The organism is Finegoldia sp. BIOML-A4 (assembly GCF_009679635.1).
Taxonomy (GTDB): domain Bacteria; phylum Bacillota; class Clostridia; order Tissierellales; family Peptoniphilaceae; genus Finegoldia; species Finegoldia magna.
Map to the genome: position 1 here is coordinate 173015 of NZ_WKZC01000003.1, position 47231 is coordinate 220245.

39 protein-coding genes and 1 rRNA gene (1 of these 40 cut by a window edge) are annotated in these 47231 nt (G+C 33.3%); 35 read left to right on the top strand and 5 right to left on the bottom strand.

The genetic code is table 11. The annotated features are described in order from the left end of the window. Positions 1-976, top strand: the final stretch of a protein-coding gene (locus GKG01_RS04235; protein ID WP_154271604.1) for a heavy metal translocating P-type ATPase. The gene continues 1100 nt to the left of window position 1, outside the view; the window shows 976 of its 2076 coding nt (coding positions 1101-2076); its start codon lies off the left edge, out of view; it ends in the stop codon at positions 974-976. 164 nt (positions 977-1140) lie between these two features. Here the strand turns inward: GKG01_RS04235 and tpx are convergent, their stop codons facing one another. Next, entirely contained in the window at positions 1141-1647 is a 507-nt protein-coding gene (gene tpx / locus GKG01_RS04240; RefSeq protein WP_094224926.1) for a thiol peroxidase, read from the bottom strand. An 87-nt stretch (positions 1648-1734) separates the two neighbouring features. Between tpx and GKG01_RS04245 the strand changes: the two genes are divergently transcribed. The 21 genes from GKG01_RS04245 (at position 1735) to GKG01_RS04345 (ending at position 23894) form a co-directional block, all read left to right on the top strand. Further along, entirely contained in the window at positions 1735-1974 is a 240-nt protein-coding gene (locus tag GKG01_RS04245; protein WP_154271605.1) for a pro-sigmaK processing inhibitor BofA family protein, read from the top strand. 95 nt (positions 1975-2069) lie between these two features. Next, positions 2070-2708: a 50S ribosomal protein L25 gene (locus GKG01_RS04250; protein ID WP_094205999.1), complete on the top strand. Its 639-nt coding sequence runs from the start codon at positions 2070-2072 to the stop codon at positions 2706-2708. A gap of 50 nt (positions 2709-2758) precedes the next feature. Next, entirely contained in the window at positions 2759-3370 is a 612-nt protein-coding gene (tmk, locus tag GKG01_RS04255) for a dTMP kinase (protein ID WP_154271606.1), read from the top strand. Further along, on the top strand, positions 3367-3693 hold the full coding sequence (locus GKG01_RS04260; protein ID WP_002837271.1) for a cyclic-di-AMP receptor: 327 nt from the start codon (positions 3367-3369) through the stop codon (positions 3691-3693). Before tmk ends, GKG01_RS04260 begins: the two co-directional genes overlap by 4 nt. Positions 3694-3701: 8 nt before the next feature. After that, positions 3702-3974: a cyclic-di-AMP receptor gene (locus GKG01_RS04265; protein WP_002835026.1), complete on the top strand. Its 273-nt coding sequence runs from the start codon at positions 3702-3704 to the stop codon at positions 3972-3974. Beyond that, on the top strand, positions 3974-4792 hold the full coding sequence (locus GKG01_RS04270; protein WP_094224925.1) for a DNA polymerase III subunit delta: 819 nt from the start codon (positions 3974-3976) through the stop codon (positions 4790-4792). The genes GKG01_RS04265 and GKG01_RS04270 overlap by 1 nt, the downstream gene beginning before the upstream one ends. Then, a complete protein-coding gene (locus tag GKG01_RS04275; RefSeq protein WP_094205995.1) occupies positions 4785-5627 on the top strand; it encodes a stage 0 sporulation family protein in 843 nt (280 codons plus the stop codon). Before GKG01_RS04270 ends, GKG01_RS04275 begins: the two co-directional genes overlap by 8 nt. A gap of 88 nt (positions 5628-5715) precedes the next feature. After that, on the top strand, positions 5716-5886 hold the full coding sequence (locus GKG01_RS04280; protein ID WP_002835022.1) for a 4Fe-4S binding protein: 171 nt from the start codon (positions 5716-5718) through the stop codon (positions 5884-5886). 50 nt (positions 5887-5936) lie between these two features. Further along, a complete protein-coding gene (locus GKG01_RS04285; protein WP_102163895.1) occupies positions 5937-6650 on the top strand; it encodes a methyltransferase in 714 nt (237 codons plus the stop codon). Then, the gene (rsmI, locus tag GKG01_RS04290) at positions 6631-7458 is read left to right on the top strand and encodes a 16S rRNA (cytidine(1402)-2'-O)-methyltransferase (protein ID WP_154271607.1); all 828 of its coding nucleotides are present in this window, start codon (positions 6631-6633) and stop codon (positions 7456-7458) included. The genes GKG01_RS04285 and rsmI overlap by 20 nt, the downstream gene beginning before the upstream one ends. Beyond that, positions 7455-8408: a DNA double-strand break repair nuclease NurA gene (locus tag GKG01_RS04295; RefSeq protein ID WP_154271608.1), complete on the top strand. Its 954-nt coding sequence runs from the start codon at positions 7455-7457 to the stop codon at positions 8406-8408. The genes rsmI and GKG01_RS04295 overlap by 4 nt, the downstream gene beginning before the upstream one ends. Further along, on the top strand, positions 8408-10228 hold the full coding sequence (locus GKG01_RS04300; RefSeq protein ID WP_154271609.1) for an ATP-binding protein: 1821 nt from the start codon (positions 8408-8410) through the stop codon (positions 10226-10228). Before GKG01_RS04295 ends, GKG01_RS04300 begins: the two co-directional genes overlap by 1 nt. A gap of 1 nt (position 10229) precedes the next feature. Beyond that, positions 10230-10916 (top strand): acyl-ACP thioesterase domain-containing protein, encoded by a 687-nt coding sequence (locus GKG01_RS04305; RefSeq protein ID WP_154271610.1) that lies wholly within the window; start codon positions 10230-10232, stop codon positions 10914-10916. 196 nt (positions 10917-11112) lie between these two features. Continuing rightward, entirely contained in the window at positions 11113-14667 is a 3555-nt protein-coding gene (locus tag GKG01_RS04310) for a DNA-directed RNA polymerase subunit beta (protein WP_154271611.1), read from the top strand. After that, positions 14654-18292, top strand: coding sequence for a DNA-directed RNA polymerase subunit beta' (gene rpoC, locus GKG01_RS04315; RefSeq protein WP_194164483.1), 3639 nt, complete (start codon positions 14654-14656; stop codon positions 18290-18292). Before GKG01_RS04310 ends, rpoC begins: the two co-directional genes overlap by 14 nt. 60 nt (positions 18293-18352) lie before the next feature. Then, on the top strand, positions 18353-19189 hold the full coding sequence (locus tag GKG01_RS04320; protein ID WP_154271612.1) for an energy-coupling factor transporter ATPase: 837 nt from the start codon (positions 18353-18355) through the stop codon (positions 19187-19189). 5 nt (positions 19190-19194) lie between these two features. Continuing rightward, positions 19195-20046 (top strand): energy-coupling factor transporter ATPase, encoded by an 852-nt coding sequence (locus tag GKG01_RS04325; protein WP_154271613.1) that lies wholly within the window; start codon positions 19195-19197, stop codon positions 20044-20046. After that, positions 20043-20840 (top strand): energy-coupling factor transporter transmembrane component T, encoded by a 798-nt coding sequence (locus tag GKG01_RS04330; protein ID WP_154253598.1) that lies wholly within the window; start codon positions 20043-20045, stop codon positions 20838-20840. Before GKG01_RS04325 ends, GKG01_RS04330 begins: the two co-directional genes overlap by 4 nt. Next, on the top strand, positions 20837-21571 hold the full coding sequence (truA, locus tag GKG01_RS04335; RefSeq protein ID WP_094224914.1) for a tRNA pseudouridine(38-40) synthase TruA: 735 nt from the start codon (positions 20837-20839) through the stop codon (positions 21569-21571). Before GKG01_RS04330 ends, truA begins: the two co-directional genes overlap by 4 nt. A gap of 12 nt (positions 21572-21583) precedes the next feature. After that, a complete protein-coding gene (locus tag GKG01_RS04340; protein WP_154271614.1) occupies positions 21584-23164 on the top strand; it encodes an ABC transporter permease subunit in 1581 nt (526 codons plus the stop codon). Then, positions 23154-23894 carry an amino acid ABC transporter ATP-binding protein gene (locus GKG01_RS04345; protein ID WP_154271615.1) on the top strand — a complete coding sequence of 247 codons (741 nt, stop codon included), beginning with the start codon at positions 23154-23156 and terminating at the stop codon, positions 23892-23894. The genes GKG01_RS04340 and GKG01_RS04345 overlap by 11 nt, the downstream gene beginning before the upstream one ends. Before the next feature lie 40 nt (positions 23895-23934). On the opposite strand, the gene GKG01_RS04350 is transcribed toward GKG01_RS04345, so the two are convergent. Further along, a complete protein-coding gene (locus tag GKG01_RS04350) occupies positions 23935-27066 on the bottom strand; it encodes a lectin like domain-containing protein (RefSeq protein ID WP_154271616.1) in 3132 nt (1043 codons plus the stop codon). 381 nt (positions 27067-27447) lie between these two features. On the opposite strand from GKG01_RS04350, the gene GKG01_RS04355 reads away from it, so the two are divergent. From GKG01_RS04355 to GKG01_RS04365, 3 genes are read left to right on the top strand one after another with little or no spacing between them, the layout of a single operon-like run. Further along, positions 27448-29814 (top strand): lectin like domain-containing protein, encoded by a 2367-nt coding sequence (locus GKG01_RS04355; protein ID WP_154271617.1) that lies wholly within the window; start codon positions 27448-27450, stop codon positions 29812-29814. A gap of 56 nt (positions 29815-29870) precedes the next feature. After that, positions 29871-31586 carry a CAMP factor family pore-forming toxin gene (locus GKG01_RS04360; protein WP_110057861.1) on the top strand — a complete coding sequence of 572 codons (1716 nt, stop codon included), beginning with the start codon at positions 29871-29873 and terminating at the stop codon, positions 31584-31586. A 12-nt stretch (positions 31587-31598) separates the two neighbouring features. Continuing rightward, entirely contained in the window at positions 31599-32576 is a 978-nt protein-coding gene (locus GKG01_RS04365; protein WP_154271618.1) for a CAMP factor family pore-forming toxin, read from the top strand. Positions 32577-32655: 79 nt separating this feature from the next. On the opposite strand, the gene GKG01_RS04370 is transcribed toward GKG01_RS04365, so the two are convergent. After that, a complete protein-coding gene (locus GKG01_RS04370) occupies positions 32656-34203 on the bottom strand; it encodes a cell wall-binding repeat-containing protein (protein WP_154271619.1) in 1548 nt (515 codons plus the stop codon). Between the two features lie 9 nt (positions 34204-34212). After that, a complete protein-coding gene (locus tag GKG01_RS04375; RefSeq protein ID WP_172975093.1) occupies positions 34213-34557 on the bottom strand; it encodes a DUF5684 domain-containing protein in 345 nt (114 codons plus the stop codon). Positions 34558-34926: 369 nt separating this feature from the next. On the opposite strand from GKG01_RS04375, the gene ileS reads away from it, so the two are divergent. The 7 genes from ileS to GKG01_RS04410 all read left to right on the top strand — a co-directional run bounded on the left by ileS (position 34927) and on the right by GKG01_RS04410 (position 43404). Further along, positions 34927-38034: an isoleucine--tRNA ligase gene (gene ileS, locus GKG01_RS04380; RefSeq protein ID WP_154271620.1), complete on the top strand. Its 3108-nt coding sequence runs from the start codon at positions 34927-34929 to the stop codon at positions 38032-38034. Positions 38035-38165: 131 nt separating this feature from the next. After that, on the top strand, positions 38166-39221 hold the full coding sequence (locus GKG01_RS04385; protein WP_154271621.1) for a lysylphosphatidylglycerol synthase transmembrane domain-containing protein: 1056 nt from the start codon (positions 38166-38168) through the stop codon (positions 39219-39221). A gap of 266 nt (positions 39222-39487) precedes the next feature. Beyond that, a complete protein-coding gene (locus GKG01_RS04390) occupies positions 39488-40483 on the top strand; it encodes an RnfABCDGE type electron transport complex subunit D (protein WP_242428101.1) in 996 nt (331 codons plus the stop codon). After that, positions 40476-41081, top strand: a complete 606-nt coding sequence (locus GKG01_RS04395; protein ID WP_094207357.1) for an FMN-binding protein — start codon at positions 40476-40478, stop codon at positions 41079-41081. The genes GKG01_RS04390 and GKG01_RS04395 overlap by 8 nt, the downstream gene beginning before the upstream one ends. Next, a complete protein-coding gene (nqrD, locus tag GKG01_RS04400) occupies positions 41081-41695 on the top strand; it encodes an NADH:ubiquinone reductase (Na(+)-transporting) subunit D (RefSeq protein ID WP_094207356.1) in 615 nt (204 codons plus the stop codon). The genes GKG01_RS04395 and nqrD overlap by 1 nt, the downstream gene beginning before the upstream one ends. After that, a complete protein-coding gene (locus tag GKG01_RS04405; protein ID WP_002837117.1) occupies positions 41695-42279 on the top strand; it encodes an Rnf-Nqr domain containing protein in 585 nt (194 codons plus the stop codon). Before nqrD ends, GKG01_RS04405 begins: the two co-directional genes overlap by 1 nt. Before the next feature lie 9 nt (positions 42280-42288). Next, positions 42289-43404 (top strand): 2Fe-2S iron-sulfur cluster-binding protein, encoded by a 1116-nt coding sequence (locus GKG01_RS04410; RefSeq protein WP_094205972.1) that lies wholly within the window; start codon positions 42289-42291, stop codon positions 43402-43404. A gap of 54 nt (positions 43405-43458) precedes the next feature. Here GKG01_RS04410 and GKG01_RS04415 read toward each other — a convergent pair whose 3' ends face one another. After that, entirely contained in the window at positions 43459-43962 is a 504-nt protein-coding gene (locus tag GKG01_RS04415; RefSeq protein WP_154271622.1) for a nitroreductase family protein, read from the bottom strand. Between the two features lie 44 nt (positions 43963-44006). On the opposite strand from GKG01_RS04415, the gene GKG01_RS04420 reads away from it, so the two are divergent. The 3 genes from GKG01_RS04420 (at position 44007) to GKG01_RS04430 (ending at position 47213) form a co-directional block, all read left to right on the top strand. Beyond that, a complete protein-coding gene (locus tag GKG01_RS04420; protein WP_154271623.1) occupies positions 44007-44801 on the top strand; it encodes a threonine/serine exporter family protein in 795 nt (264 codons plus the stop codon). Then, positions 44801-45295 carry a threonine/serine exporter family protein gene (locus tag GKG01_RS04425; protein WP_110057868.1) on the top strand — a complete coding sequence of 165 codons (495 nt, stop codon included), beginning with the start codon at positions 44801-44803 and terminating at the stop codon, positions 45293-45295. Before GKG01_RS04420 ends, GKG01_RS04425 begins: the two co-directional genes overlap by 1 nt. A gap of 396 nt (positions 45296-45691) precedes the next feature. Further along, positions 45692-47213: ribosomal RNA gene (locus tag GKG01_RS04430) — 16S ribosomal RNA — on the top strand. Positions 47214-47231: the final 18 nt, after the last annotated feature.

Below are 47231 nucleotides of genomic sequence, written 5' to 3' on the forward strand. Positions count from 1 at the left end.
TGTAAAGGGCGGAAAATATTTGGAAAACTTGTCTGAAGCAAATACAATCGTGTTTGACAAAACTGGTACGTTGACAAAATCTGAGCCAAGAGTAGCAAAAGTAATAGCTCTCGATAAAATTTCGGAAAATGAGTGCTTAAGAATAGCGGCTTGTCTGGAAGAACATTTCCCACATTCGATTGCTAAAGCTGTGGTTGAACACGCAAAGCATAAAAATTTGAAGCACGAAGAAATGCACTCTAAACCAGAGTACATTGTTGCTCACGGAATCAGAACTAAGATTGTTGACAAGGATGCCTTGATTGGATCTGAACATTTTATTCTTGATGATGAGGGAATAAAAATTAATGATGAAACAAAACAAATTATAGATAAATTAAAAGAAGATTATTCGCTATTGTACTTGGCATTTGCCGGTAGATTAATCGCTGTAATTTGTATCGAAGATCCTCTAAGAGATGAGGCTTGTGATGTTGTAAAATCATTGAGAGATTTGTCGTTTAAAAACATCACGATGTTAACTGGCGATGCAGAAAATTCTGCTCACAGTGTTGCTTCACTATTGGATTTGGATTATTATCAATCACAAGTTTTACCTGAAGATAAGCAAAACTATATCTTGCAAGAAAAAGAAAAGGGAAATAAGGTTGTAATGATTGGCGATGGTATTAACGATTCTGTTGCATTATCTAGCGCAGATGTGGGAATTTCAATGCATCAAGGAGCAGATATTGCGAAGGAAATCTCGGATATTTCGATTGGATCAGACAGCTTAGAAGGGCTTGTTGATGTTGTAAAATTATCAAAAGCTATGAAAAATAGAATTGATTCTGATTATAGACAAATCGTAGGATTCAATTCAACTTTGATAATATTAGGAGTTATGGGAATATTGACCAATACTTCATCGGCACTCCTTCACAATTTATCAACGGTTATGATTGCCGGTAGAAATATGAATAAATACAAAATATAATTTAAATAAAAAAATCTCGTAATCGACAAATGTAATGCCTCTTTAAATCCGGACACGGAAATAAGGGGGCAGTACAAAATCGGTTACGAGATTTTTGTTTATTAATCTTTAATATTTTGTATACTTTTCGAAAGTATTATCAATTTTTTGTATGATATAATTTATTAAAGTGATTTTAAGGCTTCTATAGCTTTGTCGTAATCAGGGTGATTTGTATTTTCTTTCACGTATTCAACGTATTTAACTTCGTTGTTTTCATCTAAAATTACAATACCTCTGTTAAGAAGACGGAATTCTTCCATAACGAAACCATACTTCAAACCAAAATCTAAATCTTTGTGATCGCTTAGGACTAATAGGTTGTCGATTCCTTCAGCTGCACAGAATCTTGATTGTGCAAATGGTAAATCACAGCTAATTGTAAATAGAATTGTGTTGTCAAATTCACTAGCTTTTTTGTTGAATTCTTTTGTTTGGAATTCGCAAACACCAGTATCAATTGATGGTACTACAGAAATTAATTTTTTCTTTCCATCGTAATCAGATAATTTTACTGGTTTTAATTCTGCGTTTAAGCAAGTGAAATCTTGCGCTTTATCTCCTACGTTTACTTTAGTTCCTAATAATGTTACAGGGTTGTTTCCAAATGTTGTTTCTTGTCTTTTGTCCATGTTATAGACCTCCTTATAATTACATTTCTAATTCACAATGTTTTATACCCAAAAATTTATTTAAATAAACAAGAGGAGTTGATTTTAATGAGCACAGCTACAATTATTATTGTATTAATTAGCGTTGCGATTTTGGCGTTATTCTTTAAGATTTCTTTTAAATTGGGGATGCATGCCCTTTCTGGTTTTGTAGGAATTTTTGTTTTAAATATTTTCTTAAGTTTTTTTAATATGCATATTCCGTATAATTTAGTTGATATGTTAATTGTCGGTATTTTTGGAGTTCCGGGATTGGTTGTTTTATTCTTATATTACTTTGTTGTCTAGTAAGAAATTATCAACTAAAATATTAAATTTGTTGCGAAGAAATCACTTATTTGGTATAATTAATAGAGATTTTAGATTACTTAGGAGGAAAATAAATGACTAACTATAAATTAGATATGCAAAAAAGAGACAAAGTTGGCTCTAATGCAGTTAGAAAATTAAGAGTAAAAGAAATGGTTCCAGGAGTTATTTACGGAAAAGACTTAGAACCAATTAATGTATGTGTTGATGAAAAAGAGTTAAGAAAAGTTCACTTAATGGCAGGAACTTCAAGCTTAATCGATGTTAAAGTTGATGGTGAAGATCACACTGTAATCATAAGAGAAGTTCAAAAGCATCCATTTAAAAATCAATATGTTCACGTTGATTTCAAAGCAATCAAAATGGGAGAAGTTGCAAACTTTACTATTCCAGTTGTATTAGAAGGAAGAGATGAAATCAGAGTTCAACCATCTGTATTAATGCAATTCTTGGACGAAATCGAAATCGAATGTTTACCAAAGAACTTACCAAACGAAGCTGTTGTATCAGTTATTGATATGCAAATTGGTGATACTTTCGAAGTAAAAGACTTGGATGTATTCAAAAATGCTGATATAAAAGTTCTTGAAGATGAAACAGAAGCAGTATGTTCATTATCTGAACCAAAAGAAGAAGTAATCGAAGATGAAGATGAAGAAGTATCTGCAGATGTTCCAACAGTTGGTGAAACTGAAGAAGAAGACGCAGAATAATAAATAGAAAAAATAAAGCGAGTTAACTCGCTTTTTTTATAGGATAAAATATGTTTATTACTTTTGAAGGTCCTGACGGCAGTGGGAAATCGACTATAATTCAAAAAGTTTACGATTATTTAATCGAGAATAATTACGATGTAATTAAAACTAGAGAGCCTGGTGGAAGTCCCATTGCTGAAAAGATCAGGAATTTGATACTTGATACTGAAAACACCGAAATGGGTTATAGAACAGAAGCTTTGTTATATGCAGCTTCTAGGGCACAACATGTTGAAGAAACAATTCTACCTGCATTAAACGAGAATAAAATTGTTTTGTGTGATAGATTTCTTATATCTTCCCTTGCATACCAAGGTGTAGGAAGAGATTTGGGAATTGAAAATGTTAGAAAAATTAATGAATTTGGTATAAATGGAGTGTTTCCTGATTTTGTTTTGTTTTTTGATGTTGATCCTATTACTACTTTGAAGAGAAAATCTTCCTTGGATACAGCAGATAGACTTGAAAAAGAGGGTAATAATTTCCATGAAAGGGTATATAATGGATATAAAGAGATTCTAAATTCTGAAAAGAATATAGAAATTATTGATGCAACTCAATCTGTAGAAGACGTATTTAGTCAATGTATAAAAGTTTTAAAAAGGAGAAATGTTTTATGAAACTAGTTGTTGCAATTGTTCAAGATCAAGATGTATATAATTTAAATGCAGATCTTACTGAAGCTGGTTTTAGAATTACAAAGTTGGCTTCAACTGGCGGATTTTTGAAGACAGGAAACAGCACTTTGTTAATAGGTACTGAAGATGAAAATGTAGATAAATGTTTAGAAATCATTGAAAATGATTGCAAATCAAGAGAAACTACAACTTCAATGCTTTCTGTTAGTATGCCAGGAACTAACTACATATCATATCCTGTAGAGGTTATGGTAGGTGGAGCTACTGTATTTTTACTAGAAGTAGATAAGTATTTGAGATTTTAGGTGATTTTATGAAACTTATAGTTGTAATTATGGAAGATGACTTGAGCCATATTCTTTCAAAAGAATTGTTGGAGAATAAAATTTCTTCTACTAAATTATCATCAACAGGTGGTTTTTTGAAAAAAGGAAATACTACAATGTTGATAGGTACTGATGTGGAAAAAGAACAATCTATTTTAGATTTGATTAAAAAAGTATGTGACGAAAATGATATTGAGTCTGATAATGAATCAAAGGCTAATATTTTCGTTATGGATTTAGAGGATTTTAAAAAGTTTTAATGTTACCGAAAAACAAAACTTTGATAAATCAAGTCAAGAATAATAAAATTTCTAACCAATATTTACTATATGGTGAGAATTTAAACGAAATAAATTATGATGCTGAGGCTTTGATATACAATTTACTTGTTAGTAACTCAAATTTGAAGTTGAAGTTTGACAGAGATAAGTTATCCGATCTGTTGGTTATAGAACCTGAGAAAAATTCTATAACCATAGACAAAATCAGAGATATTTCAAAATTTGTATCCACAAAGCCTTTTGAATCTAATAACAAGGTCGTGTTGATAAAACAGGCTGATTTGATGAGGACAGAGGCTTCTAACGCTCTTTTAAAAAATTTGGAAGAGCCAAAGCCTTTTGTGTATTTTATACTACTTACAGACAATAAGAATAAACTTCTAAAAACTATTATTTCAAGATGTCAAGTAATTAATTATCTCAGTGAAAAAGAAAATGAAGAATTTGATTATACGATAGCTTTGGACATTTTGGATAAATCTATGGGGCAAAATCTTCTTACAATGTTAGATTCTAAGGAATATTTGTCAGATTTTCAAAAAGACACAGATGTATTGTTTGATTTTTTGATGGAGTTTTATTCGTCGTTTTTGAAATTTGTGAAGACTAAGGACGAGTCTTCTTTGAATAAAGATTTTGTGAAATTGTACAAGAAATATCCAAAGGCAAATGAGAGAATTATCGTGGATACTTTGGACAAGATTGAGTCTGTAAGAGGATATTTTAAAGTTAATGCGAATTTTGAGCTTTCTATGGAAGAGCTTTTATTGTATATAATGGAGGAAAACTATGCTTGATGTAACTGGTGTTAGTTTTAGACAAGCTGGTAAAGTGTATTACTTCGACTCCAATAATCTTCAATATAAACTAGGAGATCACGTAATTGTAGAGACTGCTCGTGGTATTGAGTATGGAGTTGTTGTAAAAGAAAATTTTGAAATTAATGAAAAAGAATTATCGTCTGATCTTAAACCAATCATAAGATTGGCTGATAGTGCAGATGATTATATTTATATGGAAAATAAGAAGAAAGCTAAGGAATCTATCGAAGTCTGCAAAGAAAAGGTAAAAGAATTCGGCTTGGATATGAAATTAGTGGACTGTGAATATACATTTGATAACAATAAGGTTATTTTTTATTTTACTTCAGATGAAAGAGTTGATTTTAGGGAATTAGTAAAAGAATTAGCGAGAATTTTCAGAATCAGAATAGAATTGAGACAAATTGGAGTGAGGGATCAAGCGAAGATTGCAGGAGGAATTGGTCCTTGTGGTCAAAGATGCTGCTGCAACAGATATATGAGAAATTTCAATCCAGTTAGTATCAAGATGGCAAAAGACCAATCATTATCTCTCAATCCTTCAAAAATCAGTGGACTTTGTGGAAGACTTATGTGCTGTTTGAATTATGAGCAAGAAGGCTATGAATGCAAATTAAAGAAAATGCCACATGTTGGTCAAAAAGTTACTACTGAGATGGGAGAAGGAGTTGTGACTGAAACTAATACTCTTTTGGAATCTGTAAAAGTAAAAGTGATGACAGAGGATGAAACAGAAGAATTAATTCAAGTAAATGTAGACGAATTAATCGATTTTAATAAGTGCGGTGGATGTAATCATAAATGTCATTAAACACTTGCATTTATTCTAATAGTGTGTAATAATGATTGTAGAGCATAAATACATAATACGCTCTAAAATTACAAGGGGGTAAAGCAATATGGCTTATAAAATTTCTGACGATTGTATCGCTTGCGGACAATGTAAACCTGAATGTCCAGTAGATTGTATTTCTGAAGGGGACATTTATACAATTGATCAAGACGCATGTATCGATTGTGGTTCTTGTGCTGACGTATGTCCAGTAGATGCTCCACATCAAGACTGCTAATTTTAGGGGAGAATTAGACTACTCATTTTTGAGTGGTCTATTTTTTTAATATGAAAAGAGAACATTTTATACCGAAAACAGATTTAAAAATAATTGCTGATGATGAGAAATTTTCTTTTACGATTGATTCCATTTTACTCACAGATTTTGCAAAAATGAAAAAAGGCACCAATCTAATTGATATTGGCTGTGGGACGGGAATATTGATGTTGAGATGTAATGCAATGTATAATTTGTCAAAATGCATCGGAATTGAAATTCAAAAAGATGTTGCAGGTATGTTGGCTGAAACAATCGCGATTAATAATTTGGAAAATGTCGATATTATCAATGATGATTTTAAAAATGTCTACATCAAAAACGATTCAATCGACAATATAATAGTTAACCCTCCTTATCAAAAAAATGGTCATGGTATTTCTAATAAAAATACTAATTTTCACACATCGAGATACGATAATGAGATGAAATTGGAAGATTTATTTGAATTTGCTAAGTTAAAGCTCAAATCAAACAGGTCTTTGTTTATGATAAATAGATGTGAGAGATTGGTCGATTTATTAAGTATTGCAAGAAAATATAATATGGAAGCAAAGAGAATTAGGTTTGTGCAATCGAGAATTGATGATAAGCCCAATCTTGTCATGATACAATTTGTGAAAAATCAGAAACCTTTCTTGACTTTTGAGAAAAATCTGATTATTTACGATGGTGAAGACTACACGGAAGAAGTGATGAATATATATGGAATTACAAAAGTCTAAAATTTACGTCGTGCCTACTCCAATTGGAAACTTGGCAGATATGACTTTGAGGTCGTTGGACGTTTTGAAGAATGTGGATGTGATTTATTGCGAAGATACCAGAAATACATCGAAATTACTGAATTATTATGACATCAAAACGCCTCTTGTAAGTTATCACAAACATAACGAACAAAGCAGATCAGAAGAAATTATCGACAAAATTTTATTGGAAAATATAAATTGTGCGGTAGTTAGTGATGCGGGGATGCCTTCTATCAGTGATCCAGGACAAATTTTACTGGAAAAGGCGATTGATCGTGATGTCGATATTGAAGTGCTGCCAGGTGCAAGTGCTGCAATAACTGCTTTGGTGAGAAGTGGATTCGATAGTTTGCAATTTGCATTCTTAGGATTCGTACCTAGGAAAAACGCTGACAGAAATAAGTTTTACGACCAAATCAAAAACGCAACTATGACTACAATAATATACGAATCGGTTCACAGAGTTGAAGCGACAGTCGAAGAACTCAGTGAGTTTTTGGGAGACAGAAAAATTTGTGTTTTAAGAGAGCTTACTAAAATTCACGAGTCCGTTATGAAAGGGACTTGTGCTGAAGTTATCGAAATGTTGAAGAACGAAACTGTAAAAGGTGAATTCGTAATTGTAATCGACAAACTCATCGAAGAAAATGAAGAGATAGATGTAAAAGAAAAACTTACAGAACTCATCAACGATGGAATGTCAAAAAAACAAGCAGTGAAAATCGTCAGCGATGTGTACGGTTTGAAGAAAAATGATGTCTACAAAGAGAGCTTAGAATTATGATTTCAAAAGATTTGATGGATGAAGTCTCTCATTTAAATGAGAGACTTAAAAACAGAAAAAATATCTCTAAATTAAGCAGAGAATATATCAGAAATTTAATTACAAATGAGATTGGGGACATCAAAGTTTATGATAGATTTGATGTTAATAAGTTAAAAGAAATTAAAAAATCAGGTAGTATTTGCGTTGTAGACGGCTCTGTTAATCGAATCGGTGCAAATTATCCAAACTATGTGGAATTTTTTCAATCGATGGCTCTTCTAAGTTCTGATCAAGAACCTTTGGTTAAGGCGGATATTTTGTGTCCATTGGTGGATGAATTTTCGGAACGTGATCAATTCCAAATCTCAAAAGAAAAATTGTGTGCTACAGAACTTGCTGTAGCGATTGAAGCAGTTTCACATCACGACATCAAAATACTTATGATGGATGGAACTTTAATGAGATATAGCCTTGAAGCGGAAGATTTATATGAAGATTTGGTGAAACTTTGTGATATGAAAGGTGTTTTGTTAGTTGGAGTTGTCGAAGAAATCAGCACGAAGATTATCATGAACACTTTTAACGAAAATGATAATTATGTGGGGATGCTTTTCGACAGGGAAGCTTTGTTCAATGCATTAGATATGGATGAAGGGTTTGTCGTAAGAAACCATAAATCCAGAAAAGAAGAGTACAATATAGAACAAGCTTTCATCAGAACTTCCAAGGATCCTTGTGTAATAGCTATCGACATTCCTTCACAAAACATGAATGATTTTGATGAAATAATTTCTTTTGTACTTACAATGTCAGATGAAAATACAAGAGGAGTGCCGTTTTTGTTAGATTTGGTAGACAAGAAAACTAGGATTGACAATAAACAAGCTGAAATATTGGCGAAGAAATACTTGGATACAGAAATGTACCAATCGATATTTAGATCTCAAAGGAGTAAAAGAGTTATATAATGAATGATTTAGACTTTAGAGTAGTCGGCATGACCGACCAAATCGAATGTTTTGTAGCTAGTAAATACGATAGACTTAGAATCAATGAGTATATGATTGTGGAAGATATCAAACAAGGGGATATTTTGTGTCAAGTCACGGAAACTCACAGTGTTAACGAGTTTATGGAGTCAAACACTGCTGATTCTTATATAACTAAAGAACAAATTCTAAAACTTCAAGCAGTAGGATACAACATTTCTGAAGGAATCAAATACATTTACAAATTCAGAGTGATGGACGATCCAGCATTTGCGATTGAAGCAGGATCTACAGTTAGAAAACCAAAGTTCGATGAGATTAAACACTTGTTTTATTCTGGTACAATTGACAAATCACTTGAAATAGGAATTATAAAAAATACTGAAGAGATTTATAAAACATGTCCTGTTGAATACAAAAATTTGTTGAAAATCATGGATTCTAATCAAAAAGTTCACAATCAAGAAGAATTGGTTTATTTATTTAACTACTACAACATGATTGAATATCCGCATATTGGTATTTTTGGAGGATCAGGATCTGGTAAATCATACGGGCTGAGAGTAGTAATTGAAGAATTAATGAAAAAATCTGTTCCTACGATAGTGTTTGATCCACATAATCAAATGGTATTTAAGGATAGAACTATGGAAAATTACGGGATAGATTTTTCTGATAAATTTGAAGTTTTAAAGGTTGGGGAAGATTTGGGGATTAATTTTCCTGATTTGAACAGATATGAGCTTATCAGTTTGATAGAAACACAAGGAGAACTCACGGAATCCATGAAATCTGCTTATGAAGCTATCCTTGATAAAGACGCAATAACACAATCGAGTGCTAATGCATTTTTGGATTATTTGACAAACATATCCAGAGCCTTGTCAGATAAGGAAGATGACACGACGGGATACTATGAAAGATTTTCACAACTTGTAAACGTGGATTCACTTCAAGCTGTTATCAGGAGATTTAATAGATTACTGAACACAGATATATTTTTGAACACTTCACAAAAACTTTTTGAAGCACTAAAAGAGGGCAAAACAGTCATCATACAGGGTACGCAAAAAATGTTGAACTTGTACGCATCGTATGCAGTGAATTCTTGTTACAGAAAAAGAAGAAGATATGTTGATGCTATGACAAACGAATATTTTCCGATTATATGCATGGTTTTTGATGAAGCTCACAACTTCTGTGGCAGCGATCAAATATCTGTTACAAGAAGAATAATTAAAGAGATCGCCCAAGAAGGTAGAAAATACGGAGTGTTCCTAATATTAGCATCGCAAAGAATGGCTGCAATCGAACAGACTACAATTGCACAGTTGTCTACAAAATTTATTTTTAGAATTTCAACCGAAAAGGACCTTGAAGTTATCAGAAAAGAAACTGATTTGTCATCTGAAGAAATACGAAGACTTCCATATCTATCAAATGGTGATGTATTCATTTCCCAAGCTCAAATCGGAAAAACATTGTTTGCAAGAATTAGACTTGCATACACTACACAACCGAAATTTAAAAATCCTTTTGATGAAATGTATCGAATGCTGGAAATAAATGTTCAAAAGAAAAATGAATCGGATATGGAATTATTTAAAATGTTGAAAGAAGATAACGTATTTCCAATAACTCTTGATTTATTTAGGATTTGTAAGATAATCGAAGAAAGACACAATATAAAACTGAGTGTTAGTGAATTGGAAGACAAATTAAATAAGCTTAGCAATGATGGATATATTACCAAGAAAAAATCTATCATGGGAGAAAGCTACTATTTAAAAGAGGAGTAATATGAAAGTTAGTTTAAATACGAAAGTTATGAACGTTTTTTGTGGGACAAATTCAAAAATAAGATTGAACAAGTTATTCGATTATATGCTTGAATGTTCCATTAAACAGGAAGAAATTCTTAAAGAAGAGCTTAAAGATTTGAATGGAAGTTGGATTATATATCAATGGGATGTTGATATAAATGACATGCCTGAAAGATTTGACGATTTGACAATTCAAACTTACCACACTTATACCAGAAAATTCTACGCTTTTCGTAACTACGATGTTTTTAGAAATGGCGAACTAATTGTAAGAGCTAAAACAAAATGGCTGCTTGTCAATCCGGAAAAGAAGCTTCCTATAAGAATAGGTGACGATCTTGGAGTGATTTACGGAAGAGAAGATGGTTATGCAATAATAGAAAAAGATGTGGAGTTACTAGATGGCGACTATGAAAAGTGTGGTGAGTATACTGTAAGAAAAACAGATATAGATTACAATTATCACGCAAACAATGCTAGATATATAGAATGGATTGAAAATTATCTTGACTATGACACAATTAAAAAGGTGGAAGTTGTATATAAGAAAGAACTTAAACTAGATGAAACTGTTGAAATTTATAAATTGGTAGAAGATTCTATCGTTTATTTCAGATTAATTTCTGATGGAGTTTTGAAAACAATTATAAAAATTACGAAATAAATTTAGCTCACAAAATGAATTTTTTGTTTTGTGAGTTTTTTTATTTTGAATTTTAGGAAATAGCTAAAATTTCGCAAAAAAATAATTGACAAAATAAAACTGTTGTTATATAATTCTAAGATACAGTATAAAAATGGATAATTATGCTATAAAGTAGATTATTTAGGAGTTTAAGATAGTATAAGGGGTGAAGTATATGCATACTGAAAAGTATGGAGTAACGGACAGAGTTAGCTTTTCTAGGAACAAAAATGTTTTGGGACTTCCAAATCTTATTGGTATTCAAACTGATAGTTTCGATTGGTTTGTAAAAAAAGGAATTAAGGAAGTTTTTGAAGATATTAGTCCTATAAAAGATTATGCGGGAAGTCTTGTTTTGGAATTTGTGGATTATTATTTTGAGGAAAATCCAAAATATACAATCCAAGAGGCAAAAGACAGAGATACTAACTATTCTTGCCCGTTAAAAGTGAAAGTAAGATTAATTAACACCGACACAGAAGAAGTAAAAGAACAAGAAGTTTTTATGGGTGATTTCCCTTTGATGACAGACAGCGGTACATTTATCATCAATGGTGCTGAAAGGGTAATTGTAAGCCAACTTGTAAGAAGTCCTGGTGTTTACTTCGCCGAAGAAATTGATAAATCAGGTAACAGCAACTTCGCATCTACAGTTATTCCAAACAGAGGTGCTTGGCTTGAAATGGATACTGATGCAAGTGGTGTAGTGAATATTAGAATCGACAGAACTAGAAAATTACCTGTTACTACATTACTTAGAGCTTTATTATTTGACACTGATGATGAAATAATTGAAGCTATGGGAGATTCTGAAATTTTAAGAAAAACTCTCGAAAAAGAAATTTCAAAAGACAGAGAAAGTGCTTTAATTGAAATTTATAAGAAATTAAAACCAGGAGATCCTGCATCTTTAGAAAGTGCAGAACCTTTGATTAACAACATGTTCTTTGACAGTAGAAGATACGACTTAGCAAAGGTAGGACGTTACAAATTTAATAAAAAATTATCTTTGAGAGACAGAATTACTAATCAAAAAGCAAAAGAAGATGTTGTGGATACATCAACAGGAGAAATATTAGCTACTGCAGGAGATTTGATTACTGAAGAAATGGCAATCGAAATCGAAAACGCAGGTATAAATGTTGTTGATGTTATCGGACACGAAGGTCAAAGTGTTCGTGTTATTGGTAACCACTTTGTTGATTTGGATAGTTTTGGTTTGGATATGGATTTATCTGATTTGAATTTGTCAGAAAAAGTTTATTATCCTATTATGGAAAAAATCTTGGAAGAAAATGATGACGAAAAATCAATCAAAAGAGCAATTGAAGAAAATGTTCATCAATTATCTCCAATTCATATAATCCATTCAGATATTTTGGCATCCATTAACTACGAATTCAATTTATTCTTTGGAATTGGTTCAACTGATGATATCGACCATTTAGGTAACAGACGTGTAAGAACTATTGGTGAATTGTTACAAAATCAATTTAGAATTGGTTTATCAAGAATGGAAAGAGTTGTAAGAGAAAGAATGAGTACACAAGACCCAGACTTGGCAACTCCACAATCATTAATCAACGTTCGTCCAGTTACAGCTGCAATCAAAGAATTCTTTGGTTCAAGTCAATTGTCACAATTCATGGAACAAACAAATCCATTGGCAGAACTTACTCACAAGAGAAGATTGTCAGCTTTGGGACCAGGTGGTTTATCTAGGGATAGAGCGGGCGTTGAAGTGCGTGACGTTCACGACTCTCACTATGGTAGAATCTGTCCAATAGAAACACCAGAAGGACCAAACATCGGTCTTATAACTTCCATGACAACTTATTCTACTACTAATGAATATGGATTCTTAGAAACTCCATACAGACGTGTTGACAAAGAAACTGGAGAAGTTACTGAAGATATTGTTTATTTGACAGCTGATGAAGAAGATAAATATATAATTGCACAAGCGAACGAACCATTGGATGAAAACTCTAGATTTGTAAATGAAAGAGTTTCTGGTCGTGGTATCAACGGCGAAAATGATATTTATCCAAGAGAACTTATCGACTACATGGACGTTAGTCCGCAACAAATCGTATCTGTAGGTACAGCTATGATTCCTTTCTTGGAAAACGACGATGCTACTCGTGCATTGATGGGCTCAAACATGCAAAGACAAGCAGTTCCATTGTTGGCAACTCAAGCACCAATTATCGGTACTGGAATTGAACACAAAGCTGCTAAGGACTCTGGTGTAGTAGTTAAAGCAAAACACAAAGGTACAGTTACAAAAGTTTCTTCTGATATGATTGAAATAACTCGTGATGAAGATAGAAAAGTTGACAAGTACACTATTCGTAAATTTAAAAAGGCAAACCAAGGTACAACTTTCAACCAAAGACCTATCGTAAATAAAGGGGACAAGGTTGATGTTGATGATATAATCGCAGACGGTCCAAGTACAAACATGGGAGAAATGGCTTTAGGTAAGAACATTCTTATTGCATTCATGACTTGGGAAGGATACAACTACGAAGATGCGATGTTATTAAACGAAAAATTAGTTGTTGATGATGTATTGACATCAGTTCATATAGAAGAACACGAATCAGAAGCTCGTGAAACAAAATTAGGCGCTGAAGAAATCACTAAAGATATTCCAAATGTCGGAGAAGATATGAGAAAGAATCTTGATGATGAAGGAATTATTAGAATTGGTGCTGAAGTAAAATCAGGAGATATTTTAGTTGGTAAAGTTACTCCAAAAGGAGAAACAGAATTATCTGCTGAAGAAAGATTATTGAGAGCTATATTTGGCGAAAAAGCTAGAGAAGTAAGAGATACTTCATTGAGAGTTCCTCATGGTGAATCAGGTGTTGTTGTTGATGTTAAAACTTATTCAAGAGCAAACGGCGATGAATTATCTCCTGGTGTTAACAAGGTAGTTAGAGTATACGTGGCTACTAAGAGAAAGATCATGGTTGGGGATAAAATGTGTGGTCGTCACGGTAACAAAGGTGTCGTTTCAAGAATTATGCCAGAAGAAGACATGCCATACTTACCAGATGGTACACCAGTTCAAGTAGTTCTTAACCCATTAGGGGTACCAAGTCGTATGAACATCGGACAAGTACTTGAAGTTCATTTGGGACTTGCAGCTAGTAAATTAGGTTGGAAAGTTGCTACACCAGTATTTGATGGTGCAAGTGACATTGAAATAGAAGATGCTTTGGAAGAAGCAGGATATCCAAAGACAGGAAAGATTTGGTTAAGAGATGGTAGAAGTGGAGAATACTTCGACAACCCAGTAACTGTAGGATACATGTATATGTTGAAACTACACCACATGGTTGCAGAAAAAATCCACGCTAGATCAACTGGACCATACTCTCTTGTAACTCAACAACCATTGGGTGGTAAAGCTCAATTTGGTGGTCAAAGATTTGGAGAAATGGAAGTTTGGGCATTAGAAGCATACGGTGCAGCTCATACTCTTCAAGAAATTTTAACTGTTAAATCAGATGATGTTGTAGGTCGTGTTAAAACTTATGAAGCTATTATTAAAGGGGAAAATATTCCTGAACCAGGAATTCCTGAATCATTCAAAGTTTTAATTAAGGAACTTCAATCATTATCTTTGGATGTTAAATTACTTGATGAAAATAATGAAGAAGTCGAATTGATAGAAGAAGACGATGATTCTAGCGAATTCGGCAGCGATGATAGACTATAAGAAAGGAGAGGGCTCCTTGGTACAAAAAAATACTTTTGAAGCTATGAAAATTGGTTTGGCTTCACCAGACAAAATCAGACAATGGTCTTGGGGAGAAGTTAAAAAGCCAGAAACTATAAATTATAGAACATTAAAACCTGAAAAAGAAGGTTTATTCTGTGAAAAAATATTTGGACCTACAAAAGATTACGAATGTAATTGTGGTAAATACAAAAGAATAAGATACAAGGGTATTGTATGCGAAAAATGTGGTGTAGAAGTTACAAAATCAAAAGTTAGACGTGAAAGAATGGGCCACATAGAACTTGCAACTCCTGTAAGTCATATCTGGTATTTCAAAGGAATTCCATCACGTATGGGATTGTTATTAGATATGAGTCCTAGAGCACTTGAAAAAGTTCTTTATTTTGCATCATTTGTAGTTATAGATCCAGGTAAAACTGATTTATACGAAAAACAATTATTAACTGAACAAGAATACGAAGATTACTGTGATAAGTACGAAGAAGATGTTGATTTCAGAGCCAAAATGGGAGCTGAAGCAATCAAAGAACTTCTTCAAAAAATAGACTTACAAGAAGAATACAAAAACTTAACTGAAACTTTTGAAGGGGCAACTGGACAAAAGAAAGTTAGAATTTTAAGAAGACTTGAAGTTGTAGAAGCATTCATCGAATCAAAGAATGATCCTTCATGGATGATTATGGATGTAATTCCAGTTATTCCACCAGATATCAGACCAATGGTACAACTTGAAGGTGGAAGATTTGCTACAAGCGATTTGAATGATTTATACAGAAGGGTTATCAACAGAAATAATCGTCTAAAAAGATTATTGGATATTGGATCTCCTGAAATCATTGTAAGAAACGAAAAAAGAATGCTTCAAGAAGCAGTAGATGCTCTTATCGACAATGGTAGACGTGGTAAACCTGTAACAGGACCTGGTAACAGACCATTAAAGAGCTTGTCAGATATGCTTAAAGGTAAATCTGGTCGTTTCAGACAAAACTTGTTAGGTAAGAGAGTTGACTATTCTGGTCGTTCAGTAATAGTTATCGGACCAAACTTGAAATTCTATCAATGCGGTCTTCCTAAGAAAATGGCTCTAGAATTGTTCAAACCATTTGTAATTAGAGAATTAGTTAAGAGAGAAATTTCACACAACGTCAAAAACGCTAAGAAATTAGTTGAAAGAGAAAATGACAGAGTGTGGGATGTTTTGGAAGATATTATAGTCGATCATCCAGTATTATTAAACCGTGCACCGACATTGCACAGACTTGGTATTCAAGCTTTTGAACCAATATTAGTTGAAGGTAAAGCTATCAAACTTCACCCATTAGTATGTACTGCATACAATGCGGACTTTGACGGTGACCAAATGGCAGTCCATTTGCCATTATCTCCAGAAGCACAAGCAGAAGCTAGACTTTTGATGTTAAGTACGAACAACATTCTTGCGCCAAAAGATGGTAAACCAATCACAACTCCTTCACAAGATATGGTATTGGGTTCATTCTATATGACTACTAGAAAAGAAGGTCAAAAAGGTGAAGGCTTAATCTTCAAAGATATAGATGAAATGATGTTAGCTTATGCAATGCATTATGTAACATTGCAAACAATAGTAAAAGTTAAACGTGACAGTGTGAATAACGATGGTACAAGTAAAATCGTAGAAAGCACTGTTGGTAGATTTATCTTCAACGAAGGAATCCCTCAAGATTTGGGTATGGTGAACAGAGAAGAAGATCCATATTCACTTGAAGTTGATTTGCAAGTAGACAAGAAAATGCTATCTAAAATCATCGATTTAACTTTCAGAAAATATGGAAATATTAGAACTGCTGAATTGTTAGATTACATCAAATCTATGGGATACAAGTATTCTACAATTGGTGCGTTGACAATATCAATGGGAGATATTACAATTCCAGATTCAAAGAAAGTTATCATTGAACAAGCTGAACAAAGAATTGATATGGTTCAAGATATCTATCTTCAAGGGGATATTACAAACGAAGAAAGATACAAGAAAGTTATCGAAATTTGGGAACAATGTATTAAAGATGTAACTAAAGCATTGATGACAAACCTTCCTGCTGATAATAACTTGAATATAATGGCCGTTTCTGGAGCCCGTGGTAGTGAAAACCAAATCAGACAATTAGGTGGTATGCGTGGTCTTATGTCCGATACTGCTGGTAATACAATCGAAATTCCTATCACATCAAACTTCCGTGAAGGTCTTTCAGTACAAGAGTTCTTTATTTCAACACACGGTTCAAGAAAAGGTCTATCAGATACAGCGCTTAGAACTGCAGACTCTGGATATTTGACAAGAAGACTTGTAGATGTATCACAAGATGTAATCATAACTGAAGATGATTGTGGTACTGATGAATATATAGTTGCAAAAGAAATCAAAGACGGTAACAGACAAGTTGAAGATTTGAAATCTAGAATTATTGGTAGATACGCATTCGAAGATATTCTCGATTTGGATACTGGAGAAATCATAGTTCATAAAAATGATATGATCAATGAAGCTATTGCGGAAAGAATAGAATCAAAAGGTATCAAAGAAGTTAAGGTAAGAAGTGTTCTTGGATGTAAGATGAAACACGGTGTTTGTGCTAAATGTTACGGTAGAAACTTAGCTACTGGTAAGCCTGTAAACATTGGTGAAGCAGTTGGTATAATTGCCGCACAATCAATAGGTGAACCAGGTACACAATTGACAATGAGAACTTTCCACTCAGGTGGTATCGCCGGAGTAGGAATCACATCAGGTCTTCCTAGAGTTGAAGAATTATTTGAAGCTCGTAAACCAAAAGGACTTGCTTACATTACTGAAATAGAAGGTACTGTAAAAATCCAAGAAAACAAAAAGAGAAATGATGTTATCGTAACTGCTGAAGACGGCGAAGAAAAAGTTTATCAAATTCCATACGGCGCTCACATTAGAGTTAACGACGGAGATCATGTTGAAAAGGGAGAACCATTAACAGAAGGTTCAATCAATCCACAAGATATTCTTAGAGTTAACGGGGCTGAAGGCGTTCGTGATTATATAATTAGAGAAGTTCAAAAAGTTTACAGATTACAAGGTGTAGACATTGACGATAAGCACATTGAAATAATAATCAGACAAATGATGAGCAAAATTAAAATCGAAGAAAGCGGAGATTCAGGGTTCTTATCAGGTAGTGTAGTAGATGCGAGAGATTTCAAGATGACTAATGAACAACTTGTCAAAGAAGGAAAAACTCCTGCAACAGGAACTCATTCGTTAATGGGTATCACAAAAGCATCACTTGCAACTGAAAGTTTCTTATCTGCAGCATCATTCCAAGAAACTACAAGAGTATTAACAGAAACATCTATTAAAGGAAAAGTTGATCACTTAATAGGCTTAAAAGAAAATGTAATAATTGGTAAACTTATACCTGCCGGTACAGGAATAGCAAAATATGACAGAATTGAAGTAGATTATGACGGTAAAGCTGAAGAAGATATGATTGAAGCTGAAAAAGCACAAGAAATAAATGATTCTGAAGTAGAGGAAGAATCTACAGTAAAATCTGGAAATTACGAATCATTACAAGATGAAGATAAATAATATTTAAGAATTAAGGGATGTGAATTAGCATCCCTTTTTTTATAAAATTGAGGAGTTTTGATGAAAAAGGATACAAACATCATAGAAATAAAAAACTTAAGTTTTCAATATGAAGGTTCATCAAAAAAAGTATTAAAAAACTTAAACATAGATATTAAAGAGGGAGAATTCATCTGCGTATTAGGGCACAACGGATCTGGAAAGTCCACACTAGCAAAACTCATTAATGCTCAATACATTCCAACTGAAGGGGATATTTTAGTTGGAAATATGAACACAAAAGATGATGATAGCTTGTGGGATATTCGTGAAATGTGTGGGATGGTATTCCAAAATCCTGACAACCAATTGGTAGCGACAATCGTCGAAGAGGACGTTGCATTTGGGCCTGAAAATTTGGGAGTTCCAAGAGAAGAACTTCGCAAAAGAGTAGATGAATGTCTTGAACTTGTGGGAATGAGTGAGTACAAGCGACATTCACCAGCACTATTATCTGGAGGTCAAAAACAAAGAATTGCGATTGCAGGTATATTAGCAATGAATCCAAAGTGTTTGCTAATGGATGAGCCGACAGCAATGCTCGATCCTCAAGGAAGAAAAGACATCTTGGATACTGTTTTGAAACTAAGAGAAATGGGCAAAACTATAATCCACATTACCCATTACATGGAAGAATGTGTAAATGCCGACAGAATAATCGTGATTAATGAGGGTGATGTAGTGCTTGAAGGAACTCCAAGGGAAGTTTTCTCAAATGTCGAACAAATGAAAGAAATTGGTCTTGATGTTCCAGAGCCTACTGAAATCAGCTACCTTTTAAATAAATCAAATATAAATGTGAGAGCTGATGTCCTTACTGTAGACGAACTCGTTGAAGCTTTGGAGAGTGTTAGGTGATAGATATGAAGATAGAATGCAAAAATTTAGAACATATTTATAACAAATCAAATCCATTTGAAAAAGTAGCCCTCAAAGATATCAATTTAGAGATAAATCTTGGAGAATTTATTGGAATTATAGGACACACTGGAAGCGGCAAATCAACACTAGCACAACATTTGAATGGATTATTGGAACCAACAGGTGGCGATGTTTTGGTTGACGGGATATCAACAAAGACAAAAGTAAAAACAGATATAAGAAAAAATGTTGGATTAGTATTTCAATATCCAGAGTATCAACTATTTGAAGAAACTTGCTACAAAGACATTGAATTTGGACCGAAGAATTTGGGACTTACAGATAAAGAAATCAAAGAACGTGTAGAGTGGGCTTGCGATGCTGTTGGATTAGACGTTGAACACATGAAAGAAAAATCACCATTTGAATTATCTGGTGGACAAAAAAGAAGAGTTGCAATTGCCGGTGTTTTGGCGATGAAACCAAAATTTTTAGTACTAGATGAACCAACTGCAGGGCTCGATCCATTGGGACGCGATATGATTTTAAATCAAATAAAACAACTTTTTGAAAGAGAAGACATGACAGTTATTTTGGTAAGCCATAGCATGGAAGATATCGCAAAACTTTGCAACAGAGTAATTGTTATCGACAAAAGTCAGATTTTTATGGACGATAAGCCGGAAGTTGTGTTTAGCAAAGAAAAAGAGCTAAAAGAAATTGGACTTAGCATCCCACAATCGACACAAGTTGTGAGAAGATTGAAAGAAAAAGGACTAGATGTCAAAACGGATTGCTTGAATGTTGAACAAGCTTATGAAAACATCAAAAAAGCTATGGGGGCAAAATCATGATAAAAGATATAACAATTGGTCAATATTTTGCATCTGATAGCATTATTCACAAGCTTGATCCAAGAGTAAAGGTAACATTTGTATTTTTATATATTATTGCGATATTTCTTATAAGTAAACTTTGGGTATACGCACCTGTATTGGTGTTCCTAATAGCTATAATCAAAATTTCAAAAATAAAACCAAATTTTGTATTCAAAGGAGTTAAACCACTTCTTCCAATTATTTTGTTGACTTTTATACTTAACGTATTGATGACACCGGGAGAAGTTGTGTGGAAATGGAAAATATTTACTGTCACAAAATCAGGATTGAACTTGGGATTTTTTATGGCATTTAGATTGATATTCTTGGTTTTAGGTACAAGTTTATTGACCTTGACAACATCACCAATCGAATTGACGGATGCTATGGAAAAAATGCTTCATCCCTTTGCTAAAATAGGCTTTCCTGCTCATCAATTTGCAATGATGATGACAATAGCACTTAGGTTTATCCCCACACTATTTGAAGAAACAGACAAAATAATGAAAGCTCAAATGGCTAGAGGCGCAGATTTTGAATCGGGAAATATAATCAAGAGAGCTAAAAACCTCGTACCACTTCTAGTTCCACTGTTCATAAATGCGTTAAAAATAGCAGGAGAACTTGCAGTAGCCATGGAAGCTAGATGTTATCGTGGAGGAGAAGGAAGGACAAGGCTGAATGAATTATCCTATCAAAAAAGAGATTTCATAGCCTATGCTGTTATTATTTTATTATTCATTTTAATTATTGTGAGTAGAATAATATGAAAAATATAAAACTGACAGTTCAATATGATGGCTCAAAATTTTACGGATGGCAGAAGTTGAATGATTTGCCATCCGTACAATTAGAAATAGAAAAAGCAGTGACAAAAATGGTAAATCAACCAGTCAAAATAAATGGAGCTGGAAGAACTGACAAAGGAGTTCATGCAAAAGGTCAAGTATGTAACTTCATTGTTGACACAGATATTTCAGCAAACCAATTTCTAATGGGAGTCAACCACTTCACGAGTGATTCAATTGTCATAGTAAAATCAGAAGAAGTGGATTTGGATTTTCATGCGAGATTTAGTGCAAAATCAAAGACATATAAATACATTTTATGCAACAAATACTATATGGAGCCTTGGTTTAATGACTATAAAGGTCACAGAAAATACTACTTAGATTTTGATTTGTTGCTAAAATGCAGAGATATGCTCATTGGAAAACATGATTTTACATCATTCGTTAATGATTTGGAAGAAGATACCAATCCAATTAGAACTATTGATGAAATTACAATCGAAAGAATAGACGACGATATTGTATTTACATTTAAGGCTGAAAGTTTTCTTAGGAATATGGTTAGAATTTTGGTTGGAAGCATGGTTGATGTAGCCAGAGGGAGAAAAAGCATAGAATGGCTTAAAAATGCTTTGGAAAATAAAGACAGACAGTCTGCAGGAATTACGATTGAACCTTGTGGATTGTATTTAATGGATATCGAATATTAAAAGGGGGAGTAAATGAAAAACTTTAACAGAAAACTCATCAGCGTACTTATGATACTAATGATGATGTTTGTTTTCATTGACACCGAATCTTTTGCAGAAAAAGATACATTTGTAATAGGAATGGAGGCGAACTACGCACCGTTTAACTGGTCACAATCGACAGATGAAAATGGAGCCTATCCTATTGAAAACAGCAAAGGTGAATATGCAAACGGATACGACTTGCAAATAGCTAAAAAAATCGCCGACAGTTTGGGCAAGAAATTAGTTGTAGTAAAAATGGAATGGGACGGACTTGCACCGGCAGTTATGAGCGGAAAAGTTGATGCGATAATTGCAGGAATGAGTCCAACAAAAGAAAGAAAAGAACAAATTGATTTTTCAGATACTTATTACAGTTCTGATTTGGTAATTGTAACAAAAAAAGACAGTAAGTATATCAAAGCAAAATCATTAGATGATTTAAAAGATTTTAAAATTACTGGTCAATTGAACACGTTTCACTATACAGTAATTGATCAAATCAAAGATTGTGACAAACTACCTGCAATGGAAAGTTTTCCATCAATGCTGTCTGCAGTTTTGGCAGAGAAGATAGATGGATATGTCGCAGAAAGACCACAAGCATTAAGTGCAGAAGCATCTAATGCTGAGCTTTCATACATTGAATTTGAAAAAGGTTCGGGATTTGAAACATCAGCTGAAGATACATCTATTGCAATCGGTGTGAAGAAAAATTCTGATTTGACAGAAAAAATCAACGAAGCTTTGAAGAAAATAAGTCCAGAAGAAAGAGATAAGTTGATGCAGAAAATGGTAAGATTGAACGTAGAAAAAGACCAACCACAAGGATTCTTATCAAAAGTAAAAAGCATTTTTAATGAATACGGATCACTTTTCTTAAAAGGGGCTTTGATGACATTGTTTATAGCCAGTGTATCGACAATTATTGGATTTCTAATCGGAATACTTGTTGCAGTTATTAGAAATATGAAACTAGATAAGGATAAAAACAAATTCACTTATTATCTTCACAAAGTTATCAATTTTATTTTAGCTTGTTATGTTGAAATATTCAGAGGAACACCAATGATGGTACAATCAATGTTGATTTATTTTGGAGCCAAATTATATCTTGGAATTGATATGGCGCCAATTAGTGCAGCTTTGTTCATTGTTAGTGTCAACACAGGAGCTTATTTGTCAGAAGTTGTACGTGGTGGAATTAATTCTGTCGATGTCGGACAAATGGAGGCTTGTAAGGCTTTGGGAATGACACACGGTCAATCCATGATTAATGTAATATTGCCACAAGCAATCAAAAACATTTTGCCTTCTATAGGAAATGAGTTTGTAATCAACATTAAGGATACATCCGTATTGAACGTAATCAGTGTTACAGAATTATTCTTCGTATCTAAATCAATTGCAGGCTCAACTTATAATATATTTGAAACTTATGCAGTTACTTGCATTATATATTTCGTGTTGACATTCTCTTTGACTAGACTTTTATTATTTATTGAAAAGAAATCAAATAACAGAGAATACGTAATGGAAGCTACTACTGGAGGAATGTTCAATGGAAAATAAAATAATAGAATTACAGCATTTGAAAAAAAGTTACGACGGAGTAGAAGTTCTAAAAGATATCAACTTTACGATATCAAAAGGAGAAGTTCTATCTATAATCGGATCATCTGGTTCTGGTAAGTCTACTATGCTAAGATGCATCAATTTACTTGAAAAACCAACAGGTGGAGATATTTTATATCATGGAGAATCCATACTTTCTTCCAAATTTAATCAAAATAAATTCAGATCCAAAGTAGGTATGGTATTTCAACAATTTTATTTGTTTGAAAATATGAGTGTAATGGATAATTGCACTGTCGCACAAATCAAAGTTTTGAATAGAGACAAGGAATCTGCAGTTAAAGAAGCTAAAAAATATTTGGAACTTGTAGGAATGATTGACCATGCACATAAGAAACCAAGCATGTTATCAGGTGGACAAAAACAAAGAGTTGCTATTGCAAGAGCATTGTGTATGAATCCAGAAGTTTTATTGTTCGACGAACCAACATCTGCACTAGATCCTGAAATGGTTAACGACGTATTGCAAGTAATGTCAAAACTTGCAGAATCTGGAATGACAATGGTTGTGGTCACACATGAAATGCAATTCGCAAGAGATGTGTCTACAAGAGTTTGTTTCATGAATGAAGGCTACATCATTGAAGATACAGATCCAAAAACAATGTTTACAAATCCAAAACATGAAAGAGTAAAAGAATTCTTGAAGAATTATTTGAATAACTAAAATAGACGCCCTTTATCGCACAGGATAAAGGGCGTTAATTTTATCTAATATTTCTAATGTAATTGTGAATTACATAATTGTTGTTATATTTGCTATACAAATTATACGGACTGTAGATTGAATTGATTTGAAGTTTATCTGAACTACCAAATGAAACCTTCAAATCAAACGAAGTGTTTGGATTTGATTCTGGCCAAGCTTTTACAGTGAAATCTGTTGGTGATGTTGCAGTTTGTTGTTTTATAAACATGGTTGCAACACCATTCGAATCAGTTGTTTTAGTAATTGTTTGATCGAATCCTTTTTGATTTCTAATTCTAATATTTAATTTTAAATTTGCGATTTTCTTGTCGTTTTCATCTGTAGCAAATATTTTAATGTTCGCTGTATCAGTAAGATTATAAGATTTTTTATCTGTTTCGAACTTTAACTTTACGGTTTGTTTTGTTTCAGGTTTGTTTTCAGTATCTTTTACAATAAGTGTTGTATTTGCTGAAGAATTTTTGTAGCCTGTTTTTGAAACTGTGGCTTCAATATAATATCTTCCTGGTTTTTCTGGTCTGAATGTGTAGTAACAATTACCGTAGCTATCAGTTCTAAATCTTTTTTCTTGTTTATTATCATTTTCATCAGTGATGCTTAATACTACATCTGCACCTGAAATTCTTCTTGTATTAGTCTTAGAAGTTACAGTTATCATAGAATTTTGGTTCAATTTGATTTCTGTATTGTCCAAATCAACTTTAGTTTCAAAAGTTATTCTGTTATCTTTTACTTCAAAATTTACATTATCTTCGTTAGTATTGCCTTTTGAATCTGTAGCTGTGATATTTACATCGTAAGTTCCAGCTTCATCTAATTCGTCGGATTTTAAATATAGTATAGATTGTCCACGGTAGTTTGTAGTCAATTCTTTTTCTATTAATTTCTTAGACGGTTTGGTAATTGTGAATTTGACTTTTGCATCTTTTATGTTTCTTTTGTTTGAATCTGTTACTACAGCGGAAATATTATTAGTATTACCTATAGATATTGAATTTCTGTAGACATTGGACTTAATATTTACTGCCATATTGCTTTCAGGGCTGTCACCTTCTACATAAATTACAGCAAAGTTTGAAACGTTTGAACCGTCTTTTGATTTGGCAAATATTTTTACTTTACCTGGATTGTTGCATACAACCATAGCGTTATCTACTGATGCGATGTTTTCGTCCGAACTTTCCCAAGTTATATCGCGGTTTTTGGCATTTGCAGGTAATATTCTAGTATCAATTCTGAATTTGTCGCCTACTTTTGTTTTTTTATAGGAAGGATACATAATAATACTTTGGACTTTGACATCCTTGTCAACACTATCATCAATATTTGGCTTTTCATTTTCTAGTACGTTAACTCTGATGTATTGCAAAATTCTAGGATTGTCTGCAGACTTAACAGTTACATAACATTGTCCGGGACTTAAAGCTCTTATTAATCCAGAATTATCTACAGCACACACATTCGTATTAGAGGATGACCACATCAATTCCTTGTTTGTCGCATTTTCTGGATAAACTTTTGTATTTATTTGAGAATCTTCTCCAACTCTTAAAGTAATATTGTCTTCTGACACTGTGATTTTATTTACTCTAATTTCTTGATCAGGTTCAGGAACATCTGGTTGTGGAGTAGGATCCACTGGATCAGGGTCTGGTGTTGGATTGACATTGGTTCCTGAATAAGGTTTTGTGAAAGCTTTCAAGCATACATTTGCGTTTGCTCTGTTTCTCGCCAAATCAGACCAATTATATCCATCGTTAGAAATAAATGATTGATTGTATCCAGCTCTTGCTCTTGAAGAATATCCGTAAATCATAGATTCAATTGGAATAGGGTAGCTGTAACCAGGAGTTGTAAGTTTTACAATTGGTGCAAAATAAGCTCCTGCATTTATTTTTTGTGGATTGAATTTGACAGTTGTATATCCTGCGTTTTCCACAGTTCCACGTGCAACCAAAACTTTATCATTGAAACCACTATTTCCACCGATATTTGTATTTACATAAATTTCGTATTGGGCACCGTTTGATGGAACGAAGAAACCAACCTCGTCGATTTGGCTAGTTCTACTAACAGGACCAAAAATATTTGAAAACCAACCAGTTTGATTGTAGCCGATGCTATCTGTCATTCCCAAATCATCATAATACCAGATGGATTTATTTCTATCTTTTTCTTTTAAAACAAAAATACAGTTTCCCTTAGAAATGTGAGCATCATAATACGATACATGATAATATCCACCTTGATTTCCCCAACGATCGCCCCAACTATTTTTTACAAGCCAAGCACCATCTCCAGGAGGAGTTATACCGAAATTGTATCTTGAATAATCATCGTCCCATCCTATAATAGTTACAGCGTGATTTTGCCAACCATAACCAGGATTGTAATGACTCATAGTATAGAAATTAGTATAATTTGTGTCACCATTTACAGTTGTGTAAGATGCACCGTATCTCATTATCGCTCTTTTTAATCTGTCACGATCTTGATTATTGTTTACATCTGGAATGTACAAAGCTTCCTTCAATTCCTTTGCTGGAAGTAAATTATAGGGAGAGCTAAAATCGTAAGCAGAATAAGGATCATCTTTTTCCCAAATTGGTCCAGACCATCTTGATAGATAAGCTGCAGCGACTGCTCTTGTACCACCTTGATCAGGACCCCAGTCAAAACCATGAGTGTTTCTCAAATGTTTTTCAGAAAAATCTGTGAATTGACCATTCGTGAGCATATTCGATTCTGCAGAACCATAAGTAGCAAACGCCCAACATGATCCGTTTGGTCCCTGAGCTTTTACTGGAGTAACTCTGTTGTGCTGACGCAAATCGTAGTTTGCAGGAATTCCATAAGCCTTTTGTCTTGGAATGTCTTCTTTTTGATTAAACAAATCGTAGTTTGTATTAACCAAGAAAGGATCTTCGTTTGAACCGTAGTTTTTAGTAGTCTTAGGACTACTCATTTGTCTGCTAAATGCGGGATTACGAGGCGCTTCAGAAAAATCGATTTCTTTTACAGTTAAATCATCGTTTAATTTGAATTTGTTTTGACTTTCTGCAAAACTTGTAGAAAACAGTGATTGCAACGTAAAAACCGCAATAAAAAGCAATAAATTTTTTCTTTTCATATTCAACTCCTTGCAATGATTTTAAATATTAATTCAGGGTTAAAATAGTATACTTAACACTATTAAGAATTAACAACTATATTATACTACTTTTGGAAGAATAAATATATATCTTCGAAAATTCAAAAAAATGATGAATATTGTGATTTTCAGTCATTTAACACTGTAGTATGTTAAAATCCATTTTAAAAAATGTAAATTTTTAAATAATTAATGTAAAATTTCCTTAATAATATAGATTTTTTGAAATTATGTGATATAATAAAATCAACAAATACCAAAAACTAAATTAATAAATATCTAGATTCAAAATAATTTTAAGAATTAGAGCATATTTATTAAGGCTATTAATTTAGTAGCATATTTCAATAGGAGGGCGTTATGAAAATTAAAAAGTTTTTGAGTCTACTACTAGGAACAGTTCTAGTTTCATCGATGTTAGTTACTGGTCCAACGTTTGCAGATGAAAACAAAAATTCTAAACTAGAATTAAGTCCCGTTGAAAATAGTTTTAAAGAAAATTCCAAGGATGACGAATTGTTAATCTCTCCATTGAAGACATCTTACGATTCAGTTCGTTCAACTTCTAGAGCAGCATTGCCAGCAAAATATGATTTGAGAAAAACTAACAGAGTTTCCTCAGTCAAAAATCAAGGACAAAATGGTTCTTGCTGGACATTTGCTACATATGGTTCCATGGAATCTTATTTAAAATTATTTGGAAAAGAATTTGATTTTAGTGAAAAACACATGAGAAACATGCATGGGTTCGATTGGGGTCCAAATGATGGAGGTAACAGAGATATTGCAACATCATATCTTGCTAGAGGGACAGGTCCGATTTTAGAAAAAGACGATCCTTACGATGCTTACATTAATGTTTCACCTACGAATGTGAAAAGAGCATTTGATTTGGATAAAGTTATTTATCTACCTGATGTTCACAATGCAAATGAAACTAATGTTATCAAACAAGCTATTATGGAATACGGTGGAGTGTATACAACTTTAAGTTCTCAAAAATATTACGAAAAGAAAGAAACTAAAAGTTACTACAATCCTGGAAGCGGAAAAGCAGATCACGCAGGAACAATTGTAGGATGGGATGATAACTTTTCAAAAAATTTATTCCAAGCAAAGGCTCCTGGAGATGGAGCATGGATTGTAAAAAATAGTTGGGGAACAAGTTTCATGGATGGCGGTTACTACTACGTATCGTATTACGATGGTTTCTGTGGAAAATCCAATGCAGTGTTTATTCCTCAAAGGAAAGATCCTAATGCGGTAATTTCACAATACGACGATTTCGGAGCAACAAGAAGTGTTGGATACAATATGCAAGGATACATTGCAAATGTATTTACTTCTAATGAAGATCAAACAATTTACCAAGCGGGTTTATTCACAGTTGCTATGAATACACAATACAAATTGTACATTGTAAGAGATTTACAATCTACAGATGATTTGGCAGCTAAAAGAGAAGAAATCGGCAGTGGTGTGATTGAATACCCAGGATATTACACATTAGATACTACCCAAATCAAAGTAAAAAAAGGCGAAAGATTTGCAATAGTAGCGTACATGGATTCATCAGCTGCTAATTACAAATATCCAATGCCTATTGAAATGCCGATTGCAGATTATGCTTCCAAAGCAAAAGCGCAAGAAGGTCAATCTTATGTTTCATCACAAGGAGACAAATGGACTGATTTGACTAAGGAAGTTAAAAATGCAAATGCTTGTATAAAAGCTATCGGAACTACTGGAGAAGTTCTCCCAAGAGACACTGTCCCAGAAGTTGATCCTGATGAAGTAATCGAAGAGCCAACTTCAATCACTGTAAAAGAAGGTAGTCAAGGATTTATAAGCGTCAAGAAAAAAGGAAAACTTCACGCGACAGTTCAACCAGAAAAATTCAACAACGATCCGGTTGTTTTTGAGTCATTGGACAAAAATGTTGCAGTTGTAAAAAACGATGGAACAGTTTATCCAGTGAATGTTGGAAATGCAAATATCTTGATAAAAACAGTCGATGGGAAAATTACACAAAGATTTAATCTATTGGTAGCTCCAGAAGGAATTAGAGTTCCTGATAGAAAAATGATTGAGGTAATCGGGGATAATGATTATGATCCAAAAACAGATCCAGATAATACAGAAATACCAGTTATTCCACCTAAACCACCGATAGATAATCAAGAACTAGATCCTAAAGTTGTTAGAAGTTTGGGAGTATCAGTTCCATCAGTAACTATTAAACAAGGTGATAAGTTTAATTTGGATCCAAAAATTTTAACTTATCCACAAACTGCTATAAGAAATTTTGATTTCAATATAAGTAACACTGACATAATTGACATCGATTCAAAATCAGTGATTACGGCTAAAAAAATCGGAAGAACAAAGTTAGATATCAAAACAAAAGAAGGATTACAAACAAGCATTACAATAATTGTAATACCAAAAGAAAAAGGCGAAATTACTGTAGAAAAATTCGCACCATCTAAAAGACGTGCAGGAATATTTACTGTATTTATAGATGCAAAAGAAGGAGACAGAGGATATTCTGGTCCAGCAAAACTAACAGTAAAAAGTGGCAATAGAAAATTAACTAGAACAATATATTTCAACTCAGGTCATGCACAATCTAAATTCCACGGAGGGCAATTTGGAGTGTGGAGAAAAGATTTCGAAGCGACTATAACTATTAGAGATCATGAAGAGACAGTAAAATTTGGGTTTTAATCAATAACGGGTAGTGCCGATTGTTAAACAAAATATTTAGTTCATAGGAGGGAAATATGAAACATTTAAAGAAATCATTAGCAATGATTTTAGTGTTCGCTATGACTTTTATAGCTGTTGCACCTTTGAGTGAAGTTTTCGCAGATTCTTTGGGAGTACAACAAGAAGAACCTAAACTTGAAATCTCAGAATTAAAAGAAGGTTTGACACAAGCTGTAAAATCAGTTGAAGACATAGAACCAGCTGATGAAAAGTACAAGGAAGTTATGGATCAGTTTTATGAAGCACATGATTTCTTAGACAAAGAAATCAAAGTAGCTGAAATGAAACAACGCCAAGCAGTAGGAAGTGCAGAAGCTGTAGGAGCATTAGAAAACACAATCTATGATTTATCTACAATTCCAGTAAGAGTACAATTGATGATTAGAATTGGTAGAGCAATCAGATTTGCAACTACTGAATTATCTAACAAAGTTGTAGCAGCTCACACTAAAATCACAGAATATATAATAACTGGTTTATTATATGCTGTTAATCCTTTTGCTAGTGAAGCTCAAATTATGGATTACATCCAAAAATTTGACCAATTGGAACAAGAATTGTTAGCTTATCCTGATTTAGGGCCAAATGACATAGCCACTATCTACAAAAAAGCTGCAGTTTGGAGAGAAATCAGAGAAGCTAAAAAAGTACGTGCTTCAAGAACAAGATTTGGTAATTCATTTATCGTAAGAGAATTAAGTGAAGAAATTTCAAAAACAGTAGGTTTGCAATTCAGAATCACAGTAAAATGTGGTGAATTAGATGAACAAGTTAAGAAACTTCACGAAGCAATGGAAAAAATTACTGGACCAAAAATCAAAGCTGAAAAAATTGAATTTAAAGAAGGCAATATGGGAGCCATCTCAATCAACAAAACAACAACAATCAGCCCAGTAGTAAGACCAAACGAAGTTAAAGACAAAGAAGTATTCATCTACTCATCAAATGCATTTATGGCAAGAGTAGTTGGAAAAACAATAATTCCACTAAGAACTGGAACTGTTATGATTACAGTAGTTTCAAAAGATGGATGTGCAAAATCAAACTTTGAACTTCACATCGTAGAACCTGGTCACAGCGTAGAAGGAATTCCATTCTTACAAGCTACAGGAGAAAATTCAGAATATCTTAACACTAATACAAATGGTGGTGGAGTAGTTGGAGATAACTCTTCAGTTGGAAAAGATATTTATGAAGTTAAAAATATTGGTTTCTCAGTAAAATCTACTACATTAAAAATTGGAGATACATTTGATTTAAAATCAAAGACATTTGTATTCCCTGAAAATGCATTAGAAAAAGAAGTTTCTTATAAGTCAGATAACGAAGCTATCGCAACAGTTAATGAAAAAGGAACAATCGAAGCAGTTGCAGAAGGATCAACTACAATAACTGCAACTACAAAAAACGGAGTAACTAATAAATTTAAACTAAACGTAATCAAGAAAGTTGACAAAGACGAATATCAAATAACAGAAATCAACCCTTCAGAAAGAAAAGCTGGAATATTCTCAATCGAATTCAAAGCAACTAAAAATGGTAAAAAGTACAACGGACCAGCAAAAGTAACAGTGTCAAACACTAAAAAAGCAATTGAAAGAGAAGTTTACTTCAACAACGGAGTTGCATCAGTTAAATACAACGGATTTGAATTTGGAACATGGGTTAAAGATTTCAACGTTAAAATCGAATTAAAAGACCAAGTAAAAACATTTGAACTAAATTATTAGGAGATGAAAAATATGTTAAAAAAAGCATTATCAGTAGTATTACTATCTAGTATGTTATTGGGAACAGTAGCACCGGCAGTATCTTATGCACAAGAAGATAAACTTGAAATCGTTCAAGGAGCAGAAGAAACTGAAAAATTAGGAATTGATGAAGCAGAAGTTTACAAAAGACAAATCAAATCAATTCAAAACGAAGTTAACTCAATCCAAGTTAAAAGAGAAGATGAACAAGAAATGGTTGACAAATTCAACGAAACTTCTCTTGAAATCAGCGAAAAAATAGACCAAACAGCAGTAGGAATGGGAGTAGCAGATATTTATGATTTATCATCTATTCCACAAAGATTATTGTTACTAGGAAGAATGGGAAGAGCAATCAGATTTGCTACAACTCAATTAAGATACAAAGTAGATGCAGCACATGCAGAAATCGCTGAATACATCTTCGGAGGATTCGTAATCGCAGCATCTCCATTCCACACAGTTGAAGATATGAAAGTTTACATGGCACAATTCGAAGCATTATCACAAAAATTACTTAGCTACCCAGATGCTGGATTAAATGATACTGCTAACATCTATGTAAGATCTGATTTAGATCACAAATTAGCAAAAGCTAGATCATTAAAATTCCATGAATTAAAGAATATGTCTGGTGCAGTAATCGATAAATTAACTGCAGAAATTAGAGAAATAACGGCTTTAAGATTAAGACCACAAGCAACTGTAGCTGAAATTTATCAATTAAGTGACAGATTAGACCAAGCAGTATTTGAAGCATTGAACAGCGAAGATTACAGAGCAAGTAAAACTGAAATTGAAGCTTTAAAAGAAGCTATGAACAAAGCTATAAGAGCTAGAAGACATGGAGACAAGAGAGCAGAAGTTGGAAAAGCAATTGATCGTGCAAAACAAGAATTGGCAAAAATTAGACCATCAAGTGTAATCGCAGCTCAATTAGTACAACAATTCCAAACTTACTATGAATAAAATTTATTAAGATTAGAAAAATAGTAGATTAATAGTAAAAAGCCACCATATGGTGGCTTTTGTTTTATATATTATAAAATTATCTCACAACAACTGCATATTTTTTGATGTTGTATCTTTTATCAAAAAGTGAGCGGGATATCCAATATCCATTTGGCTTATCCTCTGCTGGATCTACGATGTGCATTCTGTTTTTATCGTAACCATCAACTACCATTACGTGTGCGTTGTAGAGGGCATTTTTTCCCCAGAAATAATCTTTAAATGTTGGATTTCTAAATTTGTATGTGCCGAAAAATATTACAGGGTTTCCTTTTGAGATTTCTTCTCTTATATATTCTGAAGATTTGCCAGAAATATTTTCTGCGTTTGCGTATTTTTTAGCCCATTTTGTTAATGGCTCTGGGAATATTGATTGATAAATTCTTTCATCGATATTAAAAGGAGAGCCTGCAAATCCATGATTTGGATTGTTGTCTTTTGCTAGTGGCATTTCTTTTATAAATTGGTTAATATTAGTGTTAGTTTTGATATTTTTGTAGTGTAAACATTGCAGAAGTGATGCTGCTTCGCATCCCATTGGTAAACCTGCTTTGTTTTGGTTGATTTGAGGGACATTTAATAATACGTAGTCTTTTTTAGGTGGAGTTTTTCCGATTATTTCGTCAAATTTTGGATGAAGTCCGCCCCCGACTAACGTTATTGTATTGGGATTTAATTTATCGAAGAAATTTTTCTCTGATTTTGTTAAATTGTTTTTTGTTGATACAAATATTATCGGACTTTTTTCATTTGCTGCAAGTGGTGCTACGGTAACGCAGTCTATAAGTTCAGAAAATCTTTGAGCGCCGTTTTTGGCTAAGAAAATAGATTTTGAATTTTTGAAGAATGCGTCGGCTATTTTCATACTTGTATCATTTCTATTTTCCCCATAAATAATTATTGGATTTGGGAAATTTTTGGATAATTTTGCTGTTGCTCCGCCTATTAAATAAGTGTTGTTGAATGTATAGTTTGCATATTTTTCTTCAAATGATTTTATGTCATTTCCGACGAATAAAATTGGACTATTCATACGACATGCAGCTGCACTGACACTTGCTGAATCTACGATTGATTTGGTAGAGTGAACTAAAAATGCACTGTCGAACTGTTTTGTTTGGTTGAGATTAGAAAGTTCTTTTGATATTTCAAATGATGTATCAATTCTGTCTTTTCCAGATATTCTTCTTACATTATAACCTTGTTTTATTAGATTTGTTTCTTGTGATTTGGAAATACTTTGAGTGCCACCTACAAGTATAATATTTGTAGATTTAAGTCTTTGAATTTCTTTTAATGTAGATTGGTTAATTTTAGCAAAATCTGTTAAAAGTATCGGGCTATTTATTTTATGTGCCAAGACTCCTACAGATAACGAATCTGCGATTTTTTCTGAATTTACGATTATAACTGTGTCTGATGTTTTTGGATAAGATTTTTTTGATATTTGTATAGCTGTTTCGTATCTATTTTTTCCTTCGATTGAAGCTTTTTCGATTTGCTTTATAGCTGATGTTGGTTGTGATATGAAAATCGCTAATAAAAAAGCTAATGCAATGATTTTAAAATTTTTAAAGTTTTTCATTTTTAACTCCTAACCTAAAGATCTAAGGGGTCCGATATATTCAAGCTCACTCCATCCAATATATACTCTTGTAAGATGAGGAAAGAATACTGAAATTATTTTGAAAAGCAAATCCTCTTGTCCGTAGACTCTTACTTGTGAGTAGTTTAGATGCAAAATTACAAAGAAATTTATTATTGGAATTAGTAGTGCCAGGGATGCGATTTCTGTTCCATAAACTATTTTGAACAATAGCCAGATATTTAATAATGGTACAAAACTCCACAATCCAAATATTCCAGCTTTTTCAAACATTTTCCACAATCCTATTGCATTTATTACATATAAAAATAATACAATTGTTGTTGTAATCACTTTAATCACTCCTTTATATTATTATAGCATTTTTAAAACAATTTATTGGCATTAGCGTGAGAAATTTTGTATAATTTTCATAAATATTTGACAAATTATTAAAAATATAATATTATAATTCTATTAAAAGCTGTGATCAGAACGGAATATTTTGATTGATTTTACAGAGAATCCTGTTTGGTGAGAGGGATAAATTAAGAAATATTCGAATCATCTGAAAGAAGCTCACAGATCTAATAGGTTTGTGCGTATTACTTGACGTTACAAGAAATGAGAGGTTTACACAATTAGGGTGGTACCGCGGTTTATTCGTCCCTTGGAATTAATTTTCCAAGGGATTTTTTAATTATTTTATAAGGAGATTTGTTTATGAAAAAGTTTAAGGAGCTTTCTAAGAAACCTGTTAAAGAACGTGAACAGGCTACTAGTAAGTATTGGAAAGAGATTGATCTTTTGAATGAAACTTACAACAGTAGAGATGAAGAAAATAGATATGTATTTTACGATGGCCCTCCAACTGCAAATGGAAAACCAGGAATTCATCACGTTATTAGTAGAACGTTAAAAGATATGACTTGCAGATACAAAACTATGCAAGGATACAAAGTTTATAAAAAAGCTGGTTGGGATACTCATGGTCTTCCAGTTGAGATCGAAGTTGAAAAGAAACTTGGTCTTCACGATAAAAAAGAAATCGAAAATTACGGAGTAGAAAAGTTCAACGAAGAATGTAAGAAATCTGTATTTTCTTACAGAGAAAAATGGCAAGAAATGTCAGATAGAATGGCATACAATGTAGATATGGATGATCCATATATTACTTTGGACAATAATTACATTGAATCAGTATGGGCATTGCTTGACAAAATGTACAAGGACGGATTGATTTATGAAGGAGCGAAAATTCTTCCATATTGTCCGAGATGTGGTACTGGTCTTGCATCACACGAAGTTGCCCAAGGATATGAAAATATCAAAACTACAACAGCATATGTTAAATTCAAAAGAAAAGATGCAGATGAATATTTCTTGGCGTGGACTACAACTCCTTGGACATTGCCATCAAATGTTTGTTTGACAGTTCATCCAGATATCGATTATATTTTGGCAGAAAAAGACGGAGAAAAAATATATCTTGCAAAAAACAAAGCACACGATTTGTTGGGTCACGAAGGCGAAGACTACACTTTAATCAAAGAATTAAAGGGTAAGGACATGGAGTATATGGAATACGAACAACTTTTACCTATTTATGATGTTAACAAAAAAGCATTTTATGTGACTTTGGCAGATTATGTAACTGTTGAAGATGGTACAGGAATTGTTCATACAGCGCCAGCTTTTGGGGAAGACGACTATCAAACAGGAAGAAGATACGATTTGCCTTTAATCAATCCTGTTGATGAAGAAGGAAAATTCGTTGGCGGTCCATGGGATGGTCAACACGTTATGGATACAGATCCAGAAGTTTTACAAAGATTAAAAGAAGAAAACAAATTATTTAGAAAACAAAAAATTGAACACAATTATCCTCACTGCTGGAGATGCCACACACCACTTATCTATTATTCAAAACCTTCATGGTATATAGAAGTTAGCAAATTAAAAGATAAATTAGTTGAAAACAATAACGGTGTGAACTGGTATCCAGATCATGTTGGAGAAGGAAGATTTGGAAATTGGCTAGAAAATATAAAAGACTGGGCGATTTCTAGAAACAGATATTGGGGAACTCCATTAAATATTTGGAAATGTGATAAATGTAATCATACACTTTCTGTTGGTTCAAGAAAAGAATTAAAAGAGTTAGCTATTGAAGATATAGATGAAAATATCGAACTTCACAGACCATACGTTGACGATGTTCACATTAGATGTCCAGAATGTGGCGAAATAATGACTAGAGAAAAAGACGTTATTGACGTTTGGTTTGACTCTGGAGCTATGCCTTTTGCACAACAACACTGGCCATTTGAACATACAGATGATTTTGATAAAGTGTTCCCAGCAGATTTCATCAACGAAGGAATTGACCAAACACGTGGATGGTTCTATTCATTGTTAGCTATTTCTACAATGATTACAGGAAAAGCACCATACAAAAATGTTTTGGTAAATGATTTAATCTTAGATAAAGATGGAAAGAAGATGAGTAAATCGAGAGGAAACACAATTGATCCTATCGAATTATTCGATAAATACGGCGCAGATGTTGTTAGGTTCTACTCACTTTATGTATCTCCACCATGGATTCCTACAAAATTCGATGTAAGTGGATTACAAGAAGTTGAAAGTAAATTCTTCAGATCATTCAGAAACACTTATAACTTCTTCCAAATGTATGCGACAACAGATGAGACAGATCCTACAGAATATTTTGTAGAATACAAAGACAGAGCCGTAATTGACAAGTGGATTTTGTCTAAGTTTGCAAATCTACAAAAATTCTACTTTGAAAATATGGATCAATTTGAATATACAAAAGTTGCCAGAGAAATTTCTAACTTTGTAATCGAAGATTTATCAAACTGGTACATCAGACGTAACAGAAGAAGATTCTGGAAAACTGAAATGGATACTGATAAAAAAGCTGTTTACAACACAACTTATGAAATTTTAGTTGGACTTACAAAATTAATTGCTCCATTTACTCCATTTATAGCAGAAGAAATGTATCACGATTTAACTGGCGAAAAATCAGTTCACTTAGCTTATTTCGATAAGGTAAATGAAGATTTAATAGACAACAAGCTAGAAGAAAAGATGGAAATGGTAAGAACTTTTGTAACTCTTGCAAGAGCTTCTCGTGAAGAAGTGAATATTAAAGTTCGTCAACCATTGAAGAAAATCGTCCTAGATGAAAGATTTAAGGATAAGATTGAAGAGTTCAAGGATTTAATCAAAGAAGAAATCAACTTAAAAGATATCGAATACAAGAAGGATTTATCAGAATTCATGAATTACGAACTAAAACCTAACTTCAAAGTTGCAGGTAGTATTCTTGGTAAACACATCAAATCTTTTGGAAATTATTTGAAAGATATAAACGCAAAAGATTTCGTTTCAAAACTTGACAAATCAGATTTGAATATTAAATTAGACGATGAAGACATCGACATTAAGAGAGATTACGTTGATGTAAGAATCAACTCCAAAGAAGGCTTTGATGTGACAATGCAAGGAGATTATTTTGTAATCTTGGACACAGAAATCACTGACGATTTGTTAATGGAAGGATATGCTCGTGAGCTTGTAAGTAAAGTTCAACAAATGAGAAAATCAAATGACTTTGATGTATTGGATAATATAATCATTAAAATTAATCCGACAGATGATATTAAAAAAGCGATTGAACAATATGAAGACTTCATAAAAGATGAAACATTAACTGTCGACATTATTATTGATGAAAATGTGGACGGGGAAGATGTAGATTTGAATGGAGAAAATGTTAAAATTGAAGTTATAAGAAAATAACGAATTAGCCTACTGATTAATTTCGGTAGGCTTTTTTTGCATTCAAAAGTATACAAAAAGTCAACAAGTGAAAAAAACTTATTGTAAACTGTACTACACTAATGGTATACTTATATCATATGAGGTGGAAGATGAAAAACAAAAACACAATTTTAAGACCAATTTTAGTATTTGCATTTAGTTTAGGAGTAATTTTTTTCATAAAAAACAAAATTGGAGCAGATGATGCTTTTGATGTAATAAAAAAGATAGGACCAGTTTTCATAACAGCATGTGTTTTGACTATGTTTATGTTTTTTCTACTCGAAGCTATATCATACAAATATCTTCTAAGTATACAAGGTTATGATGTATCGTTTAAAAGATGCTTTGGATATACATTTACGGATTATTTTTTTAGTATGATATCTCCAGGAGGTAGTCTTGGACAACCGTTGCAATATCATACAATGAGAACGGATAATATTGATTCATTGACTACAATTAATTCACTACTTTCTTTTAATTGGATTTATCATTTGTCTATGGTAATTATTTTCTTTGTAGCAATGATTTTTGGATTAGTAGGTAAAATTGCGGCGATTTCTGAATTTAAATATTTGGTTATATATGGAATAGTGTGTCAATTGGTCTTGGTAATTGGAATAGGTTTTTTGATGTTTGATAGTGAATTAGCGGCTAGAGTAATTAGATTTTTTAACACGGTATTTTCTAAATTTAAACTTTTGAAACGTTTCAGTAAATCAGAAGAAGATATTACAAAAACAATTGAAGAACACAAAAATTTCGGAAAATTTTTGATAAATAACAAAAAAGTTTTTGCGAAATTATTGTGCATTTCGATGCCGATGCTTTTGTTTTCATTTGCAATTCCTGCAATCTTATACAAATCATTTGGACTAAATTCATATAATTTTATGACTCTGGTTCTAATCCAAGCTGTGGTTACAATTTCATTCGAAAGTGTTCATATTCCTGGAGGTGTAGGAGTTATCGAAGGTAGCATGATGCTTGTGTATTCTTCTTTTATGCCAAAATCATTGGCGTTTAGTATTATGGCAATCAATAGATTTGTTACATTTTACTTAGCGGTTCCTTTTGCAGGGCTATACTTTTTATTAGTGAAGACTAATCGTAAAAATTATCAGAAAAACAACAGTCTTATAAAACTGAATCAAGAACAGTAGATCGATCTATTAATTTAGGTCGTTTTTTATTAAAAAATAATACGTGATAAATATTTTTTTAGTCAAATGGGTATATTATATATGCTCAATATATTTGGTGCATGATATTGTACTTATTAAAAATAACAAATTTTATCATTGATTTTGAGGGGAGTTATGATATGATAAATAAAAGAAATATTTTTTTAAGTACATAATGAAAAGCTTTTATCAATGAAAACAAATCCGTATTTTATGGATTTTATATATAAAAAATTTTATAAGGGGTGAAAGGTTTGAAAGAGTTTTATAATAAGTATTTTATGAAACAAAAAATGATGCATCCTGTTATGTTTGCTCTTTTGCCGATTGCTTTAGTGGCGATATATTTTTATGGGCTAAGAGTGTTAGCTTTGTTTTTGCTAAACATAATTGTTGCATGCCTTGTTGAATATTTATCTAACGCGAAGATATTCAAAAGAAACAAAATATCTGAAGCAGCTATTGTCACATCCTGTTTGTATACAATGACATTACCACCATCTATTCCTTTTTGGATTTCAGCGGTTGGTATAGCGTTTGGTATATTTTTCGGGAAGATGGTTTTTGGAGGATTCGCAAAAAATGTTTTCAATCCAGCCTTAGTGGCTCGTGTATTTATTTATGTTAATTTTCCTCAACAAATGACTATTTATTGGAACAAAGCTGTAGGTGGTTTTCCTGGAGGATTTGGAACTTACTTAACTCAATCATTGGATTCTATGACACAACCAACTCCAATGACAGCATTTAAGGTTAACTCAGCATTTGAAACAATTCCAACTATGCTTTTAGGACAAATTCCTGGCGTTATCGGCGAAACTTGCAAAGTTTTGATTATTATTGGAGCGATTTATTTGATTTATAAAAAAGTTGCAAGTTGGCAAATTATGGCAGGAAGTGTGCTTGGTTTTTGCGCATTAAGTTTAATTTTTAACGCAGTAGGTGTAACCTCTGTTCCTAATCCTATTTACGGAATGTTAATGGGAGGATTCTTATTCGGTACAGTGTTCATGGCGACAGATCCAGTATCTGCAGCTAAGACTCCAATTGGTAAATGGATTTATGGTTTCATAATAGGAATTGTAACTGTAATTATAAGAGGATTTGCACTATTTGCAGGTGGTGTTATGTTTGCAGTTCTTATTGGCAATACTTTTGCACCAATAATTGATTATTGTGTAAATAAAGTTAAAGCTAATAAAAAAGCAAAAGCAAATAAGGAGGTCAAGGTTAATGGCTAAGAAAAAATCAGTCGTATATCCAGTAATTTTTATGTTGGGATTGACACTAGTTTTGACATTAGCGTTGGCTTTGTTAAATCATGTTACAACTCCTACAATAGAATTCAATCAAGATATCGAATTAAAACAAAAAATTTTAAATGTATTTAATATCTTACCTGAAGATACTTCTGCATCAAACATTGACAAGACTTTCAAAGACAATGTCGAAGAAGAAGACTATAAGGGTAATAAACTTTACATTTTAAAACAAGATGGCGAAGAAAAAGCTTATGCAGTTCCTATCAACGGGCCAGGTCTTTGGGGTTCAATCAGTGGATATGTAGGAATAACTAAAGATATGAAAAAACTTGTTGGAATAGAATTCATTAAACAAAACGAAACTCCTGGTTTGGGTGGACGTATTACAGAAGATGAATACAAAAACCAATATAGAGATTTGGATATTTCAAAGCCAGTTGACGGTAAAATTGTAATCAATAAACCAGCAAACGGTGGGAATATTGATGCTATAAGTGGTGCAACTCAAACATCTACATTTGTTGTTAATATGATTAATGAAGATGTGAATGACTTTATTGAGAATGGAGGTAAATAATGGCTAATTCAAATAAATATACTAAATTATTGAAAAATGGATTGCTTGATGACAACCCTGTTCTTATTCAAATTATTGGAATTTGTTCCACATTAGCAGTAACAAACTTGTGTATGAACTCCGTGGTTATGGGACTCGCCCTAGCGTTTGTTACAGGATGTTCTTCGTTTGTGATTAGTTTACTTAGAAAAGTAACTCCAAAACACATTCGTATGATGGTTCAAGTATTTATTATTTCGTTCTTCGTAATAATAGTTGATATTTTCTTAAAGGCTTACATGCCAGAAATGAGTAAAACATTAGGACCTTATGTTGGATTGATTATTACCAACTGTATAATAATGGGACGTGCAGAAGCATTTGCTATAAGTAACGATCCTGTAAGTAGTTTTGTAGATGGTGTGGCATCAGGTTTGGGTTATACTGTAGTTCTTGTGCTTATAGCTTTAGTCAGAGAATTATTGGGATTCGGTAGTGTATTTGGATTTAGAATAATGCCTGAAAGTTTTGTGCCTTGGACAATGATGGTTATGCCACCAGCAGCATTCTTCATTTTACCTATTGTTATGTGGATTGCTAATGCTCATCTTAAAAAGGAAGGAGATGCTAAGTAATGACAATTAGTCCTTTAGTTATATTTTTTGCATCAATCTTTACTTCAAACATGATTTTCTCAAACTTTTTGGGAATGTGTTCATTCATAGCAGTAAGTAAAGAAATTGAAACTGCAACAGGATTGGGAATAGCTGTAACATTCGTATTGACAATCACAACTATAATCAACTTTTTCTTATACAAATTAGTTGTTAGATTTAATATAGAATATTTGAGATATATAATATTTATTATATCGATAGCAGCATTTGTTCAATTATTGGAAATGATTTTGGAAAAATACATTCCGAACTTGTATTACGCATTGGGAATATTCTTGCCACTTATAACAGTAAACTGTGCGATTTTAGGGGTAAGTTTGTTCATGGTAATCAGAAACTACAACTTCTTGCAAACAGTTGGATTTGCAATAGGAAGTGGACTTGGTTGGATGCTAGCAATTGTATCAATGGCAGGAATTAGATCCAAAATCAAAGATTCATCTGTGCCAAAAGGTCTCCAAGGATCTCCTCTAACTTTAATTATAACTGGAATCATGGCGATGGCATTCATCGGATTCTCTGGTATAGTTCAAATATCATAAGGAGGAATCATGGGACAAATAATTATTACAACAATTGTAGTGTCTGTGTTGTGTGCATTATTTGCATTGTTGCTTTCATTTGCAGATAAATACATTGCAGATTATGGTGAAGTAAAACTAACTATTAATAACGATAAAGAATTTACGGTAGATGGTGGAGATAGTTTATTATCTACACTTAGAAACCAAAAAGTATTCATTCCATCAGCTTGTGGTGGAAAGGGATCATGCGGTTACTGTAAAGTAAAAGTTTTGGATGGAGCAGGTCCTGTACTTGCTACAGAAAAACCAATGTTAACAGAAGATGAACTTAACGATAGCGTTAGATTATCTTGTCAAGTAAAAGTTAAAAAAGATATTTCGATTCAAATTCCAGAAGAATTATTTAATGTAAAAGAATACGAAACAACTCTTGTTGAAAAGTTACCTTTGACTGATAGAATAACTAAGTTTAGATTTGAACTTCCAGAAGGAGAAACAATCAAATTTAAACCAGGTCAATATGTACAATTAAAAGCAGAAGAATATCCAAAAGGCGATGGATATGAAGGATCAGATGAAGAAGTATTCAGAGCATATTCTATTGCATCTAGTATTAGAGATGAAAAACATATAGAATTGTTAATTGGTTATACCAAGGGTATCTGTACAACTTATTGTCACAAAGTTCTTAAAGAAGGCGATAAGGTTACTATTAATGGTCCTTATGGTGATTTCTACTATCATGATGAAGATACTGAAATTATATTGGGAGCAGCTGGAACTGGCTTCGCACCAATAAGATCTATCCTTAACCATATGAGAGATCATGATGTTAAGAGAAAAGCAAGATTCTACTTTGGGGCCAAAACTCCAGATGATTTATTCTTGTTAGATGAATTGAAAGAATTTGAAGAAGATTTGTACGATTTCAAATTTATCCCAGTATTGTCAAGAACAACTCCTGAAATGAATTGGGAAGGAGAAACTGGACATGCTGACGATGCAATCAAGAAATATTGCAAAGAAACTGGTAAGAACAGCTCAGCTTACCTATGCGGTTCACCAAGAATGATAGAGTCTTTGACAAAAGCATTGAACGAAGTTGGAGTAACTGACGACAGAATTTATTACGATAACTTCTAAAATACAAAGATCGATTGAAAACTGATTGTGAGTCAGAATTCAATCGATCTTTTTTTAGATAAATTTAGTTCTAAATTTGTTTGGCTTGATTTTTGGGGTTTCTTCGCTGTGACCTAAAGCAAGTGCACAAGTTATTTCATAATCTTCATCGATGTCTATAGATTGTAAGAATTTTCTAATGTGTTCGCTATCATAAGAATCATAAAATTGATTAATCCAAACATTTGCTACATTTAATTCACAAGCTTTTAACATCATATTTTGCATTATACATCCACAGTCGAATTTTCTATTTCTGTTATCGTGCGGACTCAAAATCAAAATCATATTTTTGCAATTATAAAATCCGTTGTAGTTTTCATTGTTTAAGTGCTTTCTGATGGAATTTAATAAATTTTCCATTGTACTATCATCAGAAATAGCGACGATTATGTTGTCTTGTTTATTTATACCGGTTGGAGCATAGGTTCCAGCTTCTACGATTTTTTTCATATCTTCTATTGATACTTTTTTAGATGTAAATTTTCTTCTCGATCTTCTGTTTTTGATAATATCCATAATTGCCTCCTATATGTTATAATTTTAATACTGGAGGAGATATTTTGCAATTTGTTAAAACAAAAGAAGATTGCCAAAATCTAATGGATGTCGTCGCTGATACTGCAAGAATTTTGCTCGAGAGTGGTGCAGAAACATATCGTGTAGAAGATACAGCTTTTAGAATGAGTAAAAGTATTCAAAAAGTTAATAAAATAAATGTATTTGTATCTTATACATGTATAATTATATGTTTGAGTTTTGATTTTGGAGATCTTGTTACTATGAGAAGAACAATTCCAAAGGCGACAAATTTGTGGAAAATTCATCAAATCAATAATTTTTCCAGAAATTTTGTAAAAGATGTGTACACTTTGGATGAATCAATAGAAATAATAAACAAAATAGATAATAGAGCTGTAGATAAAAAATTGTACATCCTAGGGGCATCCGCAGCTTCAGGATTATTTGCACATTTATTAGTAGGTGGCATTATTGAACCTGTCGTAGCTTTCTTTATATCTATATTAGAAATGCTAGTTTTTAGATTTTTTCAACGAAAAGAAAACCCACAATTTGTTAATACATATATTACAGTTGCGTTTATGACATTTCTAACTTTAGTTACATTGAAAATTTTTGGAATGTTTAGTGTGGCTTTGGATATGAACAGTATTATCGTTGGTTGTATCATGCCATTTGTTCCAGGTGTTTCCATTACAAACTCTGTAAGAGATGTACTTAGTGGGGACTTATTATCTGGGATAAGTTCTATGATTAACGCTGTGATTACAGCGTTGAGTATAGCTCTAGGTGTTGGTAGTATATTGTATTTTGCGGTTATTATGGAGGCGATTTAATGATATATATAATTATAGAATCAATCATTTCATCATTTGCCACATTAGGATTTTCGCTATTTTACGATTCACCAAAAAGGTCTTATAAAATAGTTATGGTATCTGGATTTGTAGCGTGGTTTGTTTACAAATATTTAACAATGATTTTAAACAATAAATTTATCGCAGCTCTGTTTGCATCAATTGCCGTAGGAATAATAGGAGAGATAGCTTCAAGAAAAGTTCACATGCCAGTTACAGTTTTTGTAATACCAGGAATAATTTCTTTGGTTCCAGGGGCAGATATGTATTACACAATGTATTACACAATTCAGCAAAATTCTAAACTAGCTTTTTCACATGCGAGAAATGCAATGTTATTTGCCGCCAGTATAGCTCTTGGAATACTTGTAGCATCCTTATCATCTAAGTCGATAAAGCATAATACAATAGAGCATTTACAAACAAATTCGATTTTTAAAATAAAAAACAAAAAAACACTTGACAAAAAATAAAAACCTTGATATTATATAAAAGCACTTTGAGTTAAGTGCTTTTTAAATTACTTAAAAGAAAGTAATGCATGTAAAACGAAAATAAAAAAAGTTTTACAAAACACTTGACAAAATGAAATGATGATAGTAAACTATAATAGTTCACTAAAGTAACATTTCAAGAAAACACATTTTGAAAGAAAAATATTTCGAAAAAGTGTTGACAAAGAAAAGTTAGTATGATATACTAACAAAGTCGTTACGAAAGTGCGAAGAAAGTTGTCACTAAGACAACAAACTATAGAACCTTAATAAATCAAATAAAGTAAATACTTTGAGAGAAGTACAAACCAAACAATAATTCGGTGAGAATAAAAAAAGCAAAAGTCAGCTGAAAAGCTAGATTCAAACAAACATTAAATTGAGAGTTTGATCCTGGCTCAGGACGAACGCTGGCGGCGTGCTTAACACATGCAAGTCGAACGGGATTTAGTAGACAGAAACCTCGGTGGAAGATTACTAATGAGAGTGGCGAACGGGTGAGTAACGCGTGAGCAACCTGCCTATGACAGTGGGATAGCCTCGGGAAACCGGGATTAATACCGCATAAAATCGTAGAAACACATGTTTTAACGGTCAAAGATTTATCGGTCATAGATGGGCTCGCGTCTGATTAGCTAGTTGGTGAGATAACAGCCCACCAAGGCGACGATCAGTAGCCGGTCTGAGAGGATGAACGGCCACATTGGAACTGAGACACGGTCCAAACTCCTACGGGAGGCAGCAGTGGGGAATATTGCACAATGGGGGAAACCCTGATGCAGCGACGCCGCGTGAACGAAGAAGGTATTCGTATCGTAAAGTTCTGTCCTATGGGAAGATAATGACAGTACCATAGAAGAAAGCTCCGGCTAAATACGTGCCAGCAGCCGCGGTAATACGTATGGAGCGAGCGTTGTCCGGAATTATTGGGCGTAAAGGGTACGCAGGCGGTTTAATAAGTCGAATGTTAAAGATCGGGGCTCAACCCCGTAAAGCATTGGAAACTGATAAACTTGAGTAGTGGAGAGGAAAGTGGAATTCCTAGTGTAGTGGTGAAATACGTAGATATTAGGAGGAATACCAGTAGCGAAGGCGACTTTCTGGACACAAACTGACGCTGAGGTACGAAAGCGTGGGGAGCAAACAGGATTAGATACCCTGGTAGTCCACGCCGTAAACGATGAATGCTAGGTGTTGGGGGTCAAACCTCGGTGCCGAAGTTAACACATTAAGCATTCCGCCTGGGGAGTACGCACGCAAGTGTGAAACTCAAAGGAATTGACGGGGACCCGCACAAGCAGCGGAGCATGTGGTTTAATTCGATGCAACGCGAAGAACCTTACCAGGGCTTGACATGTGGGTGAAAGGTATAGAGATATACCCCTCTCTTTATGAGACATCCATACAGGTGGTGCATGGTTGTCGTCAGCTCGTGTCGTGAGATGTTGGGTTAAGTCCCGCAACGAGCGCAACCCCTATACTTAGTTACCAGCGGATAATGCCGGGGACTCTAAGTAGACTGCCGATGACAAATCGGAGGAAGGTGGGGATGACGTCAAATCATCATGCCCTTTATGTCCTGGGCTACACACGTGCTACAATGGTTGGTACAGAGGGAAGCTATATAGTGATATAATGCAAAACTCCAAAGCCAATCCCAGTTCGGATTGTAGGCTGCAACTCGCCTACATGAAGTCGGAGTTGCTAGTAATCGCGGATCAGAATGTCGCGGTGAATGCGTTCCCGGGTCTTGTACACACCGCCCGTCACACCATGGGAGTTGATAATACCCGAAGCCTGTGACCTAATTGAGGAGCAGTCGAAGGTAGGATTGATGACTGGGGTGAAGTCGTAACAAGGTAGCCGTATCGGAAGGTGCGGCTGGATCACCTCCTTTCTAAGGAGTGCTAAACTC

What these genes read in the sequence shown, in the direction of transcription:
- GKG01_RS04280 (WP_002835022.1), top strand. Translation starts at nt 5,716, where the DNA reads ATGGCTTATAAAATTTCTGACGATTGTATCGCTTGCGGACAATGTAAA.
- GKG01_RS04345 (WP_154271615.1), top strand. Translation starts at nt 23,154, where the DNA reads ATGGAAAATAAAATAATAGAATTACAGCATTTGAAAAAAAGTTACGAC.
- GKG01_RS04285 (WP_102163895.1), top strand. Translation starts at nt 5,937, where the DNA reads ATGAAAAGAGAACATTTTATACCGAAAACAGATTTAAAAATAATTGCT.
- GKG01_RS04305 (WP_154271610.1), top strand. Translation starts at nt 10,230, where the DNA reads ATGAAAGTTAGTTTAAATACGAAAGTTATGAACGTTTTTTGTGGGACA.
- GKG01_RS04340 (WP_154271614.1), top strand. Translation starts at nt 21,584, where the DNA reads ATGAAAAACTTTAACAGAAAACTCATCAGCGTACTTATGATACTAATG.
- GKG01_RS04300 (WP_154271609.1), top strand. Translation starts at nt 8,408, where the DNA reads ATGAATGATTTAGACTTTAGAGTAGTCGGCATGACCGACCAAATCGAA.
- GKG01_RS04405 (WP_002837117.1), top strand. Translation starts at nt 41,695, where the DNA reads ATGACAATTAGTCCTTTAGTTATATTTTTTGCATCAATCTTTACTTCA.
- GKG01_RS04270 (WP_094224925.1), top strand. Translation starts at nt 3,974, where the DNA reads ATGTTACCGAAAAACAAAACTTTGATAAATCAAGTCAAGAATAATAAA.
- GKG01_RS04310 (WP_154271611.1), top strand. Translation starts at nt 11,113, where the DNA reads ATGCATACTGAAAAGTATGGAGTAACGGACAGAGTTAGCTTTTCTAGG.
- GKG01_RS04355 (WP_154271617.1), top strand. Translation starts at nt 27,448, where the DNA reads ATGAAAATTAAAAAGTTTTTGAGTCTACTACTAGGAACAGTTCTAGTT.
- GKG01_RS04250 (WP_094205999.1), top strand. Translation starts at nt 2,070, where the DNA reads ATGACTAACTATAAATTAGATATGCAAAAAAGAGACAAAGTTGGCTCT.
- GKG01_RS04395 (WP_094207357.1), top strand. Translation starts at nt 40,476, where the DNA reads ATGGCTAAGAAAAAATCAGTCGTATATCCAGTAATTTTTATGTTGGGA.
- GKG01_RS04260 (WP_002837271.1), top strand. Translation starts at nt 3,367, where the DNA reads ATGAAACTAGTTGTTGCAATTGTTCAAGATCAAGATGTATATAATTTA.
- rsmI (WP_154271607.1), top strand. Translation starts at nt 6,631, where the DNA reads ATGGAATTACAAAAGTCTAAAATTTACGTCGTGCCTACTCCAATTGGA.
- truA (WP_094224914.1), top strand. Translation starts at nt 20,837, where the DNA reads ATGAAAAATATAAAACTGACAGTTCAATATGATGGCTCAAAATTTTAC.
- ileS (WP_154271620.1), top strand. Translation starts at nt 34,927, where the DNA reads ATGAAAAAGTTTAAGGAGCTTTCTAAGAAACCTGTTAAAGAACGTGAA.
- GKG01_RS04360 (WP_110057861.1), top strand. Translation starts at nt 29,871, where the DNA reads ATGAAACATTTAAAGAAATCATTAGCAATGATTTTAGTGTTCGCTATG.
- GKG01_RS04330 (WP_154253598.1), top strand. Translation starts at nt 20,043, where the DNA reads ATGATAAAAGATATAACAATTGGTCAATATTTTGCATCTGATAGCATT.
- tmk (WP_154271606.1), top strand. Translation starts at nt 2,759, where the DNA reads ATGTTTATTACTTTTGAAGGTCCTGACGGCAGTGGGAAATCGACTATA.
- GKG01_RS04295 (WP_154271608.1), top strand. Translation starts at nt 7,455, where the DNA reads ATGATTTCAAAAGATTTGATGGATGAAGTCTCTCATTTAAATGAGAGA.
- GKG01_RS04385 (WP_154271621.1), top strand. Translation starts at nt 38,166, where the DNA reads ATGAAAAACAAAAACACAATTTTAAGACCAATTTTAGTATTTGCATTT.
- rpoC (WP_194164483.1), top strand. Translation starts at nt 14,654, where the DNA reads ATGATAGACTATAAGAAAGGAGAGGGCTCCTTGGTACAAAAAAATACT.
- GKG01_RS04275 (WP_094205995.1), top strand. Translation starts at nt 4,785, where the DNA reads ATGCTTGATGTAACTGGTGTTAGTTTTAGACAAGCTGGTAAAGTGTAT.
- GKG01_RS04425 (WP_110057868.1), top strand. Translation starts at nt 44,801, where the DNA reads ATGATATATATAATTATAGAATCAATCATTTCATCATTTGCCACATTA.
- GKG01_RS04370 (WP_154271619.1), bottom strand. Translation starts at nt 34,203, where the DNA reads ATGAAAAACTTTAAAAATTTTAAAATCATTGCATTAGCTTTTTTATTA.
- GKG01_RS04365 (WP_154271618.1), top strand. Translation starts at nt 31,599, where the DNA reads ATGTTAAAAAAAGCATTATCAGTAGTATTACTATCTAGTATGTTATTG.
- GKG01_RS04320 (WP_154271612.1), top strand. Translation starts at nt 18,353, where the DNA reads ATGAAAAAGGATACAAACATCATAGAAATAAAAAACTTAAGTTTTCAA.
- nqrD (WP_094207356.1), top strand. Translation starts at nt 41,081, where the DNA reads ATGGCTAATTCAAATAAATATACTAAATTATTGAAAAATGGATTGCTT.
- GKG01_RS04325 (WP_154271613.1), top strand. Translation starts at nt 19,195, where the DNA reads ATGAAGATAGAATGCAAAAATTTAGAACATATTTATAACAAATCAAAT.
- GKG01_RS04350 (WP_154271616.1), bottom strand. Translation starts at nt 27,066, where the DNA reads ATGAAAAGAAAAAATTTATTGCTTTTTATTGCGGTTTTTACGTTGCAA.
- GKG01_RS04410 (WP_094205972.1), top strand. Translation starts at nt 42,289, where the DNA reads ATGGGACAAATAATTATTACAACAATTGTAGTGTCTGTGTTGTGTGCA.
- GKG01_RS04415 (WP_154271622.1), bottom strand. Translation starts at nt 43,962, where the DNA reads ATGGATATTATCAAAAACAGAAGATCGAGAAGAAAATTTACATCTAAA.
- GKG01_RS04265 (WP_002835026.1), top strand. Translation starts at nt 3,702, where the DNA reads ATGAAACTTATAGTTGTAATTATGGAAGATGACTTGAGCCATATTCTT.
- GKG01_RS04245 (WP_154271605.1), top strand. Translation starts at nt 1,735, where the DNA reads ATGAGCACAGCTACAATTATTATTGTATTAATTAGCGTTGCGATTTTG.
- tpx (WP_094224926.1), bottom strand. Translation starts at nt 1,647, where the DNA reads ATGGACAAAAGACAAGAAACAACATTTGGAAACAACCCTGTAACATTA.